This window comes from Xanthomonas sp. DAR 35659, from assembly GCF_041242975.1.
In the GTDB taxonomy this organism is placed as follows: Bacteria; Pseudomonadota; Gammaproteobacteria; order Xanthomonadales; family Xanthomonadaceae; genus Xanthomonas_A; species Xanthomonas_A medicagonis.
Window position 1 is genome coordinate 4,024,044 of the sequence record NZ_CP162488.1, and the last position, 57,671, is coordinate 4,081,714.

Genomic DNA, 57,671 nt, shown 5'->3' on the forward strand with positions numbered 1-57,671 from the left:
GCCAGGCGTAGCCCAGCAGGGCGCGCTCGGCCTCGCGCGCCAGTGCCGGCAGCGGCCGCCGGTAGCGGGCGCAGGCGGCGGCCAGGTAATGCCGCGCCAGCGGCAGGATGTCGGCATCGCGCTCGCGCAGCGGCGGCACCCGCACCTGGAAGGTGTTGAGCCGGTACAGCAGGTCCTGGCGGAACTGGCCGGCGGCCACTTCCGCGTCCAGATCGGCGTTGGTGGCCGCGACGATGCGCACGTCCACCCGCTGCGTGCGCGAGGAGCCCAGCCGCTCGAACTCGCCGTCCTCGATCGCGCGCAGCAGCTTGGGCTGCTGCTGCAGCGGCAGGTTGCCGATCTCGTCCAGGAACAGGGTGCCGCCATCGGCCAGTTCGAAACGCCCGGCGCGATCCTGGCGCGCGTCGGTGTAAGCACCGCGCACGTGGCCGAACAGCTCGGCCTCGAACAGCGTGGGCGCCAGCCCGCCGATGTTGACCTTGACGAACGGCTGCGCGCGGCGCGCCGACCATTGGTGCAACAACTGCGCGAGCAGGCTCTTGCCGGTGCCGTTCTCGCCCAGCAGCAGCACGTTGGCGTCGCTGCCGGCGATGCGCATCAGGTCCTCGACCAGACGCTGCATCGGCGCGGACTCGGCGACGAACCCGGCGGCGGTGTCCTGCAACAACAGCGCCTGCGCTTCGCCCAGCCGTTGCGCATCGCGGCGGCTGCGGGTCAGTGCGATGCGGCTCTCCAGGACACCGAGCACGCGCGCGTTCTGCCATGGCTTCTCGATGAAATCCACCGCGCCGTCGCGCATCGCCGCCACCGCCAGTTCGATGCTGGCCCAGGCGGTCATCGCGATCACCGGCAGCCCCGGCCACTGCGCGGCGATCTGCGCGATCAGCGCCAGGCCTTCCGCGCCGGAGGTGGTGTCGCGGGCGTAGTTCATGTCCACCAGCACCGCGGCGAACTCGTCGCCGCGCAGGCAGCCCAGCGCCAGTTCCGGCGACTCGGCGCCGACCATGCCGTAGCCGGCGCTCTTGAGCAGCATGCGCAAGGCCTCGCGCACGTCGGCCTGGTCGTCGACGACGAGGATGCGGGGCGGCGATGGCGTGCGGGTCTCGGTCATGCCGCCGAGTCTAGCGACTGCGCGTGGCAGGCAGGCGCCGCGGCCACGGCCGCAGCGCCCACGCATCGGTGCGCGGCGTGGATCATTCCGCGCGCAACGCCTGCATCGGCGGCACCCGCGCCGCGCGCCGCGCCGGCGCCAGCGCGGCGAGCAGCCCGGCCGCGGTCAGCACCAGCAGCACCGCGCCGATCGCCAGCGGGTCGGCCACGCGCACCTCGAACAGGAACCGCTGCAGCAGCCGCGACAGCGCCATCGCCACGCTCAGGCCTAGCAGCAGGCCTACGCCGATCTGCACGCCGGCCTCGCGCAGCACCTGCCGCCGCAGCCGTGCCGGCGGCGCGCCGAGCGCGGCGCGCACGCCGAATTCGTGCTGGCGTGCCGCGACCGCCACCGCCATCACCGCGTACAAGCCGACCGCGGCCAGCAGCAGCGCCAGCGCAGCGAACAGCCCGACCAGCAGCAGGTTGAGCTTCTGCTCGCCGGTGGTGGTGGCGACCAGCGCCTGCATCGGCTGCAGGTCGGCGATCGGCTGCTGCGGCGCCACTTCGTCGATCGCCGCGCGCAGCGCGCGCTCGTCGGCGCCCAGCGCGCCGGTACGCAGTTGCACCGCATAGGTCAGCGCGCCGAAACCGCGGATGATCTGCCACATCGGCTCGCTCATCTGCGCCAGCGGCTGGTACACGGTCGGCTCCGGCGGCTCGGCCGGACTGGTGTGGCGCACGTCGCCGACCACGCCGACCACGCGCATCGACAGGCGATGGTCGCCGCCGTCGTCGGGGACGGTGACGATCCTGCCCAGCGCCTGCCCGTGCAGATACCGCGCCGCGAACGTGGCGTTGACCAGGCAGACGCGCTCGGCACCGGCCACGTCGCCGTCGGCGATGCCGCGCCCGGCCAGCAACGGGATGCGGAACACGTCCAGGAACTGCGGCGTGACCAGGCGGTACTGGCTATCGATGGTGGGCGCGCCGTCCACTTCCACGCTCCAGCTCAGCCGCGTCGCCGTCGGCGGATTGCTGGACACCCCGACCCGCGCGATGCCCGGCACCTGCTGCAGCCGGGCGACGATGCGCCGGGCCTGCTCCACCGCATCGCCCACCGTGGCATAGCGTTCCTTCACCGGCGACAGGGTGAACACCACCGCCGACCGGCTCTCGAAGCCCATCGGCACTTCCGCCAGCTTCTGCAACGTGCGCGTGAACAACGCCGCGCCGATCAGCAGCACCACCGCGACCGCCACCTGCGCGATCACCAAGGCGCGGCCGAGGCGGCCGGCCTGCAGGCTCCAACCGCCACGGCCGCCGCCGCCCAGTTCCGTCACCAGGTTGCGGCGACGGCCGCGCACGATCCCCAGCATCGCCGCCAACAGCGCGGTGGCGCCGCCAGCCAGCAACGCGAATAGCACGCTGGCGCCGGTCAGGTGCGCGGCCTCGCCGCGCATCCACACCAGCGGCACCCAACTGCCGAGCAAACGCAGCCCGAGCCATGCCAGCGCCAGCCCCGCGAGGCTGCCGAGCACGCCGATCAGCAGGCCTTCGGCCAGCGCCGGCAGGCTCAGCCGCAGCCACGGCGCGCCCAGCGCGGCGCGCACCGCGCTGTCGTGGCTGCGGCCCAGTGCGCGCAGCAGCATCAGGCTGGTCAGGTTGATCGCGGCGATCAGCAGCACGCAGGCGGCCGCGGCGAAGAACAGCCACAGCGTGTTGCCGCTGTAGGAGCGGTACAGGCTGTCCTGCAACGGCAGGGCATTGGGCGGCCGTCGTTGCAGCGACGCCCACCACGACGCGTCCATGTACGGGCTGTTGCGCAAGAGCGTCTTGAGCACCGCCGCGGTCTGCGCGGAGGCCGCGGCCACACTGATGCCCGGGCGCAAGCGCGCCACGATGATCTCGTTGGTGGACAGGTTGGTCGCGGCCAGGTCCGGCTGCATGTTGCGCATCAGGTCGAACGGTTCGGCCCAGGTAAACGCCGCCGGCAGCACGCCGACGATCTGCACCGGCGTGCCCTCCACCTGCAGCGTGCGCCCCACCGCCGCCGGATCGCCGCCGAAATAGCGCTGCCAGAAGCGATGGGTGAGGATCACCGCCTGCGGTCCGCCAGGCCGGCTTTCCTCGTCGCTGAAGTTGCGCCCGGCCGCCATCGGCAGGCCGAACGTGCGCAGGAAGCCGGCGTCGGCATTGATCGAAGCGACCACCTCGCTGGTGCCGCCGCGGGCGATGTTGGTGGGCACCGGAAACCCGCGCGCGATGCCGATCGACTGCAGGCTCGGCATGCGCCGCAACACCGGGTAATAGCCGGGCGCGGCGACGTTGCGGCCGTTCTCGATGGACAGGCCGAGCGTGACCAGTTGCTGCGGCTGCGGGAACGGCAACGGCTTGAGCAGGGCCTGGTCGAGCAGCGCGAACACCGCCGTGGTGGTGGCCACGCCCAGCGCCAGGGTCAGCACCGCCAGCAGCAGATAGCCCGGCTTGCGCGCCAGCGTGCGCCAGGACTGCCGGGCTTCGGCCCAGTACACGGCGGCGCTCATCGCGCCTCCGCGGCGCGCGCCGGCAGCACCAGGTCCTGCTCGTGGCGCAGCCGCTCGAAGGTGTCCTCGTCGACGATGCGGCCGTCGAGCATGTGCACGATGCGCTGCGCGCGGCGCGCGAACGCCGCATCGTGGGTGACCATGCACAGCGTGGTGCCGTTGCCGTGCAGTTGTTCCAGCAATTGCATCACCGCCTCGCCGTTGCGGCTGTCGAGGTTGCCGGTGGGTTCGTCGGCGAGCAGGATCGCCGGATCGCCGGCCAGCGCGCGCGCCACCGCCACGCGCTGTTGCTGGCCGCCGGACAACTGTCCCGGATAATGCTTGTGGCGATGCTGCATGCCGACCAGCTCCAGCACCTCGCGCACGCGCTGGCGGATCCGGCCGCGCTCGGCGCCGTCGCGGTAGGTCAGCGGCAGCGCCACGTTCTCCTCCACGGTCAGGTCGGCGATCAGGTTGAAGGCCTGGAAGATGAAACCGATCTCGGCGTTGCGGATGCGCGCGCGGCCGACCGCGTCCAGCTCGGCCACGCTGCGGCCGTTGAGCCGGTAGGTGCCGCCGCTGGGCGCGTCGAGCAGGCCGAGGATCGACAACAGGGTCGATTTGCCGCAGCCGGACGGCCCGGTGATGGCGACGAAGTCGCCGCGCGCCACCTCCAGCGCGATTTCGGCCAGTGCGTGGGTCTCCACTTCGTCGGTATGGAACACCTTGCCCAACCCGTGCAGGTGGATCAGCGGCTCGGCGGAAGGGGCGGATGCGGCAACGGCGGTCATGCGGTCTCTCCTGGTGGCGCTAGCGTAAGCGCAGGGTGTCGTAGGCGTTCCATTGGCTGGTGTCCGACAGCACCACCTGCTCGCCGGCACGCAGGCCGGCGCGCACTTCGATGCGGTCGCTGGAGGCGGCGCCGAAGCGCACGCGGATGCGCTGCGCGCGGTCGCCACCGTCGCGCAGCACGAACAGGTCGCCGGGGCCGTTGGGCACCGCCAGCGCCGGGCGCGGGATGCTGATCACGTCGCGCAGGGTGCCGAGCACGATGCGTCCGTCCACCGACAGGTCCGGGCGCGCGCCGGCCGGCAGCGGCGGCGCCAGCCGCGCGTCCACCACCACGCTGCCACTGCGTACCGCCGGGTCGATCCGCGCCACCTGCCCGCGCACCACGCCGTTGTGGATGTCCACCGCCACCGGCAGGCCGTCGATCACGTCCTTGGCCAGCACCTCGGGCACCTGCAGCCGCGCCAGCAGGTCGTCCGGGCGCGCGACGCGGGCCAGCTTGGCGCCGGCCTCCACGCGCTGGCCGGGCTCCACGTCCACCTGCTGCAGGATGCCGGCGCTGCCGGCGCGCACCTGCATCGACGCGGCCTGTTGCGCGGCGATCGCCAGCGCGCTGGCGGCCTGCGCGCGCCGCGCCTGCGCGGCGCGCACCTGCGCGGCCATGTTCTGCCGGAACGCGGCCACGCGCTGGGTTTCGATGCCGGCGCGGCCGCGCTGCTGGGCTTCGACGATCTGGCTCTGGGTCAGATCGATCGCCGAGATCGCGCCGCCATCGTGGCCGCGCTTGTAGGCCTGCGCCTTGATCTGCGCCAGTTGCAGATCGGATTCGGCCTGCGCCTGCAGCGCGCGCTGGTCCAGCAATTGCGCAGCCAACGCCGCGCGCAGCGCGGCCAGGTCGGCGTCGGCGGCGGCGAGCGCGGCGCGGGCGCGGTCCAGGGCGGCGTCGAGTTCGGGATTGGCCAGTTGCAGGATCGGCGTGTCGGCCTCCACCCGCGCACCGGCCTCGACCAGTTGCTGCTGCACGGTGGCGGCGGCGCCGGCAGTGATCCAGCGGATCTGTCGCGGCACCAGCACGCCGTTGGCGCGGATCTCGCGGCGCATCTCGCCGCGCGTGGCCGCATCGATCCACAGCTCGCTGCGCGCCACGCGCGGCGCCGCCTTGCCCAGGCCGAACACGGCCAGCACGCCCAGCAGCGCCACGGCGCTGGCGACGGACGCGATGAGGAGACGGCGACGGCGAGAGCGGGCGGAAGGCTTGGCGATATCCATGCCATGACAGGAGCAGGCCGCGTGCCAACCGAAGCGGCGTTGAAATACCAATGAATTCAATGCATTTCGGATTTCCGCGCAAAGCCGCTCTGTCCGTTTCCGGACATCGCAGACCGGTTGCGGACGATGCGGTCGCGCTCAGGCGCGTGCCGCGGTGTTGCGGAAGGTCTCCCTGCACCGATCGGGTCCACCCCGCAGGCGGGCATGGCGATGGCCGATCGGCGCGCGCCGCGCATCGGCAGCGCGCGCCCGATGCCGTGCCCGCCGCGCGACGCGCTGACTTAGCCGAGCGCCTCGACGGCAGCGGCGCGGTGCACCTGCACCGTCCGCGCGGCGAAGGCGTCGAGCAGGCCGGACGGCGCATCGTGCTCGACCACCAGGCGGTCGATCGCGTCCACGCCCACCACCTGGTGCGCGGCCAGCGTGCCGAGCTTGTCGGTGGTGACCACGGCCACGGTCTCGGCGCTGGCCTCGACCATCGCGCGCTTGAACAGGCTCTCCTCGCCGTCCACGCCCCACAGGCCGCGCTCCGGATCGATCGCGCAGGCGCCGGGGAAGCACACGTCGGCGCGCAACTGGCGCAGTTGCTGCAGCGCCTGCGCGCCGACCGCCGCGCCGATGCGCGGGTCGACGCGGCCGCCGATCAGCAGGAGTTCGAAGCCGCCGCGCTGCAGCAGCGCCTGCGCGATGTCCGGCGCATTGGTGATCACGCTCAGCCCGCGCCCGGCCGGCAGCGCGGCGGCGACGGCGCTGTTGGTGGAACCGGCGTCGATCAGCAGGCGCTGCCCGGGCTGCAGCAGGGCGACGGCGGCCAACGCCAGCGCGCGCTTGCGCTCGGCATGCTCGCCGTGACGCTGCGGCAACGGCGCCACGGCGGGCGTGGGCAACAGCGCGCCGCCGTACACGCGCCGGCACAGGCCCTGCGCGGCGAGCTCGCGCAGGTCGCGGCGGATCGAATCCTCGGACACGCCGAAGCGTGCGGCCAGGTCCGCCGCCACCACCCGGCCGTGTTCGCGCAGGCGCTGCAGGATCGCCTGCTGGCGCTCCTGCGGCAGCGCGTCGGGCGCGCCGCTCATCGCGTCTGCCCGGCGTCGCGCAACGGCAGGCCCAGCGCCGCCAGGTCGCGGCGCAAGGCGGGCGCGTCACGGAACTGCAGCGCGTGCATGCCGATGTCCGCGGCGGCGCGCACGTTGCGCGGCGCGTCGTCGACGAACACCGCCTGCCCCGGCACGATCGCGTAGCGCGCGCACAGCAGCGCGAAGATCGCCGGGTCCGGCTTCACCAGCCGCTCCTCGCCGGAGACCAGCACGCCATCGAACCACTGCAGGAACGGGTAGCGCGCGCGCCACCGGAAAGGTCTCGTGCGACCAGTTGGTCAAGGCGTACAGCCGCAGGCCCTGCCCACGCAGTTCCTCCAGCACCGCGACCGTCTCGTCGATGGCGCCGCCCAGCATCTCCGGCCAGCGTGCATGGTAGGCGGCGATCAGCGGTGCCTGCGCCGGATGCAGCGCGCTGAGTTCGGCCACCGCCTCCCGCCACGGCCGTCCGGCGTCCTGGCGTTCGTTCCACTGCGGGCTGCAGACCTCGCGCAGGAAGGTCTCCATCGCCGCCGCGTCGTCGAACAGGTGGCGATAGAGGTGGCGCGGATTCCAGTCGATCAACACGCCGCCGAGATCGAACACGACGGTGTCGATGCGCGGCGCGGACGGGGAAGCGGACGACGGCATGGCAGGCTCCGGCAACGAGGGGTTCAACGCCGCACCAGGCGCGCGCCGGCGGCCACCAGCAGCAACAGCGCCGCCACCACCCACAGCGCCGCCGGCAGGCTGCTGGCGTGGGCCAGCAAACCGATCAACGCCGGGCCGGCGAGCAGGCCGGTATAGCCCAGCGTGGTCAGCGTCGCCAGCGCCACCGCCGGCGAGGTGCCCGGCATGCGCCCGGCGGCACCGAACAGCACCGGCACCAGGTTGGATGCGCCCAGGCCCACCAGCACGCAGCCGAGCAGGCCGCCGACGGCGGAGGTGCCGACACTGGCCAGCACCAGGCCGGCGGCGGCCAGCACCGCGCCCAGGCCGACCGTGCGCGCCGCGCCCAGCCGCGCCACCACGCGGTCGCCGCTGAGCCGGCCCAGCGCCATCGCCACCGAGAACACGGCATAGCCCATGCCCGCCGCGCTGGGCGTCAGGCCGTGGTGGTCGCGCAGCAGCACCGCGCTCCAGTCGAGCATCGCGCCCTCGGCCAGCAGGCAGATGAAGCACAGCGCGCCCAGCACCAGCACCGGGCCGCGCGGCAGCCGCAACGGCACTGCCTCGGCGGCCGGCGACGCCTGCCGCAGCAATCCGCCGCGCTGCCACAGCAACAGCGCCAGCAGCCAGGCCGACACCAGCAGCGTGCACACCAGCAGCGGCACGCCGCTGCCGAGCAACGCGCTCATGCCGGCCGCGCCGAGCAGGCCGCCGACGCTGAACAGGCCGTGGAACCCGGACATCACCGCGCGGCCGGCGCGCTTTTCCGCTTCCACCGCATGCGCATTCATCGACACGTCGAGCGCGCCCAGCGCGGCGCTGAAGTACAGCAGCGCCGCGACCAGCAGCGCCACGCTCGGCGCCAGCGCCACCGCCGGCAGGGCCAGGCTCAGCGCCAGCGCGCTGGTCACGATCACCGCGCGGCTGCCGAAGCGATGGCACAGCAGCCCGCCCAGCGGCATCGCCACCACCGAGCCGGCGCCGAACGCCAGCAGCACCAGGCCCAGGCGCGCGTCGTCCAGACCGAAACGTGTCTTGATGTACGGCACCATCGGCGCCCATGCGGCCATCGCCGTGCCCGACAACAGGAACATGGCGCGGGTGGCGAGGATCCCGGTTGGACGTGGCGGCGGGCCGGCGGGGGCGGCGGTCGCGGATGGGGCGTGCATGGAAACCTCCTGGGCGCTCATGCTAGCCAAAACATGCATAAACACGCAAGAACAAGATTAAACGTGCACCGGGATGGGTGCTGATCGCCCCGCCCCGTGCCGTGACCGTCGGATCGGAGGCAGTTGCGCAGGCAACGCTGCCCTCCAGGCAACGTCGCGGCCCCAGCGCGAGCCCGAAGCGCCTTTTCGACCAGATTTGCCGGCTTATCGGCACGCCATACGCGCGCTGCGCGATTGGTGGACGCTTGATCTCCAGCACAGCCGACAACGCCAGTGCCGTGCAACGCCAGGCGGCGCGTGGCGGATACGACCGCGCTGAGGGAACGCGTGCAGATGCCACCTCCCCCATGGACACCGCGCAGCCGCCGTCGCAGGCGCTCCGGACCCGCCAGCCGATCGCACGATCGGGCATTCGCTGCCCGTATCGGTGTGCGCCTTCGGCGCGTTCTGCTGACGCGCGACCGCACACAGGCCCCAGCATCGGCACCGACGGCACACGCCCGTCGCCTGTACACGCAACGCAGTGCGCAGGCTGCGACGCCGCCCGCGCCAGCCGGCGGGACCGAGCGACCGCCCAAAACGACGATAGGGCCACCAGGGCCCTATCGCGTCACTGCGTCCATCGTGCCCGCGTGCAGCCGGGTCGCCCGCGGGGCGCCCGGCTGCGCCGGTCAGGGCTGCACGACGTTGATCGTGCCCGGGTTGCTGCGCCCCACCCCGCGCAGGTCGGGACGGTACATGTCCTCGACCAGCGGCGGCGGCACCGTGTAGGTGCCCGGGGTCACCGCGCGCACCAGGTAGAACACCTGCGCCTTGCTGCCCGCCGACAGGCTCAGCGCGGCCACGTAGCGGTCGTCGCGGAACTCCTCGTGCTTGACGTCGGCGGCGCTGGAACGGTCGCTGATCTCGATGCCGTCCACCACCACGTCGGCCCACTGCTTGGCGTCGCCCAGGTTGAAGTTCTCGATCTCCAGGCCGGCCGGCAACAGGTCGGTGAGCAACGCGTCGGGCATGCTGGTGTCGGAGGTGATGGTGACGCGCACGATCAGCGCCTCGCCCTCCTTCAACGGCCGCGGCGTCCACGGCTCGCCGTCGGTGGTGTACAACTCGCGCTCCACCTTCAGCGTGCTGTCGTCCACGCCCGGCGCGGTGCGCGGCACGCCGGCGATTTCCAGGCTGGCGTACAACGGCGCCTCGCCCTGCGGCACGAAGCTCACCCCGCGCGCCAGCTCGGCCTCGCCGAACTGGCGGCCGAACGCCTTGGCCGGGGCGATCGCCTCGCTGCTGTCGCCGACGTTCAACTGTCCGGACACCAGCTTGCTCTGGTTGGCCAGCAACGCCTTGCCCATCCGCGCCAGCGCCACCTGCTCCTGGGTGCTCAGCCACAGCCAGCCGCCGCGGCGGCGCGCGTCGATCTCGCGGCCCAGCGCAACCACGCGCGCGTCGTACTCCGGCTTGGCCAGGCCGCGCTCGTGCAGCAGCGCGATCATCAGCGCATCGTCGCGGACCACGCTGCCGTAGTCGCCGAAGTAGCGCGGCCGGTCGGCGTTGTCCTTGGCGAAACCGGCGGCGATCGCCGCCTCGCCGCGCTTCTTGTCGCCCTGCAGCGACAGCGCCACGCCCAGGTGCACCAGCGACAGGCCGGTCAGCGCCTTGCCGCGGTCGTTGTCGTACAGCGCGCGCAGCGTGCCCAGCGGCGCGCGGTTGACCCGCGCCAGCACGTAGCCGGACCAGGCCTGGTTGGCGAACTTCAGGTTCTCGCGGCGGTCCTGGCCGTAGAAGTTGTTGCCGCCGGACAGCAGGTCCTCGCTGAGCCGGTTGAGCGCCTTCTGCAGCACGTTGTCGGGCACCGCGAAGCCGGCGTCCTTGGCGTCGAGCAGGAACTCGGCGATGTACGGGGTCAGGCCCGGATTGACGTAGCCATCGTCGCCCCACATCGAGAAGTGGCCGCTGGAGATCTGCATCGAGGCCAGCCGCCCGAACGCGCCTTCCATGCGCTCGCGGCGGGTCGCCGCGTCCAGCCCCTTGACGCCGAGCAGCTTGGCGGTGGCGTCGTCGAGCAGCAGCGCGGCGTAGCCCTTGCTGGTGGTCTGCTCGGCGCAGCCGTACGGATACTGCAGTGCACCCTGCAGCGCGCTGGCGAACGGGATCGGCGGCAAGGCGCTGACCAGCATGCGCGCGTTGACCGAACCGGCCATCAGCCCCTCGGCGTCGGCCATGCCCAGCGTCACCGGCGCCAGCGGATCCAGCACGCGGGTCTGCGCGCGCAGCACCGACGGCCACGCCGCGCGCACCGGCAGGTCGTAGCGGCGGTCGACGCTGAAGCCGTTGCCGTTCACCCGCACCCGCACCTTGGCCACGGTGTAGCCCTCCTGCGCCACCAACGGGAAGCTCAGCGTGGCCTTGGCGTCCTTGCCGAGCTTGGCGCTACGCGCGTTCTCGGCGATCGCCAGCGGGCCTTCGCCGTCCACCTGCACCTTGAACTCGCCCGGCTGCCCGGTGAAGTTCTGCACGTCCAGGGTCACGGTGCTGCGGTCGCCCGGCGCCATCACCCGCGGCATGCTGGCCTCGGCCACGATCGGCGCGCGCACCAGCGTCTCCACGTCGCGGTTGCCGTAGCGGTCGTCGGAATACACCAGCGCCGACACGCGCAGGGTGCCGTTGAAGTCCGGCACCGGCAGTTGCACCCGCGCGTTGCCCTTGGCGTCGAGCTTCACCGAACCGGAGAACAGGTCCACCGTCTGCACCCGCGCGGTCGGGCGCTTGGCCTGCGGCAACGCCGCCAGCGCCATGTCGCCGCCGAAGCGCAGCTTGCCGGTGCCGCCCTCGAAGCTCTCGATCACGCGGCCGTAGATGTCGTAGGCATCCACGCCCAGGCGCCGCTGCGCGAAGAACTGCGCGTTGGCGTCGGGCACCGGGAAGCGGGTGATGTTGAGGATGCCCACGTCCACCGCGGAGATGGTCACGTGCGCCTGCTTGCCGGCCAACTCGGGCACGCTGACCGTCACCGGCAGCGGCTGCTCCGGGCGCATCTGCTTGGGCGCGACCAGGCCCACCGCCACGCGCCGGGTCTTGCGCTCCATCGGCACGAAGGCCACGCCGACCGCGCGCGCCGGGGTGATCTTGCTCGGCGCCGAACCGCCGCGGAACACCAGCGCGGTGACGTAGACATCATGGCGCTCCCAGTCCTTGGTCACCGGGATCTCGAAGCTGCTGCCCGGCTTCACGTCGATGTCCTGCACGTACAGCATGCGGTCGCTTTCGACCATCAGCACGCCGGGACCGGCATGCGGCGGGGTCAGGGTGACCTTGAGCGTGTCGCCGGCCTTGTAGCCGGTCTTGTCCAGCGCCAGCTTGACCTTGTCCGGACGCGCGTCCAGGCCGCGGTTCTCGTCGTTCCAGCTCCAGCCGGCGTGGAACGGGTAGCGCGTGGTCAGGCCGGTGGCCGGGTCGAACACGTCCACCCGGTACTCGCCCCACTCCACCGGGAAGTCGAACTTGGCCGCGGCGCTGCCGGCATCGAGCGTGAGCGTCTGCTTGTTCTCGAAGCGGCGGGTGAAGTCGTAGTCCCAGCGGTTGTCGGTGAATGCCCAGTGGTAGTCGCGCAGCTCGCGCACCAGGGTCACCTTCAGGCCCTTGGCCGGCTGCGGCTTGCCCTGCGCATCCACCCGCATCAGTTCGAAGCGCGCGTTGGCGTTGGCGTCGGCACCGTCCTTGTCGTCGAACAGCGGGCGCACGCCGACCAGCGCCGGCGCCGGCCACAGCACGCGCTTGAGCGTGCGGGTGACGGTGCGCCCGCCGGTCTCGTACACGCTGGCCGAGACCAGCGCGGCGATGGTGCTGGTCGGCTTGGCCTCATCGGGCAGCGCGATGTCCTCGGCGATCTTGCCGTCGGCGCCGAACTCGGTGTCGATCACGTCCTTGGCTTCGCGCGGCAGTTGCAGCGTCGGGTCGCCGAAGAAGTAGCCCGGCAGCGCCTCCACCGGATGCTGCTCGACCGCCACCGCCAGCTTGGCGGTGAAGCGGTTGCCGTCGGCCGGCGCGCCGTACAGGTAGGCGGCGGTGGCCTGCAGCTTGAACGGCTCGCCCGGCTTGAGCGTCTTCTGCGCGCTGTCCAGGTCCAGCTTCATCCGCTCGGGCAGGAATTCCTCGATGCGCAGGGTCATGCCCTGCACCGCTTCCTTGCTGGACGGATCGGTGCGGAACTCCACCTGCCAACGCCCGGTCGGCGCATCGGCGGGAATGAGTTGCTCGAAGCTGAAATAGCCCTGCTCGCCCGGCTGCAGGCGGGTCTCGCGGAAGATCTTGCCGTCGGGCTGCTTCAGCCGCAGGAACACCGGCTGCGCGCCCTTGCCGGTGGTCGGCACCGGCTTGCCGTCGTTGTCGCGCAGCAGCGCCGACACCCGTACGGTCTCGCCGGGGCGGTACAGGTCGCGGCCGGACCAGGCGAACACGTCGAACCAGGCGTTCTCGCGCCCGGCCACGGCGAACTCGCTCAGGTCCAGCGCCGGCTGGTTGAACGGCAGCATCGACAGGTCGGTGCCGCTGCGCGCCACCAGCACCTGGCCGGCGTCGAGCGTGTAGTTCAGCAGCGCATTGCCGTTGGCGTCGGTCTCGCCCTTCAGGAACAGCTCGCCCTTGGCGTCGAGGATGCGCAGTTCCACCTTCTTCAGCGGCTCGCCGCTCTGCAGCGAGGCGGTGTGCACGAACAGCTTGTCCTTGTAGGCGCGCGCGTGCAGGCCGATGTCGCTGACGGTGAAGAAGGCGGTGTCGTATTCGTTCTCGAACTTGCCCGGGCGCTTCATCACCGCGAAATACAGGCCCGGCTCCTGCAGTTCCTTGATCTCCTGGATCGGCAGGTAGGTCAACGCACGCTCGTTCTTGTCGCCGCCGAGCACGAAGCGATTGACGTAGACCGAGTCGGCCAGCTGCGAGATCGGGGTGTGGTCGCTGTAGTCGCTGTCCATTTCCCAGCTGCCGCGGCGGCCGCCGCGCTGGTACTGGGCGAAGAACGCCGGCAGCGAGCCTTCCTTGACCCGCATGAACTCCACGTCCACTTCCGGCACGTTGAGCGAGACCACCGGCAGGCCGCGGCTCTCGCGCGCCGGCAGCACGCTGCCCTGCGAGGCGAAGCCGACCGCCGGCTCCAGCTCGCCGGTGTAGACCTTCTGCTTGAGCGGCTTGCCCAGGCGACTGCCGTCGGCGGCCAGCAGGTCGGCGGAGATCAGCACGGTGTAGTCCTTGGCCGCCTCCACGTAGGGATAGCGCAGGGTCTTGCCGTCGTCGGACAGCGACCAGGCGCTGTCGTCGGTGCCGACCTTCTCCTCGAAGCGCACCAGCTTGTCGAAGTCCTGGGTCCCGACCAGCGGGCGCGAGAACTCCAGCGCCAGCGACAGGCCGTCGCTCTTCTGGTCGGGATAGGCGCGCACCAGGCCGAAGCCCTTCATCGCTTCCTTCTGGCCCTTGACCGGTTCGCCGCTGGCGTCGGGCAACTGCCCGGATTCGTTGCGTTTGCAGCCGCCCAGCGCCAGGGCCAGGCCCAGCAGCAGGAAGGTGCTCAACAGCCCCGCGCGCAGGAGGCGCCACTGCCGCTTCGAATCCGTGTGCATACGTTCGCTCCGTGAAAGTGGCGCGAGTATAGAACGCCGGCGCGGTGGCGGGAGGCTCGGCGTGCGGATTGCGCACGTGGCGATCGCGCCGGGGCCGGTGCACAGGATGCGGGCCGGGCGGCGGTGGCGTTCGCGGCATCGGCCGGCGCCCTTCATCGCGCCGGCGGAGGGTGCCGTGCGCGCGGCAGGCGAGTTCCCGGTTCGCCGGCCAGGTCGCCGTCGGGACTGACGTCCCTCCCACAACCTGCCCACCAGCCGAGGCGCACCGCCGTCGCTTCTTGCGCAAGCGCCACGGCGGGCTCCAGCCGCCGTGCGCGCGCGGAAACCGCGCCCCCAAGGATCGTGTCGGGGCTGAAGCCCCTCCTACAACAGCCGCACCACACCCCCTGTAGGAGCGGCTTCAGCCGCGACGAGCGAAGCCAAAGACCTCAACCGCCAAACACCTGCCGGACCAGAAGCCCCAAAGCGCCATGGGCACGCCCCACACCACCCGCTCTCCTGTGGGCGCGGCTTCAGAAGCGGAACGCTTCAAACCTGCGCGGGCCAAAGACACCCCTGCGGCACACGCACACCGACCTCACCGCAACAGCCGCTGCATGTACAGCGCGATCAGCCGCGGCCGGTCCAAGGCCAGGCAGACCTGCGCGTTGGCTGCAGCGCCCGCTGCATCCGCCGCCGGCGCCTCACGGGTGTAGCCCTTGTCGTCCACCACGATGCGCAGCGGCACGGTCGGGCACAGACGCGGATCGAGCAACTGCGCCACCGGCACCACGTCGAACAGGGTCGGGCTGGCGCTGGCCCAGGGCTGGTCGGTGTCGCGCCATTGGTAGTAGAGCTGCGCCAACGCGTCGGTCAGCGGGTCGCCGTGGGCGAACAGCGCCACCCGCTCCGGTTCCTCCAGCGTCACCTGGGTCGCGTCCAGCGGCAGCAGCACGATCGGCACGCCGGCGGCGAACACGCGTTGCGCGGCACCGATGTCGGCGGCGATGTTGTATTCGGCCGCCGGCGGACTCGGCGCCCGGTAGCGCGACTTGCCGTAGCCGGCGCGCACCGAGCCGCCCATCAGCACCACCTGCCTGAGCTGAGCGAAGCCGGCCGGGTCGCGCTGCAACGCGCGCGCCGCATCGGTCATCGGACCCAACACCAGCAGGGTGACCTGGCCGGGATGGCGCCGCGCCTGCGCCAGGATGAAATCGGCCGCGTCCGCGGCCTTGCGCGGCAGCACGCCCTTCGCCGCCCAGCGCGCCTGGCTGAAGGGAATCTTGCTGTCGGTACGTTGCCCGATCGCCAGCGGAATGTCGCTGCGGCCGGCCTGCTGCAACAGCCGCTGCAACAGTTGCGCGCGCAGCCCGGTGTCGCCCCAGGCCGAGGCGATGCCCAGCACCTGCAGTTCCGGACTGCGCAGCAGCAGCGCCAGCGCGAACGCATCGTCGATGTCGTCGCCGACGTCGGTGGACACCACCACCTTCTGCGTCGGCGTGGCGGATACCGGCCCGTCCTGCGCCGGTGCGGCGGCCGCGGAAGGCGCCGCGGCCGCCGCGACCACCGGCGCCACCACCAGCAGCGCCAGCGCCGCCCAGGCTGTCAGATTGCGCATGCGCGCCTCCTCGAAAAGAAACCGCCGGCATGATAGCCGGCGGTCGCTGTGCATCGCGGTGCGCGGGCGCCGCTCAGAAGTTGGCGCGGAACTGCGCGCCGACGATGCGCGGGTCGTTGATGAAGCCGGTGAGGTTGTTGAAATCGATCGCACCGGTGGCGCGGATCTGGTTGGTGCAGTTGCGGCAGAACACCGAGACCTCGTACGCGCCGGCGCCCCAGTTGTAGCCGATCTTGGCGCCGCCCTCGAGCAGCGGCTGGCCGACGAACTCGCGCGAGTCGTACAGGAAGAAGTTGATCTCGCTGCGGTAGGACCAGTCGGTGAAGAAGAAGAACTCGGCGTCGTCGCCGACCGGGATGCCGTAGCGCAGGGTCGCGTTACCCATCCACTTGGCCGCCTGCGGCAGCACGTTGCCGTCGATCAGCGCGCGGCCGGAGGCGTTGACCGGATCGGTCACGGTGCAGGTGCGGCACACGCCCACCGACAGGGTCGGATCCTCGATGCGGGTCCAGTTGTAGGCGCCGCCGAGGGTGAAGCGCAGGTTCTGGGTCAGCAGCGCCTCGAAGTCGAACTCGGCGCCGCGCGCCTTGGAGGTGTCGGCGTTGAGCAGGCGCACGTCGTTGGAGGCGCCGCCGACCGCGGTCAGCTGCTGGTTCTTCACCCGGAAGTCGTAGATGTCGAAGCTCAGGCGCGCGCGCTTGTCGAACAGGTCCGACTTGATGCCGATCTCGTAGGAGTCCACGGTCTCCGGCGCGGCCACGGTCAGCGGCGCGGTCGCCGACGGCACGCCGAAGCTGGCGCCGCGGAAGCCGCGCGCGGCGCGCGCATAGACGTTGACGTCGTCGTTGATCGTGTAGGTGGCGCTGAGGTCGCCGGTGACCTTGGAATTGTCGGTGCTGCCGGTGGACGGCTCCTGCAAGGTGACGCGGTCCAGCGCCAGCACGTCGAAGGTCTTCTTGTCGTAGGTGTAGCGGATGCCGGCGCGCAGGTTCAGGCGCTCGGTGGCCGCGTAGTTCAGCGAGCCGAACGCCGCCCACGAGGTGTTGCGCTGGCGGGTCAGCTGGTAGCTGCTGAGGCTGCCGCCGCCCAGGGTGTCGTAGGTGTAGTTCTCGCCTTCCACCGAATCGTGGAAGTAGTACAGGCCGGCCTGCCAGTTGATCGGGCCGCTGTACTGCGACTCGGCGCGCAGCTCCTGCGAGTACTGGTCCAGGTTCTTGATGCCGCCGGCGGTCTCCACCGGGAACGCGATCAGGCCCGGGCCGGACGGCGGCGCGAACACCGCGCCGTAGCCGCCGTCGATGTCGCCGCGGCTGTAGTACTTGCCGATGCCCTCGTAGCCGGTGATCGAGTGCAGCACGATGTCGCCCAGGTCCCAGCTCAGGTTGGCGCTGCCGCCGTAGGTCTGCAGTTCCTGGGTGTTCTTGCCGTCGATGGACACCTTGTCCGGGTCGAAGCCGGCGACCAGCTGGTTGGTGCCCGGCTGGAAGATGTTGGCGCGGAACAGCCGCGCGGTGCCGTCGAGGTGGCGCGCGTGCGCGTTGAACAGCGCGCTGAAGTCCTCGCCCGGCTGGAACAGCAACTGCACCCGCACCGCCGAGTCGGTGTAGCCCTCGAACGAGCGGTCGTCGATGGTGTTGTCGACCCAGTCGTCGCGACGCTGGCCCAGCGCCGAGATGCGCGCGGCCCACTTGTCGCCCATCGCCACGCTCAGGCCGGTTTCCATGGTCATGGTGCCGTAGGTGCCGTAGGACAGGCTGGCGTAGCCGTCGTTGGCGCCGATGCTGGGCTTGACCGAGTTGAACTTGACCACGCCGGCGGGGGTGTTGCGGCCGAACAGCGTGCCCTGCGGGCCGCGCAGCACTTCCAGGCCTTCCAGGTCGAAGATCGGGAAGCCCTTCAGGAACGCGTTCTCGGCGACCACGTCGTCATAGATCAGCGACACCGGCTGCGAGGCGTAGGTGTTGAAGTCGGTGTTGCCGTAGCCGCGGATGTAGAAGCGCGGGAACACGCGGCCATTGGAGGATTCGACATTCAGGCTGGGCGCCTTGCCGGCCAGCACGCGCACGTCCGAGCCGCTGGTGGCGATCGCGTCCAAGTACTCCGGGCGCAACACGCTGGCCGACACCGGCACGTCCTTGGAGTCTTCCGCGCGGCGTTCGGCGGTGACCTTGATCGTGTCCAGACGGGCGATCCCGTCGGCACTGTCGGCCTGTTGGGCGACGGCGGGGAACGAAAGCGCGGAAACGACGGCAACGGCAAGCGCACTGGCGCGCAGCGACCAACTGGCGGACATCGGGACTCCGGAGTGAGATGGGCGGAAAGCGCGTCGACGGGCGTTGTCGCGCCGCAACATAATTAACACAAATTACACATCGTGTGTATGCCGCGCGTCATCCGCCTCGCGCCCGGCCGCCCGGTCCGGAATCGACGGCACATGCGCGCCGGGCCCGCGGTCGCACCACCCCAGAAGGCGCCGGCCGGCTGGCGGCGCCGCTTCGCGGGCGGGCCGCTCGTGCGTCTGAAGGGGTGCGCATCCCCGTGCCGCCTTGGAGAGCCTCCGATGCCGGCACGTGGCTGCTCAACACGGCCTACCCCTCGCGCAACGCGGACTGCAGCTGATCCGCCAACCGCGCACGCCCGCCCGCGGGCGCGCCCACGGCGCGGCCGGCGCGCTCAGCCGGCCGCGGTCTCCGGCACCCGCACCCAGCCCTCCATCAGCACCCGCGCACTGCGGCTCATGCTCGCCTTGGTGACGGTCCATTGCCCGTCCACCTGCTGCGCCTGCGCCCCGACCCGCAAGGTGCCGGACGGGTGCCCGAAGCGCACCGCCTGGCGCTCACCGCCGCCGGCCGCGCGGTTCACCAGGGTGCCGGGGATCGCCGCGGCGGTGCCGATCGCCACCGCCGCGGTGCCCATCATCGCGTGGTGCAGCTTGCCCATCGACATCGCCCGCACCAGCAGGTCGATGTCAGCGGCCGCCACCGTCTTGCCGCTGGAGGCGACGTAGTCGGCCGGCGGCGCGACGAAGGCGACCTTGGGCGTGTGCTGGCGCGTGGCCGCCTGCTCCAGCGCGGCGATCAGGCCCATGCGCAGCGCGCCGTGCGCGCGGATGGCCTCGAACCGGGCCAGCGCCTGCGCGTCGCCGTTGATCGCGTCCTGCAGTTCGGTGCCGTCGTAGCCCAGCGCCTGCGCCTGGAGGAAAATGGTCGGGATGCCGGCGTTGATCAGGGTCGCCTCGAAGCGGCCGATGCCCGGCACGTCGAGCGTGTCGACCAGGTTGCCGGTGGGGAACATCGCCCCGTCCGCGCCGTCTTCGTCGGCCGCCGGGTCGAGGAAGTCGAGCTGGATCTCGGCCGCCGGGAACGTCACTCCGTCCAGTTCAAAATCGCCGGTCTCCTGCACCGCGCCGGCGGTCATCGGCACCTGCGCAAGGATGGTCTTGCCGATGTTGGCCTGCCAGATCCGCACCGTCGCCACGCCGTCGTGCGGAACGCGCGCGGCATCGACCAGGCCGGCGGCGATCGCGAACGGCCCCACCGCCGCCGACAGGTTGCCGCAGTTACCGCTCCAGTCCACGAACGCGCGGTCGATCGCGACCTGCCCGAACAGGTAGTCCACGTCGTGGTCGGGGCGCGTGCTCGGCGCCACGATCACCGTCTTGCTGGTGCTGGAGGTCGCCCCGCCCATGCCGTCGATCTGCTTGGCGTAGGGATCGGGACTGCCGATCACCCGCAGCAGCAGCGCATCGCGCGCGGCGCCGGGCGCCTGCGCGGCGACGGGCAGGTCCTGCAGGCGGAAGAACACGCCCTTGGACGTGCCGCCGCGCATGTAGGTGGCGGGAATACGGAGCTGGGGACGGTGGGACATGGCAGTTTCCGGTGGACGCGGACGGTGGAGGGACTCAGGGGTGATCGGGGATTTCGGCTTCGACCAGGTGCGCCAGCAGGGCCAGCGACTCCTGCCAGCCGAGGTAGCAGAATTCCACCGGGATCTGGGCCGGAATGCCGTCCTGGACGATGTCCAGTTCGGTGCCGCAGGCCACCGCGCGCAGCTTCACCGTCACGATCATCTCGCCGGGCAGGTCCGGGTTGTCGAAGCGGTCGGTGTGGCGGATCAGCGCGCCCGGCACCAGCTCCAGATAGGTGCCGCCGAAGGACTGGCTGGCGCCGCTGCCCAGGTTGGTGAAGGACATCCGGTAGCTGCCGCCGACGCGCGCGTCCAGCGCATGCACGGTGGCGGTGTAGCCATGCGGCGGCAGCCATTTGGCCAGCGCCGCCGGCTCCAGGAAGGCGCGGTAGACGCGCTCGGCCGGCGCGCGCAGGACGCGGTGCAGGTGGACGGTGCCGGGATTGTCATTGCCCATGGGATTTCCTCCTCGGTGGCTGGCGCGCGCAGGATGGCACGCGCTCACGACACCGACGCATGGGACAGTTCATTTTCGACAGTTCCACGAAATTCCTGCACGGAGCGCTGCAGAACACAGCAGCGCGCCTTCTTCGAGGGTTCATGCACCTTCCGCCATCCATGCTGGGATGTCCCGCTGCGCATGCAGAAGGCGCCAGAGTTCGACATGCGTCTCGCGTTCGACATAGAAGATCAGAGACGGGAAACCTTCGAGCGGCCAGAATCGCAGGTGCGACAGTTTCAACAGAACGGCATGGCGCGTGGAGCCGATACCTGGATGCCGCGCGATCGTCTTGATTGCCGCTTCGAGCGCATCGACGAACGCCAGTTCCAGTGTCGGGCCGCCTTGTTCGCCATACCAGGCCGCTGCCTCCTCGGCATCGCGCCGCGCCAGGGGCCGCCAGCGCGCCGGCTTCACTTGCCGGCAACCCGATCCCGAGCGCGCTTGCGCATCGTGTCGAAGAAATCGGGCTCCATCGCCACGGCCGGCCCAGAATTCGCCCCGTCCAGCAGCAAGCCGCGGAGCCTTTCCGAGTCGCGCTGTTTGCGGATCAACTCGCGCAGGTATTCGCTGCTGGATCCATAGGCATGTTCGGCAACCTGCTGGTCGACGAATTGCTTGAGCTCGTCGGGCAGAGAGATATTCATGGTGGCCACAAGCGCTCCAATGGCAAAGATTGCCAAAGTCTGCATCGTCAAGCCGGTAGGTGCAAGCTGAGCCGACTTTTCTTGCGAAGAACGCCGGAGACCTCAGGTAGCGGACGCCTCCAGAAAATCCTGCGCAAAGCGCTGCAGCACGCCGCCGGCCTCGTAGATCGCCAGTTCCTCGGCGGTGTCCAGGCGACAGATCACCGGCACTTCCACGCGGGTACCGTCGGCGCGGACGATGGACAGGGCCAACGTCGCGCCCGGGGTCCGCGCGCCGACCACATCGAAGGTCTCGCTGCCGTCGATGCCCAGGGTCAGGCGGGTGGTGCCGGGCTGGAACTCCAGCGGCAGCACGCCCATGCCGATCAGGTTGGTGCGGTGGATGCGCTCGAAGCCTTCGGCCACGATCGCCTCCACCCCGGCCAGGCGCACGCCCTTGGCGGCCCAGTCGCGCGAGGAGCCCTGCCCGTAATCGGCGCCGGCGACGATGATCAGCGGCTGCTTGCGCGCCATGTAGGTCTCGATCGCCTCCCACATGCGCAGCACCTGCCCGTCCGGCTCTACCCGCGCCAGCGAGCCCTGCCGCACGCTGCCGTCGGCGTTGCGCACCATCTCGTTGAGCAGCTTGGGGTTGGCGAAGGTGGCGCGCTGCGCGGTGAGGTGGTCGCCGCGATGGGTGGCGTAGGAATTGAAATCCTCTTCCGGCACGCCCATCCGCGCCAGGTATTCGCCGGCGGCGCTGTCGGCCAGGATCGCGTTGGACGGGGACAGGTGGTCGGTGGTGATGTTGTCGCCGAGCACCGCCAGCGCGCGCATGCCGCGCAGCGTGCGTTCGCCGGCCAGCGCGCCTTCCCAGTACGGTGGGCGGCGGATGTAGGTGCTGTGCGGGCGCCACGCGTACAGCGGGCTGACCGCCGCGGCATGCTCCACGCGCACGTTGAACATCGGGCCGTAGACGCGGCGGAACTGCTCCGGTTTCACCGCCGCCTGCACCACCGCATCGATCTCGGCGTCGCTGGGCCAGATGTCCTTCAGCCGCACCTCGACGCCGGCGGCGTCCACGCCCAGCACGTCTTTCTCGATGTCGAAGCGCACGGTGCCGGCGATGGCGTAGGCGATCACCAGCGGCGGCGAGGCCAGAAACGCCTGCTTGGCGTAGGGATGGATGCGTCCGTCGAAGTTGCGGTTGCCCGATAGCACCGCGGTGGCGTACAGATCGCGGTCGATGATCTCCTGCTGGATCGCCGGCTCCAGCGCGCCGCTCATGCCGTTGCAGGTGGTGCAGGCGAAGGCGACGATGCCGAAGCCCAGCGCCTCCAGGTTCGGCAGCAGGCCGGCTTCCTCCAGGTACAACTGCACCGCCTTGGAGCCGGGCGCCAGCGAGGTCTTGACCCACGGCTTGCGCTGCAGCCCGCGCGCGATCGCGTTGCGCGCCAGCAGGCCGGCGGCGATGACGTTGCGCGGGTTGGAGGTGTTGGTGCAGCTGGTGATGGCGGCGATGATCACCGCGCCATCGGGCATCAGGCCCTGCGCCTGCTGGTCCTTGCCGGCCTCCAGCTTGGCCGCGTCGGCGATGCCGCGCGCGGCCAGTTCGGCGGTGGCCACGCGCTTGTGCGGATTGCTGGGGCCGGCCATGTTGCGCACCACGCTGGACAGGTCGAAGCGCAGCACGCGCTCATACTGCGCGCCGGCCAGCGCATCGGCCCACAGCCCGGTGGTGCGCGCGTACTGCTCCACCAGCGCGACCTGCGCGTCCTCGCGCCCGGTCAGGCGCAGGTAGTCGATGGTCTGCCGGTCGATGTAGAACATCGCCGCGGTGGCGCCGTACTCGGGGCACATGTTGGAAATGGTGGCGCGGTCGCCGATGGTGAGCGCGGCGGCGCCGGCGCCGAAGAATTCCAGATAGGCGCCGACCACGCGCTCCTTGCGCAGGAACTCGGTCAGCGCCAGCACCACGTCGGTGGCAGTGATGCCCGGCTGCGGACTGCCGCTCAGCTCCACGCCGACGATGTCCGGCAGGCGCATCCACGAGGCGCGGCCGAGCATCACGTTCTCCGCCTCCAGCCCGCCCACGCCGATGGCGATCACGCCCAGCGCGTCGACGTGCGGGGTGTGGCTGTCGGTGCCCACGCAGGTATCGGGGAAGGCGACGCCGTCCTGGACGTAGATCACCGGCGACATCTTCTCCAGATTGATCTGATGCATGATGCCGTTGCCCGGCGGGATCACGTCCACGTTCTGGAACGCCTGCTTGGTCCAGTCGATGAAGTGGAAGCGGTCCTCGTTGCGGCGGTCCTCGATGGCGCGGTTCTTGGCGAACGCCTGCGGATCGGCGCCGCCGCACTCCACCGCCAGCGAGTGATCGACGATCAGTTGCACCGGCACCACCGGATTGACCTTGGCCGGATCGCCGCCCATGTCGGCGATCGCATCGCGCAACCCGGCCAGGTCCACCAGCGCGGTCTGGCCGAGGATGTCGTGGCACACCACGCGCGCCGGGAACCAGGGGAAATCCAGGTCGCGGCGGCGCTCGATCAGTTGCGTCAACGAGGCCTGCAGCGTCGCCGGATCGCAGCGCCGCACCAGATTCTCGGCAAACACCCGCGAGGTGTAGGGCAGCGTGGCATAGGCGCCCGGACGGATCGCGTCGACCGCGGCGCGCGCATCGAAGTAGTCCAGCGAGGTGCCCGGCAGGGATTTACGGTAGTGGCTGTTCATGGCTGGCTACGGTAGAAAAAACGAAGACAAGACCCTTCTCCCATCGGGAGAAGGTGCCGCGAAGGGGCGGATGAGGGTACGGGCGAAGCCTAGTAAAAATCAGATCCCTCATGAGGCGGATGAGGGGACGGCGAAGCCTGGTGCAACGAAATTCCTCATGAGGGCGGTTGAGGGGTACGAGCGAAGCCTCGCACATCCAAACTCCGTGAGTCGCTTCGCGCCGGACCCTCACCCCAACCCCTCTCCCGATGGGAGAGGGGCTATTGGCTGTTCCCTTCTCCCATCGGGAGAAGGTGCCCCGAAGGGGCGGATGAGGGTACGGGCGAAGCCTCGTGCTAATGAATTCCCACATGAGGGCGGATGAGGGTACGCGCGCAGCCTGGTGCAACCAAACAGCACTAGGCTGCGCCCGTACCCTCACCCCCGGCCCCTCTCCCGATGGGAGAGGGGAGCTCAGCTGCGCCGGTCGATCGGCACGAAGGCCTGATCCTCCGGCCCGGTGTAGTTCGCGCTGGGGCGGATGATCTTGCCGTCGATGCGCTGCTCGATGATGTGCGCGCTCCAGCCGGCGGTGCGCGCGATCACGAACAGCGGGGTGAACATCGCCGTCGGCACGCCCATCATGTGATAGCTGACCGCGCTGAACCAATCCAGGTTCGGGAACATCTTCTTGATCTCCCACATCACCGACTCCAGGCGCTCGGCGATGTCGTACATCTTGCGGCTGCCCTGCGCGTCGGACAGCTCGCGCGCCACGTCCTTGATCACCTGGTTGCGCGGGTCCGACACCGTGTACACCGGGTGGCCGAAGCCGATGATCACTTCCTTGCGCTCGACCCGCGCGCGGATGTCCGCTTCCGCCTCGTCCGGCGTGTCGTAGCGCTTCTGCACCTCGAAGGCGACCTCGTTGGCGCCGCCGTGCTTGGGCCCGCGCAGCGCGCCGATGCCGCCGGCGATGGCGCTGTACATGTCGCTGCCGGTGCCGGCGATGACCCGGCAGGCGAAGGTGGAGGCATTGAACTCGTGCTCGGCGTACAGGATCAGGCTGGTGTGCATCGCCTGCACCCATTCGGCGTGCGGCTTGAAGCCGTGCAGCAGGTGCAGGAAATGGCCGCCGATCGAATCGTCGTCGGTCTCCACCTCGATGCGCTTGCCGTTGTGGCTGTAGTGGTACCAGTACAGCAGCATCGACCCCAGCGAAGCCATCAGCTTGTCGGCGATGTCGCGCGCGCCGGGATGGTTGTGGTCGTCCTTCTCCGGCTGCACGCAGCCCAGCACCGACACGCCGGTGCGCATCACGTCCATCGGATGCGCCGACGGCGGCAACTGCTCCAGCGCCGCCTTGACCGCGGCCGGCACCCCGCGCAGCGAGCGCAGCTTGGCCTTGTAGCCGCGCAGCTCGCTGTTGCTGGGCAGCTTGCCGTGCACCAGCAGGTAGGCGATCTCCTCAAACTGGCTGCTGCGCGCCAGGTCCAGGATGTCGTAGCCGCGGTAGTGCAGGTCGTTGCCGCTGCGGCCCACCGTGCACAGCGCGGTGTTGCCGGCGGCGGTGCCGGACAGGGCCACCGATTTCTTCGGCTTGAAGGCGGGGGCGGTCTGCGTGGCGGTCGTGTCGTTCATTGCAAGATCTCCGGGTATTTCGCGGTCGTGTAGACGCAACGGGTCAATACGCGGGCGCGTCCGGCGGCAGGCCGCCGGCGCGCTCGAGCAGTTGCTGCAACATGGCGATCTGGCGGTTCTGCTGCTCGATGAGCGTCGCCCAGTCCTGCTCGCGCAGCTGGTTGAGCTTCTCGTGCACCTGCAGGATCTCCAGTTCGGACTTGATGTTCACTTCGTAGTCGTTCTGCGCGCGCAGCCGGTCCACCGCGGCCTGGCGGTTCTGGCTCATCATGATCACCGGCGCCTGGATCGCGGCCAGGCACGACAGGCACAGGTTGAGCAGGATGTAGGGATACGGATCGAAGCCGCCGTGCAGGAGCACGCTGTTGAGCACGATCCATCCCAGCAACACCAGCGCGAAGCCGCTGATGAAACTCCAGCTGCCGCCGATCTCGGCGACGCGGTCGGCGATGCGCTCGCCGAGCGTGCGGTCGTGATCGGCCTGCTTGACGATGTCGCGCGCCACATGGCGCTTGGCGATGAAGCGCTCCACCACCTCGCGCTCGGCGTCGGGCAGCTTGTCCAGTTCGGTCTGCAGCAATTGCCGCGCGGTCTGGCGGCGGTCGATGCGACCGCGTGGCGGCGATGCGGCGCCGGCGGAAGTGTTCATGGGCATGCTCGGACAGGGGAACCGGCGTGGATCATGCGCCCTTGCCGGCGAACAGCGCATCCAGGCGCTGCTCGAAGGCGTGGTAGCCGATGCGCTCGTACAGCTCCTCGCGGGTCTGCATGGTGTCCACCACGTGCTGTTGGTGGCCGTCGCGGCGGATCGCCGTGTACACCGCCTCGGCGGCCTTGTTGGCGGCGCGGAACGCCGACAGCGGGAACAGTTGGATCGCCACGCCGGCCGCGGCCAGTTCGCCGCGGGTGAACAGCGGGGTCTTGCCGAACTCGGTGATGTTGGCCAGCACCGGCACCTTCACCGCGTCGACGAAGCGGCGGTAGGTGTCCAGGTCGTAGGCGGCCTCGGCGAAGATGCCGTCGGCGCCGGCTTCGACGCAGGCGATGGCGCGCTCGATCGCCGCGTCCACGCCGTCCACCTGGATCGCGTCGGTGCGCGCGATCAGGAAGAAGTCGGCATCGGTCTTGGCATCGGCCGCGGCCTTGACCCGGTCCACCATCTCGTCCTGGCTGACGATCTCCTTGCCGGGGCGGTGGCCGCAACGCTTGGCGCCGACCTGGTCCTCGATGTGGCAGGCGGCCGCGCCGGCCTTGATCAGCGCCTTGATGGTGCGCTCGATGTTGAAGGCGCTCGGCCCGAAGCCGGTATCGATGTCCACCAGCAGCGGCAGCGGGCACACGTCGGTGATGCGGCGCACGTCGATCAACACGTCGTCCAGGGTGTTGATGCCCAGGTCCGGCAGGCCCAGCGAGCCGGCGGCGACGCCGCCGCCGGACAGGTAAATGGCCTGGTAGCCGGCGCGCTGCGCCAGCAGCGCATGGTTGGCGTTGATCGCGCCGATCACCTGCAACGGCGACTCGGCGGCCAGGGCGGCGCGGAACCGGGCGCCGGGGGAAACGAGGGACATGGACGACTCCTGACGAAGAGGCGGCGCCCCGCCGGGCATTCCGCGATGGGCGCCAATCTGGCACTCTCGCCGACACGGATCAATCTTGATTCAATGAATCAACCTATCGGCCCTTCATGTCCGACAGTCCCGACCGCAACCTGATCTCCGCCGCGCAGGCCTGCGCCCTGCTCGGCATCAGCAGCGCCACCCTGTACGCCTACGTCAGCCGCGGCCTGCTCCACTCGCGCGCCGGCGCCGACCATCGCAGCCGCGCCTACCTGCGCGCCGAAGTGGAGCGGCTGGCGCAGCGCAAGCGCGCCGGCCGCGGCGCCGCGCGGGGCGCCGCGCAGAGCCTGGACCGCGGCCTGCCGGTGCTGGAGACGCGGATCTCGCTGATCCGCCCCGACGGCCCCTACTACCGCGGACGTTCGGCGGTGGCCATGGTGCGTGCGGGCGCCAGCCTGGAGGACGTCGCCCGGCTGTTGTGGGACTGCCCGGAAGGCGAAGATCCGTTCGCCAGCGCGCCCGTCGCGCCATGGCCGGCAGTGGTGGCGCCACTGGCCGGGCATGCCACGCTGCCGCCGCTGGAACGCGCCATGGCCTGCATCCCGCTGCTGGCCCTGGACCTGCGCCAGTCGCTCAACGCCGCGCCCGGCGTGCGCCGCGAAAGCGCCGCCACCCTGCTGCGGCAGAACGCCGCGCTGCTGGTCGGCACCGCGCCGGACACGCGCCCGCTGCATCGCCTGATCGCCGACCACTGGCGCCCCGGCGATGCCGGCTTCGCCGAACTGGTGCGCGCCGCGCTGCTGCTGTGCGCCGACCACGAACTCAACGTCTCCGCCTTCGCCGCCCGCGTGGTCGCCTCCACCGGCGCGCCGCTGCACGCCACCGTCAGCGCCGGCCTGGCCGCCCTGTCCGGCCCGCGCCACGGCGGCGCCACCGCGCGTGCCCACGCCCTGCTGCGCGACACCCAGGACGCGCCCCGCGCCGCCGCGCTGATCGCCGAACGCTGGCAGCGCGGCGACGACCTGCCCGGCTTCCACCACGCCCTGTACCCGGACGGCGATCCGCGCGCGGCCGAAGTGCTGCGCCTGCTGCGCGAACGCAGCGCCGGCAGCGCGCGCATGCAGCACGTGGAAGCGGTGATCGCCGCCGCCCAGGACTGCAGCGGCCAGCGCCCGAACATCGACTGCCTGCTCGCCGCGCTCTGTTTCGTCCACGACCTGCCGGCGGCGCACGCCCTGGTGCTGTTCGCCGCCGCCCGCCAGGCCGGCTGGCTGGCGCATGCGCTGGAGCAACAGGCTCTGGGCAAGCTGATCCGGCCGCGGGCGCGCTACACCGGCGCGATGCCCGCCGGTTCGCCGGACTGAGCGCGGTCGCCTGCCTGGCAAGAGACGTCACTGGCAGCATGCGCTGACGCCGATCGCGCGATGCGCGAGAGCAGCACAGGCGCGCCCTACTTCTTCAGTGGGACCGAAGCCGGGTCCGCGGCGGGCTCGCGCCGGAAATACAGACGCGCGTCGTCGCGCTCCAGCACCAGGGCATAGACCTCGCCATGCGCATTGCGCAGGAACTGGCATTCGATCGCATCCGGCGGCGGCGTGGCGATGAAACGGCTGGGCGTAAGCGCGCGCAATGCCAGGACGGTGTCCTCGCCATCGCTGAGTTGCAGGTGGCCATCGGATACCGAGATGGTCAACACCTGCCCGTCGAAGGCCGCCAGGTTCCCGCGCAGATCCTCGGCCAGCGGTTCGCGCCGGTAGCGTCCCGGATAGCGCGCCGCCGCGCCCTGGGTCGGATCCAGGGCAATGCTGGCGACCGGCGGCGCGAAGCGCGGATCGAGCGCATCCCAGACCGCATTGCGGATCTCCGCATTCAATTCGCTGCCGCGCGCGCCGTTGCTCAGGATCACCACGCCATCGCCACTGACCAGGTGGCCCTCGACCCAGGCGCGGTAGCTGTCGTTGGCGCCGCCATGGTGGAAATAGCGCATTTCCCCCGTGCCGCCCAGCCGCGGCCCCAGGCCATGGATGCTCGGCTGCACCTCGCTCATCATCTCCACCGCCAGCGGTTGCGGCAGCAGGCCGCCCGGCTGTCGATAGCTGGCGACCAGCGCGGCGACGAAGCGGGCCAGATCGTTGGCGCTGGTCCACAGGCCCGACGCCGCCTGCTCCGGAAAACTCTGCCAGCCGCGCGGGCGTGCCACCGGGCGACCGCCAGCATCGTGCGCCATGGCCACATTGGCCATGCCGCGTGCCGACGGATCGAGAAAGCTGCTGCGATCCATGCCCAGCGGCGCGAAGATCTCGCTGCGTGCCACCTGCTCCAGCGGGCGCCCGGTGCGATCCTCGATGACCTTCTGCTCCACCATCACCCCACCGCCCGAATAGCGCATGCGCGTTGCCGGCGCATCGACGCGGCGCAGCGCCGCGTTCTGCGCCGGCGCGACGCCTTGCAAGGTCTGCAATAGCGTCGGCAACGCGGCCCCGGGCGCATAGTCGTCGAACCCGTGCACATTGAGGCCGGAGGTATGCGACAGCAGCATGCGCAGGGTGATCGCGCCCGGATGGTCGCCGGCCGGGATCTGCCAGCCGCGCAGGTAGCCGTCGACATCCCGGTCCAGATCCAGTTGCCGCTGCGCCACCAGGCGCAGCGTGGTCGCCGCGGTCACCACCTTGCTGACCGAGCCGACCGAGAACAGCGTGTCCGCATCGACCGCGTCGTTGCCTTCGCTGGCACGCACGCCGTAACCGCCGGCATAGACGACCCGCCCGTCCTTGAGCACCGCGATCGCCACGCCGGGGACGCCGTAATGCCGCATGCGCTCGCGCAGCGACCAGTGCGGCAGCGCCTGCCCGGGGTCGAGCACACTTGGCCGCAGATCCGCCGCCAGCGACGCCTGCACGCGTCGCCCCACCGCCATCGCGTCGGCATCGGCATCGGCATCGGCAGCGCGCGCCACGGGAATCGCCGCGCACGCCACGGCGCAGGCCAGCAACGGCGCACGTCCGAGACGCGCCGCGCCGGAAATCAGACAGCGTTGCGCCTGTGCCAGGCTCTGCATGCCAATGCTCCTTTTGTCGTCGGGAAGGCCGCGGCGCGCTGCCACCAGCCGTTGTGTACCGAGGTTGCAGCGATCAGCGCGGCACGGCGGCCGTCGGCCCAGTCACCGCGCCGTGCTGCTGCAGATAGCGCACTACTTCGACGCCCCGCGCCTGGTTGAGCGGCGAACGCCAGCGATGCTGATCGGCCCATACGCCGAGATTGATGTCGGCACCGCGTGCCAGCAGCGTGCGCACCACCGGCAGATGACCCGCGCGCGCGGCATTGATCAGCGGCGTTTCGTCGTACTGCACGATGCGATTGACGTCGGCGCCCGCGTCCAGCAGGCGCTCGACCACCGCCAGGTGGCCTTGCATCGCCGCCACGATCAGCGGATTGCCGTCGCGCAACAGCGCCCGATCGGGATCGGCGCCAAGCTCAAGCAGCGTCTCCACCATCGCCAAATCGCCGGCACGCGCGGCCTCGATCAGCGCGGTACCGGAACTCTCCAGGTCGGCGCCTGCGGCATTGACGTCGGCGCCCGCGGCGACCAGGCGTCGCACTTCGTCCTGCCTGCCGCTCGCCGCCGCCTGTAACAGGGCAGCGACCATCGGATCGGCCCGCTCCACCGCCAGCGGCTGACCGATAACCGGCAACCGCGGCGTGGCCACCACGACCGCCACACCGGCGCCAAGCGAGATCGCCACGCAACCCAGCGCCAGCAGGCGCGGCGTCCATCGACCACCTGTCGCCCCCGGCCGCAGCAACTGATCGATGCGCCGCCGCACGCCATGCCGCGTCCCCAGCATGGCGGTGCCCAGCACTGGACTGCCGCCTGGCGCCGCCCGCGCTTCCAACGCAGCCACCAATGCATCGGCATAGCGGTGGCCGCTGCCCATCTGTCGTGCCGCGGCGGCGTCGCAGGCCAGTTCGCGCGCCAGGTCCAGTTGCGCGCCCAGCATGCGCAACGCCGGACTCCACCAGTACAGCGCCAGGCACAGCCGCTGCAGCAACGCCGCCCAGAGATCGCGGCGGCGCACATGCGCCAGTTCGTGATGCAGGATGCCCAGCAACAGCGGCTCGGGCAGCGATTGCGCCATGCCGCGCGGCAGCAGCACGCATGGACGCCGCAGGCCGACCAGCATCGGGCTGGACACGGTGTCCGACACGCGCACCTCCACCCGCATCCGCGCGGCGGCGATCGCCGCATCGAACGCCGCGCACGGCACGGCGTCGGCGCGCAGGCGTCGCGCTTGCCGGTATGCCAAGCCGAGCCCACACAACGACCACACCGTGCCCAGCAGCCACAGCAGCGCGAGCCATTGCACGACATCGGCACGGGACGATACGGCGATCGCCGGTGCAGGTTCGGCGGCAACCTGCAGCGCCTGCGGTGTCGGAACAGGCGAAGGCGACGCCGCCTGCGGCACCGCTGCGGTCGGCCGCAACGGCAGATCGACCGCCGGCGACAACGCCAGTAATGGCGCCACCACCGCCGCCAGGAACAGGCACCCCACGAAACCGGCACGCAGCGTCGCGCTCAGCGGCCGCAGGCGTGCGATGCCCAAGGCCAGTGCCAGCAGCAACGTGCTCTGCCATACATGCTGCAGCGCCAGATGCAACAGTGCGTCGAGTGCCGTGGTCATGGCTGTGCGTCCTTGTCGGCGGCCGCATCCACACGACGACGCAACGCCGCGATCTCGTCGTCGCCGAGCGCATGCTCGTCGATCAGGTGTTGCGCCAGCACGTCGGGGGAACCGTTGAAGAACTGCTTCAGCAACTGCTCCAGCGCCTGTCGGCGCGCCTTGGCGCGGCTGAGGGTGGCGCGATAGATGAAGGCGCGGCCCTCGGTGCGGTAGCTGACAAGCCCCTTCTTCTCCAGCACCTTGAGCAGGGTCAGCACCGTGGTGTAGGCCACCGGCCGTTGCTGCGCCAATTGATCGGCGACGTCGCGCACCGAGGCTTCCTTGCGGTCCCACAGGACTTCCAGGATCTGCCGCTCGGCATTGGTCGGTGAGGAAGACGCCGGGCGGGCCATGTGCACGACTAAGAAATTAGTTGAAGCGAGCCTAGAGCGCATCGCGATGCGCTGTCAACTAAAAAATTAGTATTCCCGCTGCGTCGCGCCGGGCGCCCCAACAGCCCATCCCACCCGGCCCATCATGCGCATCGCCAAAACCGCCGCGAAGGTGTACAAATGTACACCATGCCTCCCCTGTCCCCACAGCGCGCCGCCATCCTCGCCTACGTCCACGACTGCACCGAGCAGGATGGGCGGCCGCCGAGCCTGGCCGAGATCGCCGAACGCTTCGGTTTCGCCTCGCGCAATGCCGCGCGCAAGCACGTGCAGGCGCTGGTCGAGGCAGGCCTGCTCGCGCATGTCCCGCAGCAGGCGCGCAGCCTGCGGCCGGCGCAGGCGCCCGCGCGCGGCGGGCTGCTGCAGTTGCCGGTACTGGGCCGGGTCGCCGCCGGTGCGCCGATCGGCGCCGACATCGGCCTGGACCAGCACCTGCGCCTGGACCGCGGCCTGTTCGCGCTGCGGCCGGACTACCTGCTGCGCGTGCAGGGCGACTCGATGATCGACGACGGCATCCTCGACGGCGACCTGGTCGCGGTGCGCCGTGGCAGCGACGCCCGCAACGGCCAGATCGTGGTGGCGCGCCTGGACGGGGAGATCACCATCAAGCGCTACCGGCACGATGGCGGCCGCCTCCTGCTGCTGCCGCGCAATCCGGCCTATGCGCCGATCGTGGTGCAGCCGGGACAGGACTTCGCCATCGAAGGGCAGTACTGCGGCCTGATCCGGCAGGACTGATGGCCGCCGTCGTCGCCCTCGACCGCCTGCTCGCCGAACGCCGGGTCTGGCGCGGCCAGCCGACCGCGCTGCCGCCCAGCGCGCAGCCCACCGGGCACGCCGCGCTGGACGCGGTGCTGCCGGCGCGCGGCTGGCCGGAGATGGCGCTGACCGAACTGCTGCATGCCGCCGACGGCATCGGCGAACTGCAACTGCTGTGGCCGACGCTGGCGCGGCTGTCGCGCGGCGGCGGCCGCATCGTGCTGGTCGACCCACCCTATCTGCCCTACCCCGACGCCTGGGCGCAGGCCGGCGTGGCACTGCCGCAGGTGCAGATCGTGCGCGCCGGCGCGCAGGCGGCCTGGGCCGCCGAGCAATGCCTGCGCTCGGGCAGTTGCGCGGCGGTGCTGTGCTGGCCGGCGCTGGCCAACGACAAGACCCTGCGCCGGCTGCAGGTGGCGGCCGAGAGCGGGCGCGCGCTGGGGTTCGCCTACCGGCCGCTGAAGGCCGCGGCCAATCCCTCGCCGGCCGCGCTGCGCATCGCCATCGATGCCGCGCCGGCGCAACTGCGCGTGCTCAAGTGCCGCGGCGGCATGCCGCCGGCACGGCCGATCGCGCTGTCCGCGCTGGCCTCGGCTTGAGCCCGCCCGCATGCGCTGGGCCTGCATCCTGCTGCCGCACCTGGCGCTCGACACCGTCCTGCGGCGCTGGCCGACGCCGGACGAACCGCTGGCCCTGCTCGCCGGCCCGCCACAGCGGCGCACGCTGAAGGCGGTCAACGCCGCCGCGCGCGCGCGCGGCCTGCAGCCCGGGCAGTCGCTGGCCACCGCGCAGGCGCTGTGCGACCGCTTCGCCACCGCGCTGCACGATGCCGAGGAAAGCCGCCGCAGCCAGCAGTTCCTGGCGGCCTGGGCGTACCGGTTCAGTTCGCTGGTCAGCACCGACTACCCCGGCGCGCTGCTGCTGGAGATCGAGGCCAGCCTGGGCCTGTTCGGGCCGTGGCCGCGCTTCGAGGCGCGCCTGCGCGAGGAACTGACCGCGCTGGGCTTCCGCCACCGCATCGTGGTCGCGCCGCATCCGCTGGCCGCACGCGTGCTGGCCAATGCGCACGACGGCATCGCCCTGCTCGACAACGCCACGCTGCAGCGCGCACTGGGCCAGTTGCCGCTCGCCCGTGCCGGACTGCAGCCGGCCCTGGCCGAGGCGTTCGCGCGGATGGGCCTGCGCCGGCTGCAGCAGGTGTTCGCGCTACCGCGCACGGCACTGGCGCGGCGCTACCCGCCGGCGCTGCTGCAGCATCTGGACGCCTTGCGCGGACAGGCGCCGCTGCCGCTGCAGTACTACCTGCCGCCGGACCGCTTCGATGCGCGCCTGGAACTGGGCTATCCGGTGGAATCCAGCCAGGCGCTGCTGTTCCCGCTGCGCCGCCTGACCCAGGACCTGGCCGCGTTCCTGGCCGGGCGCGACGGCGGCGTGCAGCGCTTCCAACTGCACCTGGAACACGAAGGCCTGGACGACAGCGTGGTGCCGGTCGGCCTGCTCGCCGCCGAGCGCGAGGCGGCGATGCTGTTCGAACTGGCGCGCGAACGCCTGCAGCACGCCAGCGTGCCGGCGCCGGTGCAGGCCATGCGCCTGCGCGCCGACGAACTGCCGCCGTTCGTGCCCGCCGCGCGCGAACTGTTCGACGACCGCGCGCAGCAGGCGCTGCCCTGGGAACAGTTGCGCGAACGCCTGCGCGCGCGCCTGGGCGACGCGGCCGTGCACGGCCTGCGCGCGCGCGCCGACCATCGCCCCGAACGGGCGTGGCGCGCCGAATCCGCCGCGACGGCGCCCTCCGGCAAGGCGAACAAGGCGGGCCACCCGCACACGCCATCCACCACCGCCGCGCCGCGGCCCGGCTGGCTGCTGGCACAGCCGATCCCGCTGCGCGAGCGCGCGCCCGAACGCCTGGCCGGCCCGGAACGCATCGAGAGCGGCTGGTGGGACGATGGCGACGTGCGCCGCGACTACTACATCGTGCGCACCCGCCAGGGCCAGCGCGCCTGGGCCTTCGCCGCGGCCGACGCACCGGACGCGCTGATGCTGCACGGCTGGTTCGCATGAGCCACACCCCGCCGCACCCGCGCATGCCGCCGCGCCTGCGGCTGCTGCCGACGCCAACACCTGCGCAAGCCAGCGCACCCGTCGCCAGCGCGCCGCGTGCGCCAGCCGACCCCGCACTGCCCGACTACGCCGAACTGCATTGCCTGTCCAACTTCAGTTTCCAGCGCGGCGCCTCGCACCCCTGGGAACTGTGCGAACGCGCGCTGCGCCACGGCTACCGCGCCCTGGCGATCACCGACGAATGCAGCCTGGCCGGCATCGTGCGCGCCTGGCAGGCGGCCCGTGACATGGGCCTGCACCTGATCGTCGGCAGCGAGATCCAGTTCGAGCACGGGCCCAAGCTGGTGCTGCTGGCCGAGACCCTGCACGGCTACCAGCGGCTGTGCCGGCTGATCACCCTGGCCCGGCGCCGCGCCGACAAAGGCACCTATCGTGCGCTGCGCGAGGATCTTGCCAGCGTGGACGACGGCTCGGGCCTGCTGTGCCTGTGGCTGCCACGCGGTGACAGCGACGACGCAGCGGACGGCACCTGGCTGCAGGCGCGCTTCCCGCAACGGCTCTGGCTGGCGGTGGAATTGCTGCGCGGTCCCGACGATGCCGCGCGGCTGCAGGCGCGCCTGCAGTTGGCACATGCGCTGCAACTGCCCGCGGTGGCCAGCGGCGACGTGCACATGCACGCGCGCGGCCGTCGCGCGCTGCAGGACACACTGACCGCGATCCGACAACGCCTGCCGCTGCACGAAGCCGGCCCCCACCTTTATCCCAACGGCGAACGCCACCTGCGCCCGCGCGCGACACTGGCGTCGTTGTACCCGGCCGCGTTGCTGGCCGAGACTGTACGCATCGCGCAGCGATGCGAATTCAACCTCGGCCAACTGCAGTACGAGTACCCCCACGAACTGGTGCCGCCCGGGCACACACCCACGCAATGGCTGCGCCTCCTCACCGAACGCGGCGCGGCCGAGCGCTGGCCGCATGGCGTGCCGGACAAGGCGCGGCGCCTGATCGAACACGAACTCGGCGTGATCGAGCGACTGAAGTACGAGTCCTACTTCCTCACCGTCTACGACCTGGTGCGCTTCGCGCGCTCAAAGGACATCCTGTGCCAGGGCCGCGGCTCGGCGGCCAACTCGGCGGTGTGCTACGCGCTGGGCATCACCGCGATCGATCCGGACCGCATCGGCATGCTGTTCGAGCGCTTCATCTCCGAGAAGCGCAAGGAGCGGCCGGACATCGACATCGATTTCGAGCACGACCGCCGCGAGGAAGTGATCCAGTACATCTTCAGCCACTACGGCCGCGAGCGCGCCGCGCTGGCGGCGGTGGCGATCAGCTACCACACGCGCAGCGCGGTACGCGACGTGGCGCGCGCGCTGGGCCTGCCCAGCGACACCGTCGATGCGCTGTCCTCCGCGCTGGGCCAGCGCGATCCGGTGGAATCGGCGCAGGAGCTGCTGCGCGAACGCGGCTTCGATCCTGACACGCCGCTGATGCGCCGGCTGCTGGTGCTCACCGGGCAATTGATCGGCTTCCCGCGGCACCTGTCGCAGCACCCCGGCGGCTTCGTCATCTCCGAGCATGCGCTGCACACCCTGGTGCCGGTGGAGAACGCGACCATGGCCGAGCGCACGGTGATCCAGTGGGACAAGGACGACCTGGAACTGGTCGGGCTGATGAAGGTCGACGTGCTCGCGCTGGGCATGCTCAGCGCGCTGCGCCGCACCCTGGACCTGCTGCGTGCGCACCGCGGCCGCGACCTGGACCTTGCCAGCATTCCCGCCGAAGACGAGCAGACGTATCGGATGATCCAGCGCGCCGACACCATCGGTGTGTTCCAGATCGAATCGCGCGCGCAGATGGCGATGCTGCCCCGGCTGCGCCCGAAAGAGTTCTACGACCTGGTGATCCAGGTGGCGATCGTGCGCCCTGGGCCGATCCAGGGCGGCATGGTGCATCCCTACCTGCGCCGTCGCAACGACGAAGAAGACATGGACGATCTGCCTCCGGAACTGTTCAAGGTCTTCGAACGAACGCTCGGCGTGCCCTTGTTTCAGGAACAGGTGATGCAGCTCGCAGTGGTCGCCGCTGGCTATACGCCCGACGAAGCCGACCAACTGCGTCGCTCGATGGCCGCCTGGAAGCGCCACGGCGGGCTGGAACCGCATCGCGACAAATTACTGAAGGGCATGCTGGAGAGGAACTACACCGCCGAATTCGCCGCGCGCATCTTCGAGCAGATCAAGGGCTTCGGCAGCTACGGCTTTCCCGAAAGCCACGCCGCCAGCTTCGCCCTGCTCACCTACGCCAGTTGCTGGCTCAAGTGCCACGAGCCGGCCGCCTTCACCTGCGCCCTGATCAACAGTTGGCCGATGGGGTTCTACAGCCCCGACCAATTGTTGCAGGACGCGCGCCGCCACGGCCTGCAGGTGCGGCCGGTGGACGTGCGCTACAGCGACTGGGACTGCACTCTGGAGGCGCACAGCCCCGACCCGCAGGTGCAGCCGGCGATCCGCCTCGGCCTGCGCCTGGTCCGCGGCCTGGCCGAGGACGCCGCGCTGCGCCTGCAGCAGGCGCGCGCGCAGGCGCCGTTCCACGACCTCGCCGACCTGTGCCACCGCGCCGCGCTCGACGACAAGGCCCGCGCCAGCCTCGCCGACGCCGGCGCGCTGAAAGCACTGGCCGGGCACCGCCACCGCGCACGCTGGGCGGTGGCCGGGGTCGAGGCGCAGCGACCGCTGTTCGAGGCGCTCGCGGCCACGCCGGAACAGCAGGTGGCGTTGCCGCTCCCCAGCCAGGGCGAAGACATCCGCGCCGACTACGCGACGCTCGGCACCACCCTGGGCAAGCACCCGATGGCGCTGCTGCGCCGGCAACTGGCCGCGCGCCGCTACCGCCACTCCGCCGACCTGCGCAACCTGCCGCACGCCAGCGCGGTCGCGGTGGCCGGCCTGGTCACCATGCGCCAACGCCCGCAGACCGCCAGCGGCGTCACCTTCGTCACCCTCGAGGACGAACACGGCCTGGTCAACGTGGTGGTGTGGCGGCGCCTGGCCGACCGCCAACGCCAGGCGCTGATCGAATCCAGATTGCTACTGGTACGCGGCCGCGTCGAGACCGAAGGCAAGGTGCGCCACCTGATCGCCACCCATCTCGAAGACCTGACGCCCATGTTGCTCGGCCTGGATATCCGCAGCCGGGACTTTCATTGAAGACGACAGGCGTCATCGCCGCGGCGGCGCCAAGATCAAACCGGTAACGAAACGCACCACGCGTGCCTTGGCGCCTGGGCGCCAGCGTTCTCTGCACCTTACCGACGGCGGCGGGACTACTCGAACATTTCGGTCTGCGCATCCGCCAGCGCATATCGCCGCTGGCAATGCTCGCAGAAGAACGCGCGCCGCTGCGCCTTGCCCAGGTGCTTGCGATAGGTCAGCAGATGCCCGTCGCGCGGACAGGTGGTCTTGGTATGCACCTGGTAGTGCTTCTTCAGCACGAAGGCTTTCTTCCAGTTGTAGAAATCGAAGCTGTACTCGCGCGCCTGCGTCACCAGTTCGCCCAGCTTGCGCGGCGGCAACGCCCCGATTTCGCTCTCCGGGTGCACGCGAATGCGGTGCAGGACCTCGTTCTTGATGATGTTGCCGACCCCGGCGAACACATCCTGGTCCAGCAACGCATCGGCGGCCAACGTGTGCGGCCGCAGCCGCAACTTGCGCCGCGCCTGCGCCGCATCCCAGTCGGGATTCATCACGTCCGCCGTCCAGTCGTAGGCGTCGTCCAGCGCGCCCTCGATGAACTTGATCGAACACGCATAGAAATTCAGCTCCTCGCCCTTGGAAAAGCCCAGACTCAACCGCGGCGACGCGTCCTTGCGCGCATTGATCCGATAGCTACCGAACAGCAGGAAATGGATGCGCACGCTGAACCCGTCGAACTCGATCAGGAAGTGCTTGCCCCAACTGCGCAGCGACAGGATCTTGCGGTTGCGCATCCGCGCCAGCTCCTGCTTGCTGTTGCCGGACACCCGCAGCACCTTGCGGCCCGCGAACGCGGCCGCCTCTTCTTTCAGGATGACGATCGAAGGACCTTCGGGCATGGATGCAGTATCAAGGGCCGGCGTGAGCAGGTCGTGAGCCGAAGGGGGAGCCAGTGCTGCTCAGGCGGCGCTGGGTATGGGTTGGAACCGGATGATCGATGCCAACGGGCCGAGGCCGCTCGCTCTAGTTCAGTCGCGTACTCGGTCTGCAGCGACCGGGACCGAACATGCTGATGACAGCCACGCCGCGGAGTGGCGGGCATGAGCCGCATCGAGCTGCTGCTGGATGCCCACCAGCTCGCGTCCGAAACGTTCTTCACCGACGACGAGACCGATCACCAGATCCGCCGAAGGGTGATTCAGGCCTTCATGAGTCCGGATGCCGTGCGATCCGCGTGATGTGAGCAGACCCAGCATTTCACGTGCGCTTGAAACGCGCGATAGCCGTCGATCGAAAGCGTATCAATATCCATATACATGGGAATCAACGAATCTTCCCAAGAAATTTCGACTGCATCATCTTCGCAGATATCCCGAACAGGGTCGGCTCGGGCCGCGCGAACAGTCATCGCACGCACTACTTTGAACCGACCGCGGCCTCGCCTATCCGCGAAACGAATTCGTCCAGGTCGGTGTTGGCGGTATTGGCGAGAATGACGATGGTCAGGTCGCGGTCGAGCAAGCGATACAACTGCGCCTGCGCGCCCATGATCCGGCCTGGACGTTTGGCGACACGGTGCTTGGCGGCGCCTATCCGCGTCTCGTAGACCCACAGGCCATAACCGTAGTCGTCGAGCCCGGGGGCGGTCAGCCGGGCGATGCTCTCCTTGCGCAACAGGCCGGACCCGAACACCGCGTCCGAGAACCTGAGCACATCTTCGGCCGTGGAGTACATCGCGCCGGCGGCGTACCAGTTCTCCGGATAGACCGGGAAGTCGTTGGACAGGGACTTGAGGTCTTCGCGATACGAGTAGGTGGAGGCCAGGCCTTCGACGATGCTTTCATGGCGCAGCATGCCGGTATGGGTCAGTCCCAGCGGCTTCAGAATCCGTTCCTTCAGCACCTGCTCGTAGGTTTTGCCGGTAACGCGTTCGATGACCTTGCCCAGGATCAGGTAATCGCCGTTGTTGTAGTCGAACGTCGTGCCCGGGGCATGCAGTAGCGGTCCGCTGCAGAATTTTCTTATCAACCGATCGCTGGTATAGGGCGACTGGTAGGTCGGCAAGCCCTCGGTCAACGCCCGCTCCAAGCTTTTCACCTGGTCGAAGTTCTTCAGTCCGGAAGTGTGGTTGAGCAGCTGATGCAACGTGATACGGTCGGCACCGGCGATGGCGTAATCGGGCAGGTAGCTGGCCACGTTCGCCTGCAGGTCCAGTTTTCCTTCTTCATGCAGTTGCAGCACCAGGGTGGCGGTGAACAGTTTGGTGATGGAAGCGATCCAGTACCGGGTCTGGTCGCCGTTGGCGACGCCGTACTGGACACTGGACAGGCCGAAACTGCGCTGGTATCGCCGCTTGCCGTCCTGCTGGACCAGGACAGTACCGCTGAAGCCGTGTTGCGCGGCATAGGTAGCGATGAAGTCTTCGAGTGGCGTCGCCTGCGACTGCGCCCGCAGCGGCATCGCCGCGCAGAGCAAGACAAGCGCACCGACAAGCAAGCGATACGTAACGGAACGGAAGAAGTTTCGCACGATGCACCCCGGCATGATGGAACGGCCGCGAGTATGGAGCCGGACCAATACCCGAGCGGGTGTCTTCGGACGAAACGAGGAGAAGGCCGATGAAATGCCCGACGCGCGCTGCGAACACGTGGGCTAGCCCGGTGGGCGAACCCGCCTGGCGATCGCGCCCATGCTGGCCGTTGCTTCCATCTTGTTCCGGCCGCACTTACGGCTGTGCCAAATACCGCTCGCCGTCGAACCCGAAGCCCGTCAGAAGTCCCTGCGCATCATTCGCGCCGAACAGATCCGGCGATGCGGGTTTCACTGCCGCTGCAGGCGCCTAGTTGCAAGCGCAATCCGTTAGCCGTCGCAGTCAGCTCCGCGGTCACCGGCATGCGTTCGCTGCGGTAGTGGCCCGGGGACCGCGCCAAGGTTTTCGCATCCAGTTGCCATGCCCAGCCGTTCCGCTACACGCACGTCGCTACCGTCGTCCCGCACTCGCCGCCGCTGTTACCGTGCAGGTACGAAAAAGCCGGCACTAGGCCGGCTTCTCGTAAATTCTTGATTTCGTGGTGGGCGGTGCAGGGTTCGAACCTGCGACCCTTGCCGTGTGAAGGCAATGCTCTACCGCTGAGCTAACCGCCCGTGTCGCGAGCCGCACATTATAGGGGTGCTGCGCCTGGCGTCAATGGCCTACGCACGCGCGCTACCCGCGCCGCCACTACATGGTCTGCGTGGGCTTGTCGGCGTTGAGGGTGCCGGCCAGCTGGGTCTCGATCTTGTTGCGGATGGTCTCGCCCTCGTTGTTGTCCGGCAGCTGCACGCCGATGCCGGCGGTGCGGTTGCCCTGCGCGCCCATCGGGGTCACCCAGATCACCTTGCCGGCCACCGGCAGGCGCTCGCTGGAATCGGGCAGGGTCAGCAGCAGGAACACTTCGTCGCCCAGGAAGTAGCGCTTGGGCGTGGGCACGAAGATGCCGCCGTTCTTCACGAACGGCATGTAGGCGTTGTACAGCGCCGCCTTGTCCTTCACCGCCAGCGACAGGATGCCCTGGCGTCCGCTCATCGCACTCATCGTTGTGTCCCCTTCCGGGCCGGGCGATCGCCGTCGCGCCAGGCCAGCAACAGTTCCGCGATGGCCAGGTCGCCACGGACGGTGGTGCGCAGCAGGTCGCGGGTGCGATTGGCTGCGTCGAACCAGGTGGCCAGCTTGTGCAATCGCGCCGGGTCGGTCAAGCCGGCCTGCGAGGCCTGTGCCAGCGCCAGATCGGCGGCGTGGCCCAGGCGCTGCTCGGCCAGGCCGTCGGCGCTCCAGCGCTGCGCCGCGTCGAGCGTGCCGAGCTTGCCGGCGGCGACCTGCTCCAGGTCGGCGGCGACCTGCCGGCGCAGCTTCAGGCCGTCCTCGCGCAGCCACTGCGCGGCCAGGCCGGGATGGCCGCGCGCGGCGTCCAGCGCTTCGCGCGCGGTCTTCTCCGGGAACTCCTGGGCCAGCAGCCAGGCGATCGCCTCGTCGGCCGGCGGCAGCTTGAACTCCAGGCGCTGGCAACGGCTGCGGATGGTCGCCGGCAGCCGCGCCGGCTGCGCGCTGATCAGCCACAGGTAGCGGCCGGGTTGCGGCTCCTCCAGGGTCTTGAGCAAGGCGTTGCAGGCCGCGCGGTTGATCGCATCGGCCGGATCCACCACCACCACCTGGGCCACGCCGTACTGCGGGGTCAGCGCCAGCTTCTGCGAGATCTCGCGCACCTGTTCGATGACGATCTCGGTGCGCAGCTTGTCGCCGGTGCGGTTGGGGATGAACGAGACCAGTTGCAGGTCCGGATGGGTGCCGGCGGCGATCAACTGCGCGCTGCGCAGGTTCGCGGCCGGTTCGCCCTGGCCCAGCACGTGCGCGGCCAGCTTCAGCGCCACCGCGCGCTTGCCCAGGCCATCCGGCCCGCAGATCAGCAGACCATGGCCGAGGCGGCCGGCGTCGAGCGCGGCCACGGTCTGGTCGTAGGCGCGCTGCTGCCAGGGCGCGAAGGGCAGCGCGTCGGTCGCCGCAGCGCTCATGGCGTGCGCTCCTGCTGCACCCAGGCCGCCAGCGCGGTGGCCACGTCGTGGGCCACCGCCTGCGGCGGCTGGCTGGCATCGACGACGCGGAAGCGCTGCGGATCCTGCGCGGCGCGCTGACGGAAGCCGGCGCGCACGCGCTGGAAGAAGTCGTCCTGCTCGCTCTCGATCCGGTCCGGCCACAGGTCGCGGCCGCTGGTGCGGGCGCGACCGATCTGCACGTCCAGGTCCAGCAGCAGGGTCAGCCCGGGCTGCAGGCCGACCGCGCGCCGTTCCAGGTCGGCGATCCAGGCGCGGTCCAGGCCGCGGCCCTCGCCCTGGTAGGCGTAGCTGGAATCGGTGAAGCGGTCGCTGACCACGTAGGCGCCGCGCTGCAGCGCCGGACGGATCACCTCGCGCACGTGCTGGGCGCGCGCGGCGAACACCAGCAGCAGTTCGGTCTCGGCGGCCAGCGGTTCGGCGGCCTCGCCGGGCGCCTTGTCCAGCAGCAGTCCGCGGATGCGCTCGGCCAGCGGAGTGCCGCCCGGTTCGCGGGTCAGCACCACTTCGTGGCCCTGCGCCTGCAGCCAGTCGCGGATCGCGTTGATCGCGGTGGTCTTGCCGGCGCCCTCGCCGCCTTCCAGGCTGACGAAGCGATGGTGGCGCAGCACGGCCTCGCTCATGGCGTCACCGCCGCGCCGCTGCGCGCCTGGCGCAGGCGCTGCAGGTAACGCGCCACGGCCGCGTTGTGTTCGGCATAGTTGGCGGAGAACGCGTGCGCGCCGCTGCCGTCGCCGATGGCGACGAAGTACAGGCTGTCGCCGGGCGCCGGATTGGTCGCGGCGCGCAGCGCATCGCGGCCGGGCATGGCGATCGGGGTCGGGGTCAGGCCGGCACGGGTGTAGGTGTTGTACGGCGTGTCGGTTTCCAGGTCGCGCTTGCGGATGTTGCCGTCGTAGGCGCTGCCGATGCCGTAGATCACGGTCGGGTCGGTCTGCAGCTTCATGCCGAGCTGCAGGCGGCGCACGAACACGCCGGCGATCTGCGGCCGCTCGGCGGCCAGGCCGGTTTCCTTCTCCACGATCGAGGCCAGGATCAGCGCCTGCTCCGGCGACTGCAACGGCAGGTCCTTGGCGCGCGCGTCCCAGGCCTCGGCCAGCGCCTTGTCCATCGCCGCATGCGCGCGGCGCAGCAATTGCAGGTCGGTGTCGCCGCGCTGGTACAGGTAGGTCTCGGGCAGGAAGCGGCCTTCCGGGTGCTGGCCGGGCTGGTCGAGCTTGGCCATCAGTTCGCTGTCGCTGAGCTCGGCGGTGGTGTGCACCAGCGGCGTGGCCGCGTTCAAGGCCGTGCGCAGCTGGCGCACGTTCCAGCCTTCGACGATGGTGAAGCGGTACTGGATCACCTGGCCCTTGCGCATGCGCAGCAACAGTTCGCGCGGGCTCGGCGCCGGCTGCAGCGCGTACTCGCCGAACTTGAGCTTGCCGGCCACGCCCAGTTCGCGCGCCAGCAACTGCCATTGCAGGTCGCTGCCCTGCGTCACGCCGGCGGCGCGCAGCTTGCGCAGCACACCGTTGAGCGAAGCGCCGCGCGCCACCTCCACGCTGGGCTGGGCCGCCTGCAGCGGCTGGTCGGCGAAGGCGCGATAGCCCTGCCACCACCAGGCGCCGGCCGCGGCCAGCAGCAGCGCCAGCACCAGCAATGTCGCCAGCAGGGTCAGACACCCGCGTTTAGCCCAAGCCACGGCCACCTCGAAGCGAATTCAATGGCGTGCAGGATACCGCGCGGCCGGCGTCGGCCGGTATCGCGGGCGCGCGGCTCACGGTTCCAGCGCGCGCAGCAGGCCGCGTGCCTTGGCCCGGGTCTCGTCCAGTTCGCGCTCGGGATCGGAGTCGAACACGATGCCGGCGCCGGTGCGGAACTGCGCCTGCGCGCCGTCCACCTCGGCGGTGCGGATCAGGATGTTCAGATCCATGTCGCCGTCGCGGTTGAGCCAGCCGAACGCGCCGGTGTAGGCGCCGCGCGGCACTTGCTCCAGCTCGGCGATGATCTGCATGCAGCGCACCTTGGGGCAGCCGGTGATGGTGCCGCCGGGGAAAGTGGCGCGGATCACCTCGCCGGGACTGACCCCGTCGCGCAGCCGCCCGCGCACGTTGCTGACGATGTGGTGCACGTGGGCGTAGCTCTCCACCGTCATCAACTCATCGACCTCGACGCTGCCCGGCGCGCACACCCGGCCCAGGTCGTTGCGCTCCAGGTCGATCAGCATCACGTGCTCGGCGCGCTCCTTGGGGTGCCCGACCAGTTCGCGGATGCGCGCGGCCTCGTCGTCGCCGGGCGCGCGCGGGCGGGTGCCGGCGATCGGCCGGGTCTCGACGACGTCGCCGCGCACCGACACCAGCCGTTCCGGCGAGGAACTGACCACCGCACGGCCGTGACCGACGAACAGGCCGGCGAACGGCGCCGGATTGGCGCGGCGCAGTTGCGCGTACAGCGCGGCCGGATCCAGCTCGGCGGCGAAGCGCGCCGACCAGCGCCGCGACAGATTGACCTGGAACACGTCGCCGGCACGCAGGTAGCCGAGGATGCGGCGCACGCCGTCGACGAAGCGCGGCGGCGGGTCTTCCTGCACCTGCAACGGCGGCACCCACTCGGGCAGCGGCGCGGCGTCGGGCAGCGCCTGCAGGTCGCCGAGCAGCGTCTCCAGCAACGCTGCATGCGCCGGCTCGGCCAGCGCCACGCACTCGCCGCTGGCGTGGTCGCGCAGCAACGCGGCGGGGCAGCGCAGCGCCAGCGCGGTCGGCGTTGCCGCCGGTCCCTGCGGCAAGCGCAGCACCGGCTCGACCTGCGCCGCCAGTTCGTAGTCCAGCAACAGCGCCCAGCCGCCGCGGAACGGCCAGCGCGGTTCGTCGCGCGCGCAGCGTTCGGCCTGCCAGCGCGCGTCCAGCGCGGCCAGGAAATCGCCGTCGCGTGCGGCGCCATGCAGATCCCGGGTCACGCCGTCGCGGTCCAGGCGCAGGCCCTCGCCACTGGCGATCAGCAGCATGTCCCAGCGGCCCTGCGCGGTGCCCGACGCCGCCGATTCCAGCAACAGCGGATAGCGCTGCGGCGCCAGGCGGTGCAAGGCCAGCAGGTCGGTGTCGGCCGGCAGGGGAACGGTACGCAGCATCGGAGATCCGCAGAAGGTGAGAGGGCGAGAAGGACGTAGGAAGCGGCACCCTGCTCCGTACGGATGATGGCGCGTCCAAGCCAGTTCAGCGCCGCCCGAAGCGCTCGCCTCGACCGCCGGCAACGCAGGATCGAACGAACCGACCCGTCATCGCCGCGGATGCAAGACCGCGTATACCCGGCATTGCGTCGGAGCGACGGAGGCCTTCTCACCGGAAGGCCGCCCAACGCGCCCCGCATGGACGGCGCCGCGGCAGGCCGACACCTCCAGACCAGCGCCGCCGCCCCAGGGTGGCGTCGTCCCACCAGACGCCTTTTACATACGTGCAACGAAAGCCGAAATCACGTCAGGGGACGGAACCGCCTTTGCGATTCCCGATTCCCCATTCCCGATTCCCAGCCCCTCACATACGTGCATCGAAAGCCGAAATCGCATCAGGGGACGGAACCGCCTTTACGATTCCCGCATCCCCATTCCCGATTCCCAGCCCCACTCACATCCGCTTGAACACCAAGGTCCCGTTGGTCCCGCCGAAGCCGAACCCATTGGACATCGCCACGTCGATCTTCTTCTCGCGCGCCACGTTCGGCACGTAGTCCAGATCGCAACCCTCGCCCGGTTCGTGCAGGTTGATCGTCGGCGGGATCACGCCGGCATGGATCGCCATCACCGAGAAGATCGCCTCGGCGCCGCCGGCCGCGCCGAGCAGGTGCCCGGTCATCGACTTGGTCGAGCTGACCATGGTCTTGTAGGCGTGGTCGCCGAGCGCGCGCTTCATCGCCAGGGTCTCGGCCAGATCGCCCAGCGGCGTGGAGGTGCCGTGCGCGTTGAGATAATCGATCTGCTCGGGGTTGAGCTTGGCGTCCTTCATCGCCGCGACCATGCTGCGCGCGGCGCCCTCGCCGTCCTCGCTCGGGGCGGTCATGTGGAAGGCGTCGGAGCTGGCGCCGAAGCCGACCAGTTCGGCATAGATGCGCGCGCCGCGCGCCTTGGCGTGTTCATACTCCTCCAGCACCAGCACGCCGGCGCCGTCGCCGAGCACGAAGCCGTCGCGCTCCTTGTCCCACGGCCGCGAGGCCGCGGCCGGATCGTCGTTGCGGGTGGACATCGCCTTCATCGAGCAGAAGCCGCCCACCGAGGTCGGCGAGGAGCCGCGCTCGGCGCCGCCGGCCAGCATCACGTCGGCATCGCCGTGCTGGATCATGCGCATCGCCGTGCCGATGGAATGGTTGGAGGTGGCGCAGGCCGAGACCGCGGAGAAGGTCGGCCCCTTCAGCCCTTTGATCAGGCTCACCTGGCCCGGCAGCATGTTGATGATGGTGCTGGGCACGTAGAACGGCGAGATCTTGCGCGCGCCGCCCTCGTGGAATTTGATGGTCTGCTCCTCGATGCCGAGCAGCCCGCCGATGCCCGAGCCGAGGATCGCGCCGATGCGTTCGGCATTGGCCTCGGTGATCTCCAGGCCGGCATCGTCCAGCGCCATGAACGAGGCGCCGACGCCGTAATGGATGAACGAATCCATCTTGCGCGCGTCCTTGGACGAGATGAACTTGGTCGGATCGAAATCCTTGATCTCGCCGGCGATCTTGGTGGTGAACTGAGACGCATCGATCTGGGTGATCGGGCCGATGCCGGACCGTCCGTTGACGATCCCTTCCCAACTGCTGGCCAGGTCATTGCCCAAGGGCGACACCAGGCCCATGCCGGTTACGACGACACGACGGCTCATTGCGAAATCTCCTCACCGCGGTACGCGCGGCCTTGACGCTGTAAAAACACAGGGCCGCATGCGCGGCCCCATGGGATTGTCACGCGCACCGGGGCCACGCAGGCGCCGATGGCGATCGAGAACGGAGCATCAGCTCTTGACGTGCGCCTTGACGTAGTCGATGGCCTGCTGCACCGAGGTGATCTTCTCGGCTTCTTCGTCCGGAATCTCGCACTCGAACTCTTCTTCCAGCGCCATCACCAGTTCCACGGTGTCCAGCGAGTCGGCACCGAGGTCATCGACGAACGATGCGCTGTTGGTGACTTCTTCTTCCTTGACGCCGAGCTGTTCGACGACGATTTTCTTGACGCGTTCTTCGATGGTGCTCATTGGGATATCGCTCCAGATGGAGTAGTGGTGGTTCGAGTTTTAGGATCCCCGCACGTGGATGTGCGGTGCTCCTGTGAGGGACTCACAAAACGCCATCGGGCTGCGATGGCCGCGTTGGATAGTGTAGTGGAAACCGGCTGGCCCTTGCAGCGCCGCACAAACGCCCGCCGATCAGCCACTTAGGCGCGATCCCTGCGCCGCGGGCTCACGGCATGTACATCCCTCCATTCACGTGCAGGGTTTCGCCGGTGATGTAGCCGGCGCCGGGGCCGGCCAGGAACGCCACCGCGTTGGCGATGTCGGCCGGCTGGCCGAGCTGGCCGAGCGCGATCTGCTCCAGCAGCGCGGCGCGTTGCGCCTCCGGCAGCGCCTTGGTCATGTCGGTATCGATGAAGCCCGGCGCGACCACGTTGACGGTGATGCCGCGCGAGCCGATTTCCTTGGCCATCGACTTGGAGAAGGCGATGATGCCGGCCTTGGCCGCGGCGTAGTTGGTCTGGCCCGGATTGCCGGTCACGCCGACCACCGAGGCGATGTTGACGATGCGGCCCTTGCGCGCCTTCATCATGCCGCGCAGCACCGCCTTGGAGGTGCGGAACACGCTGGTCAGGTTGGTGTCGAGGATCGCCTGCCAGTCCTCGTCCTTCATCCGCATCAGCAGATTGTCGCGGGTGATGCCGGCGTTGTTGACCAGGATCGAGACCGCGCCGAATTCCTTGGCGATCGCCTCGATCAGCGCCTCGACCGCGGCCGAATCGGTGACGTCCAGCGCGCGGCCATGGCCGCCCTGGGCGGCCAGGCGCGCGCCGATCGCCTGCGCGCCGGAAGTGGAGGTCGCGGTGCCGATGACGGTGGCGCCCTGCGCGGCCAGGGTGTCGGCGATGGCCGCGCCGATGCCGCGGCTGGCGCCGGTGACCAGGGCGATCTCGCCCTGCAATGGCTTGCTCATCTGCTGTTCCTTGGGGACGGACGGCGCGCCAGGCGCCGCAGGGGAAAGGAAGCCGCCGCGGACGATGCACCCGCGCGCGGCAGCGGAATCAGGCCGGCCAGGTCTCCAGCGCGGCGGCGAAGTCGGCCGGCGTGGCCAGCGCGCGTCCGTCCAGCGCCTTGTCGATGCGCTTGATCAGCCCGGTCAGCACCTTGCCGGGACCGCATTCGGCCACGCCGGTGGCGCCGCGCGCGGCCAGCGCCTGCACGCAGCCGGTCCAGCGCACCGGCAGGTACAGTTGCTCGACCAGCGCCTGGCGGATCGCCTCCACGCCGTCGTGCACCTTGGCATCGACGTTCTGTACCACCGGCAGCTGCGGCGCCTGCCAGGCCAGCCCGCGCATCGCCTCGGCCAGGCGGTTGGCCGCCTCGCGCATCAGCGGGGTGTGCGAGGGCACGCTCACCGCCAGCTTGACCGCCTTGCGCACGCCGCGCTCGGCCAGCAGCGCTAGCGCGCGGTCCACCGCCGCGGCGTCGCCGCCGATCACGACCTGGCCGGGCGAGTTGTAGTTCGCCGGTACCACCACCTGGCTGCCGGCGGCCTGCGCGCAGACCTCCTCGACCAGCGCGTCCTCGGCGCCGATCACCGCGGCCATCGCGCCGACGCCGGCCGGGGCCGCGTCCTGCATCAACTGGCCGCGCAGGCGCACCAGGTGCGCGCCGTCGTGCAGCGACAGGGCGCCGGCCGCGACCAGCGCGCTGTACTCGCCCAGGCTGTGCCCGGCCAGCACCGCCGGACGCGCCCCGCCCTGCGCCAGCCACAGCCGCCACAGCGCCACGCTGGCCGCCAGCAGCGCCGGCTGGGTGTACTCGGTGCGGTTGAGCATCTCTTCCGGACCGCCCTGGCTCAGCGCCCATAGGTCCACGCCGGCGCCATCGGAGGCTTCGACGAAGCTGTCGCGCACCTGCGGATGCAATTCGGACAGCTCGGCCAGCATGCCCAGCGATTGCGAGCCCTGGCCGGGGAAAACGAAGGCGAGTGTGGAATCGGTCACGCGGATCCGTCCTGCAAAAATCGAGCGGCGATGATACGGGCGAAACCGGCCGTACGTCTGTACCCGGGCGTATGTGCACGTGCCGGCGCCGCCAGGGCAGTGCCGCCCGGCCGCCCCGCCCTCTCCTCCTCAGGCGATCGTCCCCGCGGCCGCCCACGCGCCGCGCGCGTCCGCGCGACGCGCGCAACGCGGCCAACCCGGCTCAATCGCGGTCGGGCGCGGCCAGCGGGAACAACGCCCGGTACGGCCGCGCCTCGTCCACCGCACGGGCGAACGCGGGCCGCGCCAGCAGGCGCCTGCGGTAGGCGAGAACGTTCGCGAACGCGGCATCGATGGGATGCGTCCAGTCCGCGTAGAACAGGAACGGCGCCGCCGCGCAATCGGCCAGACTGAAGGCGTCGCCCGCGGCCCAGGTGCGTGCGGCCAGCGTCGTCTCCAGCCAGGCGTAGGCCGTGTCGAGCATCGCGCGCGCCGCGGCCACGCCATGCGGATCGCGTTCGTGTTCCGCGCGCAAGCGATCGGACACGATCTTCTGTTGCGGGGTGGCGAGGTAGTTGTCGAAACAGCGGTCCATGAAACGGACCTCGAGCGCAGCGCGCGGATCGGACGGCAGCAGGCGCACCGGGCCGGGATAGTGCAAGGCCAGATGCTCGATGATGATGGTCGCTTCGGCGACCGTCCGGCCGGCGTCGACCAGCACCGGGAAGCGGGCGAAGGGCCAGCGCGCGGTCAGTTCGGCCAGCGGCTGCGGATCGTCGGCGGACAGCATCCGGTACGCGAACGGCGTCCGGTTCTCGTACAGCGCGATCAGGACCTTCTGGCAGTAGAACGAGAAGGGATGGGCATAGAGCTGCAATGACATCGTCGATCACCTCGGTCATGCGGAACGCAGGCGCCCGACGCGCGGACCTGTCATGCCCTACGACGACCGTTGGCAATGGAAATCGACACGGGGCGACCGTCTGGAGCGCCGACGGCCCTGACCTCGCCCGCGCCGACATCTGCGCCCGCCAGACGCACACCGGCGCTCGACGGCGCTCGACGGCGATGCACCGCAATGGCGCAACGCGTGCGTGGATGGACGGAACTGCATGCGGAACGCGCCGGCCACCGCCGCCCGCCATTGGCAGCGCGCAGCGCCAAGCCGCTTCACACGCTCGAATCGAATCGGCGCCAACGCGTGCGCTACGCGCCTACGCTGCGCGGGACGCCGAAGGCGCCCGCACCCACAGGTTCCGGCTCAGTAGCGCAGCAGCGCCGAGCCCCAGGTGAAACCGCCGCCGAAGGCTTCCAGCAGCAGCAACTGGCCGCGCTGCACGCGACCCGACCGTACCGCCACGTCCAGCGCCATCGGCACCGAGGCGGAGGAGGTGTTGCCGTGCACGTCCACCGTCACCACCACCTGCTCCATCGGCAGGTCCAGGCGCTTGGCGGTGGCTTCGATGATGCGCAGGTTGGCCTGGTGCGGGATCAGCCAGTCCAGGTCGTGCTTGTCCAGGCCGTTGGCGTCGAGGGTCTCGTCGACCACCGCGTCCAGCGCCTTGACCGCGTACTTGAACACCTCGCTGCCCTTCATCTGGATGCCGCCGGCGGAGGCGTCGCCGGTGCCGTCGCCGAGCCCGGTGGAGATGCCGACCGGATTCCACAGCAGTTCCTTCTTGCTGCCGTCGGCATGCAGATGGGTGCTGAGGATGCCGGTGTCCTCGTCGGCGCGCAGGACCACCGCGCCGGCGCCGTCGCCGAACAGCACGCAGGTGGTGCGTTCGGTCCAGTCGACGATGCGGCTGAGGGTCTCGGTGCCGATCACCAGCACGGTCTTGGCGTCGCCGCAGCGGATGAACTTGTCGGCCACGCTGAGCGCGTAGACGAAGCCCGAGCACGCGGCATTGACGTCCAGCGCGGCGCAACCGACCGCGCCCAGCCGCGCCTGGATCAGGCAGGCGGTGGACGGGAAGATCAGATCCGGGGTGGTGGTGCCGACCACGATCATGTCCAGCGCGGCGACATCGATACCGGCGGCTTCGATCGCCTGCAACGCGGCTTCGTAGCCCAGGTCGCCGGCGGTCTGGCCAGGCGCGGCGATGTGCCGCTCGCGGATGCCGGTACGGCTGCGGATCCATTCGTCGCTGGTATCGACCATGTGCGACAGATCGTCGTTGGTCAACACTTTTTCAGGCAAATAGCTACCGGTGCCCGCGATCCTGGAATAGATCCGCTTGCTCATGCTGATTCCTGTTGCCTGTTACGCAGGCCGCCCGCGCGGGCGCGGCCTGTGAAGATGGGTGACTCCGTCCGCCGCGGCGCGATGGACGGGCACGGATCAATCTTCTTCGACCTGCGAGGTCTTGGTGGCGATCACCTTCTTGCCGCGGTAGTAGCCGTCGGCGGTGATGTGGTGACGCAGGTGGGTCTCGCCGCTGGTCGGGTCGGTCGACAGCTGCTTGGCGCTGAGGGCGTCGTGCGAACGGCGCTGGCCGCGGCGGGACGGGGTGACACGGGATTTCTGCACAGCCATGGGATTGCTCCAAACTCGGTTCGTTTACATCTGTCGTCATTACGTCGCGCAGGACGCGCGCGTCCGGCAACAACCTCAGGCAGCGTCCGGCGGGCCGACCGCTACTGTTTCTTCAGCGCCGCCAACGCCGCGAACGGGTTGGCCTTGCTCACCTCTTCCTCGGTCGCCGGCCAGTCCTGTTCGACCGCCTCGCTTCCGGGCGCCACCGGCACCAACGGCACCGCCAGCACCAACTCGTCCTCGACCAGATCGGCGGGCCGCAGCATGCCGTCGTCCGGCACCAGCAAGGCCTCGTAATCCGGCGGCAGCGCGGCCTCTTCGTCCTCGCTGCGGATCAGCCCCAGCCGCTGCACGGTCGAGACCGGCAGCAGGAAGCGCTGCAGGCTGCGCTGACAGATCAGCGGCAGCGCGGTTTCGAGCGTCAGTTCGACGTAGGACACTTGCAGTACAGCGTCGCGGCCGAATTCCAGCGTGTAGCGGCATTCGCCTTCGGTGTCGGCCAGGCTGCCTTGCAGACGGGTCATCGCCGAGAGCGGCAGGCGGTCTTCGAAGACCCTGCGCGCTGCGACCATCCGCCAGGCATCCAACAGTTCGGGCACGTTCGCGGACATAAGCCGCAGAATGTTAAGGACTGGGGCCGGCGCTGTCAAACCTGCCCCGCCGGACCGGCAAGCCGCTGGCCCGTCGCGCGCAGCCACATCGTACGGACGGTCGCGCGCGAGCGCTTGCCGGGTCCTGCGCCGCGCCGCAGACTGCCGGCCCCGGCCGCTGCGCCACCCTGCCCGACCGCCGATGCCCCCCCTGATCCTGGCCTCCACCTCCGTCTATCGCCGCGAACTCCTGAAGCGCCTGCGCCTGCCCTTCGACAGCATCCGCCCCGATGTCGAGGAGACGCCGCGGCCTGGCGAAGCGCCGCTGGCGCTGGCGCAGCGGCTGGCCCGGGCCAAGGCGGAGGCGGTGGCGGCCGGCGCGGCCGGGGCCTGGGTGATCGGCGCGGACCAGGTCGCCGAACTCGACGGCCAGCCGCTGGGCAAGCCCGGCCATGTCGCCGCCGCCTGCGCGCAACTGGCCGCCATGTCCGGGCGCAGCGTGCGCTTCCACACCGCGGTGTGCCTGCTGCGCGGCGATCGCGCCCTGCAGGCCTGCGACCTGACCGAGGTGCGGTTCCGCGAGCTGGACGCGGACGCGATCGCCCGCTACGTCGCCGCCGAACAGCCGCTGGACTGCGCCGGCAGCTTCAAGTGCGAGGGCCTGGGCATCAGCCTGTTCCGCGCGATCCACAGCCAGGATCCGACCGCACTGGTCGGACTGCCGCTGATCGCGCTGGCGGAGCTGCTGCGCGAGGCCGGCTACGTCCTGCCCTGAGGCGCGCGCCGTCCGCTACTGCAACCGGCACCACTGGTACGGGAAGCGCGCCTGCCCGACCCAGGCCTGGTAGACGTGGCACGAACCCGGCTGCAGGGCCAGGCCGTAGCGGGCCAGTTGTTGCGCGGCCAGCGCCTGGGTCTGCCGGTCCGCCGCGGCGACGTCCATCGCCCGCGCCGGCGGCAGCACCCAGCGGCAACGGCCGGCGTCCACCTCCACCTCGGCCCGCACCGGCCGATGCGCCAGGCGCCGCATCAACGCGCACCGCGGACCACGATCCAGACCTAGCTGGGCCGCCACGGCATTGAGCCGCTGCAGGCGTTCGATGTTGCGATCCACCGTGGCCGGCAGCAGCGCATAGCCCTGCCCGCGCGCGCCCAGCATCGCCCGCACCCGCGCGGCATAGGCCGGCGTCTCCGGGAAGTTGGACGCGACCGACGCGTAGGCCGCCTGCGCCGGCAGGAACGGAATGCGCCAGGACTCCGGCGCATCGCCGACCAGCAGCACCACACTGCGCTCGGGCTGCACCATCGGCGGCGCCTGCACCCGGAACGCCTGGCGTGCCCAGCGTTCGTGGCCCCAGTCGCCCCAGCCGTACAGCGCGAAGGCCGCGCAGGCGATCAGGGTCCAGCGCGCGGCCGGGGCGGCGATGCGCGCCGGCAACAGCCGCCGCAGGCCCACCCAAAGCAGCAGCGGCGCCAGCAGTTCCGGCACCACCAGGTAGCGCTGGATGCTGAAGGCCGCCTGCCAGGCGAGGAAGGCGACCAGCACGAACACCAGCAGCGCCCGCCACGCCGGCGCGACCACGTCCTGCGGCCCCTCCTGCCGGCGCGGGCGCCGCAGCCCCCAGCGCAGCAGCGCGACCAGGCCGAGCAGATACAGCAGCGGCCACACCAACTGCCGCAGGCGCACCTCGCTGACCCGGTTCGGCGCCAGCGAGAACTGCAGCGGCCAGGTCAGCCATTCCCACGCGCCCTTGGGCAACCAGCGCGTATCGCTGACCGCCACCGGCTGCGCCAGCGGCGCCAGGAAATGGCTATTGAACTGCGGGAACAGCGGATTGCCGAAGGTCTGCCAGACCCGCAGCAGCCACGGCCCGGCCAGCAGCGCGAAGCTGGACAACGCGACCACGGTCAGCAAGGCGGCGCCACCGATCCGCTGCCGTGCGCGCCCACCGGCGACCAGCGCGGCCACGCCGAGCGCAAACGCGAACAGGGCATTGGTCAGCTTGCAGGCCATCGCCAGCCCGAGCAGTGCGCCGGCCAGCGCCCACCAGCCGAGCGCCACGCCCTTTCCGTCGGCCTGCTGGCGGCGCTGTGCGTGCAGCGCGGCCAGCAAGGCGCCCAGCACCGGCAGGGCGCTGCTGTTGTCGCCCATGGTGCCGGCGAACTCGGACAGGAACACGGCGCTGCACAGCCCGGCCAGCGCCAGCCACGGCGCCAGCCGCGCGCGGTCCAGGCGCGGGTCCAGCACCTGCCAGACGATCCCGGCCAGCAGCAGGAACGCCAGCGCATGCAACGCGCCCATCGCGAAGCCGGCCAGCGGCGCCGGCAGGCCGGTGAACAGCGCGTAATGCAGCAGGTCCAGCAGCGGATTGAAGTAGCTCTGCATCTGCGCCGGCGCCAGGTCGATGCCGAGACGGCCGTGCAGTGCGGCGTAGCCGTTGTACAGGTGGTAGTTGCGCAAATCCCAGTTGGCGTCCTGCCCCAGCCACAGCGACAGCAACCCGCCGAGCAGCGCCACCGCCACGCCGGCGGCGATCACGTTGCCGCGGCGGTGGAAGGCGAAACGACGGTCCAGCGCGGCCAGCAGGCGCCGGCGGCGGCTGGGCGCCGCGAAGGAGGCCGCCGCGCTCATGCGCCGTCGCCGCAGCGCGCGTCGGCCGGGTCCGCCGCCGGCCAGGCCGGGATCGCCAGATAGGCCAGGCGCTTGGCCTCGATGCGGCCGCGCGTGACCGTGTCCAGGATCAGCCCGCAGGCCAGCAGCAGCACGCCGAGCAGCACCAGTGCCGAGCACAGGATCGCGGTCGGAAAGCGCGGCACCAGGCCGGTGTGCAGGTAGGTCAGCAGCAGCGGCACCGCCAGGCCCACGGCGAGCAGTTCGCAGGCGCCGAAGCCCAGCGAGAAGAACAGCAAGGGCCGCTCGGCCTTGAACAGGCGCAGGATGGTCAGCAGGATGCGGGTGCCGTCGTGCCAGGTGCGCAGCTTGCTCTGCGAGCCCTCCGGACGCGCACCGTAGGCGGTGTCCACTTCGGCCACCGGCATGCGCAGTTGCAGCGCATGCACCGCCAGTTCGGTCTCGGTCTCGAAACCGGCCGCATGCGCGGGGAACGACTTCACGTAGCGGCGCGAGAACACCCGGTAGCCGGACAGCATGTCGTCGAAGCTGCGGCCGAACAGGAAGCCCACGCAACGCGTCAGCAACACATTGCCGGTGCGATGGCCGGCGCGGTAGGCGGCCGCCGCATCGCTGCGGCGCGCCCCCACCACCATGTCCAGTCCGTCGCGCAGCAGGCGTTCGACCAGCGCCGGCGCCATCGCCGCGTCGTAGGTCGCATCGCCGTCGACCAGCACGTAGACGTCGGCCTCGATGTCGGCGAACAGGCGCCGCACCACGTTGCCCTTGCCCTGCAGCGCCACCGTGCGCACCCGCGCGCCGGCCGCGCGTGCCTGCGCGATGGTGGCGTCGCTGGAATTGTTGTCGAACACGTGGATGCTGGCCGTGGGCAACTGCGCGGCGAAGTCGGCGACCACGCGGCCGACCGTGGCCGCCTCGTTGTGGCAAGGAACCAGCACCGCGATGCGCGGCGGCGCCGCGTCGCGGGCAGAGGAAAGGCTGGGCATGGGCGGCGTGCGGTCCTGCGCGACGGTCGGGAAAACGCGCGCCATCCTATCTCAGCGGCGGCGCAGGTCGATCGGTTGTTCCCACCAGTCCTCGACGCTGCCGTCGCGACCATGCAGGCGCAGACCCAGCCAATGCGTGCCCGGCGCCAGCGCGCTGGCGTCGAGGGTGGCGCGGAACCCGACACGCGGATGTCCCGGATCGGTGGAGATCTTCCAGAACGCGGTGACGTCGTAGGTCTCGCCGTAGCGCGCCTGCGCGGCGACCTTGCCGTCGAGCAGCACCTCGACCCGCTCGATGCCGACGCCGTCCTTGAACGCCCAGCCGGACACTTCGAAGTGCGACGGGACCTTGGCGCCCGCCGCGGGCGTATTGAACCAGGCCATCGCCGGGGTCGTGCACGGCCCGGGCAGGCGCTGCGCGGGCAGCGTGAACAGCAGGAAGCGCTGGCTGCCATGGTCGTTGGACACCACCACCGGCGGCGGCAACGGACCGACCAGCGCGCACACCGCGTGGTAGCGCTGCAGCAGCAGCCGGTACTTCATGTCGCTGGGCGAGAGCACCAGCAAGCGCGGCCCGTCGCGACGGCCGTCGTTGAGCAGGCCCCACTGGCGCAACTGCGCGGTGCGCCCATGCTTGTCGTTCAACGGATGCGGCAACACCTGGATGTCGGCATCGCCGAGTTCGAAGCCGAGTTCGGCGCCGACCTTGAAATTGTCGGCCAGCACCTGCGTGCCCGGCGGCATCGCCGCCATTTCGCGCCGCACCGCCGTCGCCAGCGGCCGCCAGCCGGCGAAGTTGCGCGGGTAGTACTTGTCGCCGGCGGCGAGTTCGCGCACCGCCGGCACCGACACCGCGAGGTAATAACCAAACGCGCCGACCAGACCGATCCCGGTCAGCAGCCAGGTCGCGCGGCGCAGGCGCCGCGGCCAGCCGTTGAGGATCACCGGCGTGGCGATCAGCAGCGCCAGGTAGCCCGGCAGCGGCCAATGGAAGCTGATGCGCTCGGCATCGGTGAAGAAGCCGAGCAGGAAGATGCCCAGCGTGGACACGCCCCCGAGCAGGCCGAAGTAGCGCCACTGCACGCGCGCGCCGCCGCTGCCGCCGCCACGCGTGGCCACCAGCGCCACCTTGCACATCGCCACCGCCAGCAGCGGCGTGACCAGCAGGCCCTGGATCAGCACGAAGGCGATGCCGGCGGGCTGGAAGCTCCACGGATGCCGGTCGATCAACTGGAAACGGACCCCGGCCTCGCCGTTGTCGGCGTTCCAGGCCAGCAGCGGCAGCCAGGCGACGATGCCCAGCGCCAGCG

At 70.4% G+C, this 57,671-nt stretch carries 45 protein-coding genes, 1 tRNA gene and 1 pseudogene (2 of these 47 cut by a window edge); 7 read left to right on the plus strand and 40 right to left on the minus strand.

Translation table 11 applies throughout. The annotated features are described in order from the left end of the window. The 18 genes and pseudogenes from AB3X07_RS16830 to prpB form a co-directional block, all read right to left on the minus strand. Nucleotides 1-1,111, minus strand: partial view of a sigma-54-dependent transcriptional regulator gene (locus tag AB3X07_RS16830; protein WP_369939824.1) — the 5' portion only. 287 nt of this gene lie to the left of the window's left edge; 1,111 of the gene's 1,398 nt are visible here — the first part of the coding sequence; its start codon is at nt 1,109-1,111; the stop codon falls past the left edge of the window. Nucleotides 1,112-1,193: 82 nt separating this feature from the next. Continuing rightward, entirely contained in the window at nt 1,194-3,635 is a 2,442-nt protein-coding gene (locus tag AB3X07_RS16835; protein WP_369939825.1) for an ADOP family duplicated permease, read from the minus strand. Next, entirely contained in the window at nt 3,632-4,405 is a 774-nt protein-coding gene (locus AB3X07_RS16840; protein ID WP_369939827.1) for an ABC transporter ATP-binding protein, read from the minus strand. Before AB3X07_RS16840 ends, AB3X07_RS16835 begins: the two co-directional genes overlap by 4 nt. Nucleotides 4,406-4,424: 19 nt before the next feature. Continuing rightward, entirely contained in the window at nt 4,425-5,603 is a 1,179-nt protein-coding gene (locus tag AB3X07_RS16845; RefSeq protein ID WP_369939829.1) for an efflux RND transporter periplasmic adaptor subunit, read from the minus strand. Nucleotides 5,604-5,953: 350 nt separating this feature from the next. Further along, on the minus strand, nt 5,954-6,748 hold the full coding sequence (locus AB3X07_RS16850; protein WP_369939830.1) for a DeoR/GlpR family DNA-binding transcription regulator: 795 nt from the start codon (nt 6,746-6,748) through the stop codon (nt 5,954-5,956). Then, nucleotides 6,745-7,399: pseudogene (locus tag AB3X07_RS16855) on the minus strand (HAD family hydrolase). Before AB3X07_RS16855 ends, AB3X07_RS16850 begins: the two are co-directional and overlap by 4 nt. Before the next feature lie 23 nt (nt 7,400-7,422). Then, the gene (locus AB3X07_RS16860; protein ID WP_369939831.1) at nt 7,423-8,586 is read right to left on the minus strand and encodes an MFS transporter; all 1,164 of its coding nucleotides are present in this window, start codon (nt 8,584-8,586) and stop codon (nt 7,423-7,425) included. Nucleotides 8,587-9,257: 671 nt separating this feature from the next. Then, complete coding sequence (locus tag AB3X07_RS16865; RefSeq protein ID WP_369939832.1) at nt 9,258-14,195, minus strand: alpha-2-macroglobulin family protein; 4,938 nt, start codon at nt 14,193-14,195, stop codon at nt 9,258-9,260. Nucleotides 14,196-14,772: 577 nt separating this feature from the next. After that, a complete protein-coding gene (locus AB3X07_RS16870) occupies nt 14,773-15,792 on the minus strand; it encodes a nucleoside hydrolase (protein ID WP_369939833.1) in 1,020 nt (339 codons plus the stop codon). A gap of 73 nt (nt 15,793-15,865) precedes the next feature. Beyond that, nucleotides 15,866-18,085, minus strand: a complete 2,220-nt coding sequence (locus tag AB3X07_RS16875) for a TonB-dependent receptor (protein WP_369939834.1) — start codon at nt 18,083-18,085, stop codon at nt 15,866-15,868. 380 nt (nt 18,086-18,465) lie between these two features. Beyond that, a complete protein-coding gene (prpF, locus tag AB3X07_RS16880; RefSeq protein ID WP_369939836.1) occupies nt 18,466-19,659 on the minus strand; it encodes a 2-methylaconitate cis-trans isomerase PrpF in 1,194 nt (397 codons plus the stop codon). A gap of 34 nt (nt 19,660-19,693) precedes the next feature. Then, nucleotides 19,694-20,155, minus strand: coding sequence for an SRPBCC family protein (locus AB3X07_RS16885; protein WP_369939837.1), 462 nt, complete (start codon nt 20,153-20,155; stop codon nt 19,694-19,696). Between the two features lie 141 nt (nt 20,156-20,296). Next, complete coding sequence (locus tag AB3X07_RS16890) at nt 20,297-20,614, minus strand: type II toxin-antitoxin system RelE/ParE family toxin (protein ID WP_369939838.1); 318 nt, start codon at nt 20,612-20,614, stop codon at nt 20,297-20,299. Continuing rightward, nucleotides 20,611-20,853, minus strand: coding sequence for a type II toxin-antitoxin system ParD family antitoxin (locus AB3X07_RS16895; RefSeq protein WP_369944793.1), 243 nt, complete (start codon nt 20,851-20,853; stop codon nt 20,611-20,613). Before AB3X07_RS16895 ends, AB3X07_RS16890 begins: the two co-directional genes overlap by 4 nt. Nucleotides 20,854-20,946: 93 nt before the next feature. Then, a complete protein-coding gene (acnD, locus tag AB3X07_RS16900) occupies nt 20,947-23,562 on the minus strand; it encodes a Fe/S-dependent 2-methylisocitrate dehydratase AcnD (protein ID WP_369939839.1) in 2,616 nt (871 codons plus the stop codon). A gap of 453 nt (nt 23,563-24,015) precedes the next feature. Continuing rightward, a complete protein-coding gene (gene prpC / locus AB3X07_RS16905; RefSeq protein WP_369939840.1) occupies nt 24,016-25,182 on the minus strand; it encodes a bifunctional 2-methylcitrate synthase/citrate synthase in 1,167 nt (388 codons plus the stop codon). Nucleotides 25,183-25,225: 43 nt separating this feature from the next. Beyond that, a complete protein-coding gene (locus AB3X07_RS16910; protein WP_369939841.1) occupies nt 25,226-25,831 on the minus strand; it encodes a DUF1003 domain-containing protein in 606 nt (201 codons plus the stop codon). Between the two features lie 31 nt (nt 25,832-25,862). After that, the gene (gene prpB, locus AB3X07_RS16915) at nt 25,863-26,750 is read right to left on the minus strand and encodes a methylisocitrate lyase (RefSeq protein ID WP_369939842.1); all 888 of its coding nucleotides are present in this window, start codon (nt 26,748-26,750) and stop codon (nt 25,863-25,865) included. A gap of 116 nt (nt 26,751-26,866) precedes the next feature. Here prpB and AB3X07_RS16920 point away from each other — a divergent pair, with 116 nt between their 5' ends. Next, nucleotides 26,867-28,102 (plus strand): citrate/2-methylcitrate synthase, encoded by a 1,236-nt coding sequence (locus AB3X07_RS16920; RefSeq protein WP_369939843.1) that lies wholly within the window; start codon nt 26,867-26,869, stop codon nt 28,100-28,102. An 86-nt stretch (nt 28,103-28,188) separates the two neighbouring features. Here the strand turns inward: AB3X07_RS16920 and AB3X07_RS16925 are convergent, their stop codons facing one another. The 3 genes from AB3X07_RS16925 to AB3X07_RS16935 form a co-directional block, all read right to left on the minus strand. Next, the gene (locus AB3X07_RS16925) at nt 28,189-29,796 is read right to left on the minus strand and encodes a serine hydrolase domain-containing protein (RefSeq protein ID WP_369939844.1); all 1,608 of its coding nucleotides are present in this window, start codon (nt 29,794-29,796) and stop codon (nt 28,189-28,191) included. Nucleotides 29,797-29,869: 73 nt separating this feature from the next. Continuing rightward, nucleotides 29,870-31,420, minus strand: coding sequence for a M56 family metallopeptidase (locus AB3X07_RS16930; protein ID WP_369939845.1), 1,551 nt, complete (start codon nt 31,418-31,420; stop codon nt 29,870-29,872). Then, nucleotides 31,417-31,812: a BlaI/MecI/CopY family transcriptional regulator gene (locus tag AB3X07_RS16935; protein ID WP_369944795.1), complete on the minus strand. Its 396-nt coding sequence runs from the start codon at nt 31,810-31,812 to the stop codon at nt 31,417-31,419. Before AB3X07_RS16935 ends, AB3X07_RS16930 begins: the two co-directional genes overlap by 4 nt. A gap of 168 nt (nt 31,813-31,980) precedes the next feature. Between AB3X07_RS16935 and lexA the strand changes: the two genes are divergently transcribed. Genes lexA through AB3X07_RS16955 form a run of 4 tightly spaced genes read left to right on the plus strand, consistent with a single transcriptional unit; the run spans nt 31,981 to nt 37,880 of the window. Continuing rightward, complete coding sequence (gene lexA, locus AB3X07_RS16940; RefSeq protein ID WP_369939846.1) at nt 31,981-32,589, plus strand: transcriptional repressor LexA; 609 nt, start codon at nt 31,981-31,983, stop codon at nt 32,587-32,589. Continuing rightward, nucleotides 32,589-33,209, plus strand: coding sequence for a translesion DNA synthesis-associated protein ImuA (gene imuA / locus AB3X07_RS16945; RefSeq protein ID WP_369939847.1), 621 nt, complete (start codon nt 32,589-32,591; stop codon nt 33,207-33,209). Before lexA ends, imuA begins: the two co-directional genes overlap by 1 nt. Before the next feature lie 10 nt (nt 33,210-33,219). Next, on the plus strand, nt 33,220-34,671 hold the full coding sequence (locus tag AB3X07_RS16950; protein ID WP_369939848.1) for a Y-family DNA polymerase: 1,452 nt from the start codon (nt 33,220-33,222) through the stop codon (nt 34,669-34,671). Beyond that, on the plus strand, nt 34,668-37,880 hold the full coding sequence (locus AB3X07_RS16955; RefSeq protein WP_369939849.1) for an error-prone DNA polymerase: 3,213 nt from the start codon (nt 34,668-34,670) through the stop codon (nt 37,878-37,880). Before AB3X07_RS16950 ends, AB3X07_RS16955 begins: the two co-directional genes overlap by 4 nt. Nucleotides 37,881-37,996: 116 nt before the next feature. Here the strand turns inward: AB3X07_RS16955 and AB3X07_RS16960 are convergent, their stop codons facing one another. Continuing rightward, nucleotides 37,997-38,764, minus strand: coding sequence for a DNA-formamidopyrimidine glycosylase family protein (locus AB3X07_RS16960; protein WP_369939850.1), 768 nt, complete (start codon nt 38,762-38,764; stop codon nt 37,997-37,999). Between the two features lie 201 nt (nt 38,765-38,965). Here AB3X07_RS16960 and AB3X07_RS16965 point away from each other — a divergent pair, with 201 nt between their 5' ends. Next, a complete protein-coding gene (locus AB3X07_RS16965) occupies nt 38,966-39,103 on the plus strand; it encodes a hypothetical protein (protein ID WP_369939851.1) in 138 nt (45 codons plus the stop codon). 178 nt (nt 39,104-39,281) lie between these two features. Here the strand turns inward: AB3X07_RS16965 and AB3X07_RS16970 are convergent, their stop codons facing one another. From AB3X07_RS16970 to AB3X07_RS17040, 15 genes are all read right to left on the minus strand, one after another. After that, nucleotides 39,282-40,394, minus strand: coding sequence for a serine hydrolase domain-containing protein (locus AB3X07_RS16970; RefSeq protein WP_369939852.1), 1,113 nt, complete (start codon nt 40,392-40,394; stop codon nt 39,282-39,284). Between the two features lie 540 nt (nt 40,395-40,934). Continuing rightward, nucleotides 40,935-41,009, minus strand: a tRNA-Val gene (locus AB3X07_RS16975). A 76-nt stretch (nt 41,010-41,085) separates the two neighbouring features. Then, on the minus strand, nt 41,086-41,439 hold the full coding sequence (locus tag AB3X07_RS16980) for a PilZ domain-containing protein (protein ID WP_369939853.1): 354 nt from the start codon (nt 41,437-41,439) through the stop codon (nt 41,086-41,088). Further along, the gene (locus AB3X07_RS16985) at nt 41,436-42,413 is read right to left on the minus strand and encodes a DNA polymerase III subunit delta' (RefSeq protein ID WP_369939854.1); all 978 of its coding nucleotides are present in this window, start codon (nt 42,411-42,413) and stop codon (nt 41,436-41,438) included. Before AB3X07_RS16985 ends, AB3X07_RS16980 begins: the two co-directional genes overlap by 4 nt. Next, nucleotides 42,410-43,075: a dTMP kinase gene (gene tmk, locus AB3X07_RS16990; protein ID WP_369939855.1), complete on the minus strand. Its 666-nt coding sequence runs from the start codon at nt 43,073-43,075 to the stop codon at nt 42,410-42,412. The genes AB3X07_RS16985 and tmk overlap by 4 nt, the downstream gene beginning before the upstream one ends. After that, nucleotides 43,072-44,133 (minus strand): endolytic transglycosylase MltG, encoded by a 1,062-nt coding sequence (gene mltG, locus AB3X07_RS16995; protein WP_369939857.1) that lies wholly within the window; start codon nt 44,131-44,133, stop codon nt 43,072-43,074. The genes tmk and mltG overlap by 4 nt, the downstream gene beginning before the upstream one ends. 75 nt (nt 44,134-44,208) lie before the next feature. Then, nucleotides 44,209-45,558 carry an aminodeoxychorismate synthase component I gene (locus tag AB3X07_RS17000; RefSeq protein WP_369939858.1) on the minus strand — a complete coding sequence of 450 codons (1,350 nt, stop codon included), beginning with the start codon at nt 45,556-45,558 and terminating at the stop codon, nt 44,209-44,211. Nucleotides 45,559-46,051: 493 nt separating this feature from the next. Continuing rightward, a complete protein-coding gene (gene fabF, locus AB3X07_RS17005; protein WP_369939859.1) occupies nt 46,052-47,287 on the minus strand; it encodes a beta-ketoacyl-ACP synthase II in 1,236 nt (411 codons plus the stop codon). A gap of 129 nt (nt 47,288-47,416) precedes the next feature. Continuing rightward, a complete protein-coding gene (acpP, locus tag AB3X07_RS17010) occupies nt 47,417-47,656 on the minus strand; it encodes an acyl carrier protein (protein ID WP_046981398.1) in 240 nt (79 codons plus the stop codon). Nucleotides 47,657-47,861: 205 nt separating this feature from the next. Continuing rightward, nucleotides 47,862-48,605, minus strand: a complete 744-nt coding sequence (gene fabG / locus AB3X07_RS17015; protein WP_369939861.1) for a 3-oxoacyl-ACP reductase FabG — start codon at nt 48,603-48,605, stop codon at nt 47,862-47,864. Nucleotides 48,606-48,693: 88 nt separating this feature from the next. Further along, on the minus strand, nt 48,694-49,638 hold the full coding sequence (fabD, locus tag AB3X07_RS17020; RefSeq protein WP_369939862.1) for an ACP S-malonyltransferase: 945 nt from the start codon (nt 49,636-49,638) through the stop codon (nt 48,694-48,696). A gap of 202 nt (nt 49,639-49,840) precedes the next feature. Continuing rightward, a complete protein-coding gene (locus AB3X07_RS17025) occupies nt 49,841-50,500 on the minus strand; it encodes a glutathione S-transferase family protein (protein WP_369939863.1) in 660 nt (219 codons plus the stop codon). A gap of 378 nt (nt 50,501-50,878) precedes the next feature. Continuing rightward, nucleotides 50,879-51,862, minus strand: a complete 984-nt coding sequence (locus tag AB3X07_RS17030) for a beta-ketoacyl-ACP synthase III (RefSeq protein ID WP_369939864.1) — start codon at nt 51,860-51,862, stop codon at nt 50,879-50,881. Nucleotides 51,863-51,958: 96 nt separating this feature from the next. Next, the gene (gene rpmF, locus AB3X07_RS17035; protein WP_184411606.1) at nt 51,959-52,153 is read right to left on the minus strand and encodes a 50S ribosomal protein L32; all 195 of its coding nucleotides are present in this window, start codon (nt 52,151-52,153) and stop codon (nt 51,959-51,961) included. Between the two features lie 101 nt (nt 52,154-52,254). After that, nucleotides 52,255-52,764 (minus strand): YceD family protein, encoded by a 510-nt coding sequence (locus AB3X07_RS17040; protein WP_369939867.1) that lies wholly within the window; start codon nt 52,762-52,764, stop codon nt 52,255-52,257. Nucleotides 52,765-52,945: 181 nt separating this feature from the next. On the opposite strand from AB3X07_RS17040, the gene AB3X07_RS17045 reads away from it, so the two are divergent. Beyond that, nucleotides 52,946-53,518 carry a Maf family protein gene (locus AB3X07_RS17045; RefSeq protein ID WP_369939868.1) on the plus strand — a complete coding sequence of 191 codons (573 nt, stop codon included), beginning with the start codon at nt 52,946-52,948 and terminating at the stop codon, nt 53,516-53,518. Between the two features lie 15 nt (nt 53,519-53,533). Here AB3X07_RS17045 and AB3X07_RS17050 read toward each other — a convergent pair whose 3' ends face one another. The 3 genes in view from AB3X07_RS17050 to AB3X07_RS17060 are tightly spaced (at most 51 nt apart) and all read right to left on the minus strand, a layout consistent with a single transcriptional unit that may run on beyond the window. Further along, nucleotides 53,534-55,375, minus strand: a complete 1,842-nt coding sequence (locus tag AB3X07_RS17050; protein WP_369939869.1) for a hypothetical protein — start codon at nt 55,373-55,375, stop codon at nt 53,534-53,536. Next, nucleotides 55,372-56,361 (minus strand): glycosyltransferase family 2 protein, encoded by a 990-nt coding sequence (locus AB3X07_RS17055; RefSeq protein ID WP_369939870.1) that lies wholly within the window; start codon nt 56,359-56,361, stop codon nt 55,372-55,374. Before AB3X07_RS17055 ends, AB3X07_RS17050 begins: the two co-directional genes overlap by 4 nt. A 51-nt stretch (nt 56,362-56,412) precedes the next feature. Further along, nucleotides 56,413-57,671: the 3' portion of a glycosyltransferase family 39 protein gene (locus AB3X07_RS17060; protein WP_369939872.1), read on the minus strand. Its footprint extends 589 nt past the window's final position; the window shows 1,259 of its 1,848 coding nt (coding positions 590-1,848); its start codon lies beyond the right edge, outside the window — the gene reads right to left on this strand; the stop codon is at nt 56,413-56,415.

Bases quoted from the DNA above. Each gene is read 5' to 3' on its own strand.
- AB3X07_RS16985 (WP_369939854.1), bottom strand. From the start codon at position 42,413: ATGAGCGCTGCGGCGACCGACGCGCTGCCCTTCGCGCCCTGGCAGCAG.
- AB3X07_RS16865 (WP_369939832.1), bottom strand. From the start codon at position 14,195: ATGCACACGGATTCGAAGCGGCAGTGGCGCCTCCTGCGCGCGGGGCTG.
- AB3X07_RS16935 (WP_369944795.1), bottom strand. From the start codon at position 31,812: ATGGCCCGCCCGGCGTCTTCCTCACCGACCAATGCCGAGCGGCAGATC.
- AB3X07_RS16835 (WP_369939825.1), bottom strand. From the start codon at position 3,635: ATGAGCGCCGCCGTGTACTGGGCCGAAGCCCGGCAGTCCTGGCGCACG.
- AB3X07_RS16980 (WP_369939853.1), bottom strand. From the start codon at position 41,439: ATGAGTGCGATGAGCGGACGCCAGGGCATCCTGTCGCTGGCGGTGAAG.
- AB3X07_RS16850 (WP_369939830.1), bottom strand. From the start codon at position 6,748: ATGAGCGGCGCGCCCGACGCGCTGCCGCAGGAGCGCCAGCAGGCGATC.
- AB3X07_RS16925 (WP_369939844.1), bottom strand. From the start codon at position 29,796: ATGCAGAGCCTGGCACAGGCGCAACGCTGTCTGATTTCCGGCGCGGCG.
- AB3X07_RS16965 (WP_369939851.1), top strand. From the start codon at position 38,966: ATGAGCCGCATCGAGCTGCTGCTGGATGCCCACCAGCTCGCGTCCGAA.
- prpC (WP_369939840.1), bottom strand. From the start codon at position 25,182: ATGAACGACACGACCGCCACGCAGACCGCCCCCGCCTTCAAGCCGAAG.
- prpB (WP_369939842.1), bottom strand. From the start codon at position 26,750: ATGTCCCTCGTTTCCCCCGGCGCCCGGTTCCGCGCCGCCCTGGCCGCC.
- tmk (WP_369939855.1), bottom strand. From the start codon at position 43,075: ATGAGCGAGGCCGTGCTGCGCCACCATCGCTTCGTCAGCCTGGAAGGC.
- fabG (WP_369939861.1), bottom strand. From the start codon at position 48,605: ATGAGCAAGCCATTGCAGGGCGAGATCGCCCTGGTCACCGGCGCCAGC.
- AB3X07_RS17045 (WP_369939868.1), top strand. From the start codon at position 52,946: ATGCCCCCCCTGATCCTGGCCTCCACCTCCGTCTATCGCCGCGAACTC.
- acnD (WP_369939839.1), bottom strand. From the start codon at position 23,562: ATGAACAGCCACTACCGTAAATCCCTGCCGGGCACCTCGCTGGACTAC.
- AB3X07_RS17025 (WP_369939863.1), bottom strand. From the start codon at position 50,500: ATGTCATTGCAGCTCTATGCCCATCCCTTCTCGTTCTACTGCCAGAAG.
- lexA (WP_369939846.1), top strand. From the start codon at position 31,981: ATGCCTCCCCTGTCCCCACAGCGCGCCGCCATCCTCGCCTACGTCCAC.
- AB3X07_RS17040 (WP_369939867.1), bottom strand. From the start codon at position 52,764: ATGTCCGCGAACGTGCCCGAACTGTTGGATGCCTGGCGGATGGTCGCA.
- rpmF (WP_184411606.1), bottom strand. From the start codon at position 52,153: ATGGCTGTGCAGAAATCCCGTGTCACCCCGTCCCGCCGCGGCCAGCGC.
- AB3X07_RS17050 (WP_369939869.1), bottom strand. From the start codon at position 55,375: ATGAGCGCGGCGGCCTCCTTCGCGGCGCCCAGCCGCCGCCGGCGCCTG.
- AB3X07_RS16950 (WP_369939848.1), top strand. From the start codon at position 33,220: ATGCGCTGGGCCTGCATCCTGCTGCCGCACCTGGCGCTCGACACCGTC.
- AB3X07_RS17055 (WP_369939870.1), bottom strand. From the start codon at position 56,361: ATGCCCAGCCTTTCCTCTGCCCGCGACGCGGCGCCGCCGCGCATCGCG.
- prpF (WP_369939836.1), bottom strand. From the start codon at position 19,659: ATGTCCCACCGTCCCCAGCTCCGTATTCCCGCCACCTACATGCGCGGC.
- AB3X07_RS16920 (WP_369939843.1), top strand. From the start codon at position 26,867: ATGTCCGACAGTCCCGACCGCAACCTGATCTCCGCCGCGCAGGCCTGC.
- AB3X07_RS16860 (WP_369939831.1), bottom strand. From the start codon at position 8,586: ATGCACGCCCCATCCGCGACCGCCGCCCCCGCCGGCCCGCCGCCACGT.
- AB3X07_RS16930 (WP_369939845.1), bottom strand. From the start codon at position 31,420: ATGACCACGGCACTCGACGCACTGTTGCATCTGGCGCTGCAGCATGTA.
- AB3X07_RS16840 (WP_369939827.1), bottom strand. From the start codon at position 4,405: ATGACCGCCGTTGCCGCATCCGCCCCTTCCGCCGAGCCGCTGATCCAC.
- AB3X07_RS16885 (WP_369939837.1), bottom strand. From the start codon at position 20,155: ATGGGCAATGACAATCCCGGCACCGTCCACCTGCACCGCGTCCTGCGC.
- AB3X07_RS17000 (WP_369939858.1), bottom strand. From the start codon at position 45,558: ATGCTGCGTACCGTTCCCCTGCCGGCCGACACCGACCTGCTGGCCTTG.
- imuA (WP_369939847.1), top strand. From the start codon at position 32,589: ATGGCCGCCGTCGTCGCCCTCGACCGCCTGCTCGCCGAACGCCGGGTC.
- AB3X07_RS17030 (WP_369939864.1), bottom strand. From the start codon at position 51,862: ATGAGCAAGCGGATCTATTCCAGGATCGCGGGCACCGGTAGCTATTTG.
- AB3X07_RS16910 (WP_369939841.1), bottom strand. From the start codon at position 25,831: ATGAACACTTCCGCCGGCGCCGCATCGCCGCCACGCGGTCGCATCGAC.
- acpP (WP_046981398.1), bottom strand. From the start codon at position 47,656: ATGAGCACCATCGAAGAACGCGTCAAGAAAATCGTCGTCGAACAGCTC.
- fabF (WP_369939859.1), bottom strand. From the start codon at position 47,287: ATGAGCCGTCGTGTCGTCGTAACCGGCATGGGCCTGGTGTCGCCCTTG.
- AB3X07_RS16955 (WP_369939849.1), top strand. From the start codon at position 34,668: ATGAGCCACACCCCGCCGCACCCGCGCATGCCGCCGCGCCTGCGGCTG.
- AB3X07_RS16875 (WP_369939834.1), bottom strand. From the start codon at position 18,085: ATGTCCGCCAGTTGGTCGCTGCGCGCCAGTGCGCTTGCCGTTGCCGTC.
- AB3X07_RS16960 (WP_369939850.1), bottom strand. From the start codon at position 38,764: ATGCCCGAAGGTCCTTCGATCGTCATCCTGAAAGAAGAGGCGGCCGCG.
- AB3X07_RS16870 (WP_369939833.1), bottom strand. From the start codon at position 15,792: ATGCGCAATCTGACAGCCTGGGCGGCGCTGGCGCTGCTGGTGGTGGCG.